Origin of the sequence: Bacillus sp. REN16, from assembly GCF_020731355.1 — a bacterium.
GTDB lineage: Bacteria > Bacillota > Bacilli > Bacillales > Bacillaceae_L > Ferdinandcohnia.
Map to the genome: position 1 here is coordinate 1 of NZ_JAJFZK010000016.1, position 56801 is coordinate 56801.

Annotated in this window: 54 protein-coding genes and 6 pseudogenes; 45 read left to right on the forward strand and 15 right to left on the reverse strand. The window is 35.2% G+C overall.

All coding sequences use genetic code 11. The annotated features are described in order from the left end of the window. Positions 1 to 669 precede the first annotated feature (669 nt). The 11 genes from LKW28_RS23180 to LKW28_RS18645 all read left to right on the forward strand — a co-directional run bounded on the left by LKW28_RS23180 (position 670) and on the right by LKW28_RS18645 (position 13396). Positions 670 to 1545 carry a PfkB family carbohydrate kinase gene (locus LKW28_RS23180; RefSeq protein WP_420708907.1) on the forward strand — a complete coding sequence of 292 codons (876 nt, stop codon included), beginning with the start codon at positions 670 to 672 and terminating at the stop codon, positions 1543 to 1545. Positions 1546 to 1589: 44 nt separating this feature from the next. After that, on the forward strand, positions 1590 to 3662 hold the full coding sequence (locus LKW28_RS18600; protein WP_229141942.1) for a hydantoinase/oxoprolinase family protein: 2073 nt from the start codon (positions 1590 to 1592) through the stop codon (positions 3660 to 3662). Next, positions 3652 to 5367, forward strand: a complete 1716-nt coding sequence (locus LKW28_RS18605; RefSeq protein ID WP_229141943.1) for a hydantoinase B/oxoprolinase family protein — start codon at positions 3652 to 3654, stop codon at positions 5365 to 5367. Before LKW28_RS18600 ends, LKW28_RS18605 begins: the two co-directional genes overlap by 11 nt. A 45-nt stretch (positions 5368 to 5412) precedes the next feature. Further along, positions 5413 to 6384, forward strand: coding sequence for an SIS domain-containing protein (locus tag LKW28_RS18610; RefSeq protein ID WP_229141944.1), 972 nt, complete (start codon positions 5413 to 5415; stop codon positions 6382 to 6384). Between the two features lie 328 nt (positions 6385 to 6712). Further along, the gene (locus LKW28_RS18615) at positions 6713 to 8110 is read left to right on the forward strand and encodes an MmgE/PrpD family protein (protein WP_229141945.1); all 1398 of its coding nucleotides are present in this window, start codon (positions 6713 to 6715) and stop codon (positions 8108 to 8110) included. Between the two features lie 85 nt (positions 8111 to 8195). Further along, a complete protein-coding gene (locus LKW28_RS18620; protein ID WP_229141946.1) occupies positions 8196 to 9452 on the forward strand; it encodes an ABC transporter substrate-binding protein in 1257 nt (418 codons plus the stop codon). A 53-nt stretch (positions 9453 to 9505) separates the two neighbouring features. After that, complete coding sequence (locus tag LKW28_RS18625; RefSeq protein WP_229141947.1) at positions 9506 to 10453, forward strand: carbohydrate ABC transporter permease; 948 nt, start codon at positions 9506 to 9508, stop codon at positions 10451 to 10453. Then, entirely contained in the window at positions 10446 to 11270 is an 825-nt protein-coding gene (locus tag LKW28_RS18630) for a carbohydrate ABC transporter permease (RefSeq protein WP_229141948.1), read from the forward strand. Before LKW28_RS18625 ends, LKW28_RS18630 begins: the two co-directional genes overlap by 8 nt. A gap of 223 nt (positions 11271 to 11493) precedes the next feature. Then, positions 11494 to 12204, forward strand: a complete 711-nt coding sequence (locus tag LKW28_RS18635; protein WP_229141949.1) for a GntR family transcriptional regulator — start codon at positions 11494 to 11496, stop codon at positions 12202 to 12204. Positions 12205 to 12516: 312 nt separating this feature from the next. After that, complete coding sequence (locus LKW28_RS18640) at positions 12517 to 12948, forward strand: hypothetical protein (protein ID WP_229141950.1); 432 nt, start codon at positions 12517 to 12519, stop codon at positions 12946 to 12948. After that, the gene (locus LKW28_RS18645) at positions 12938 to 13396 is read left to right on the forward strand and encodes a site-specific integrase (protein WP_229141992.1); all 459 of its coding nucleotides are present in this window, start codon (positions 12938 to 12940) and stop codon (positions 13394 to 13396) included. The genes LKW28_RS18640 and LKW28_RS18645 overlap by 11 nt, the downstream gene beginning before the upstream one ends. Positions 13397 to 13816: 420 nt before the next feature. Here the strand turns inward: LKW28_RS18645 and LKW28_RS23280 are convergent, their stop codons facing one another. Further along, entirely contained in the window at positions 13817 to 13969 is a 153-nt protein-coding gene (locus LKW28_RS23280) for a type I restriction endonuclease (RefSeq protein WP_420708909.1), read from the reverse strand. A gap of 605 nt (positions 13970 to 14574) precedes the next feature. Between LKW28_RS23280 and LKW28_RS18650 the strand changes: the two genes are divergently transcribed. After that, positions 14575 to 14925, forward strand: coding sequence for a hypothetical protein (locus LKW28_RS18650; RefSeq protein WP_229141951.1), 351 nt, complete (start codon positions 14575 to 14577; stop codon positions 14923 to 14925). Positions 14926 to 15074: 149 nt separating this feature from the next. Continuing rightward, entirely contained in the window at positions 15075 to 16127 is a 1053-nt protein-coding gene (locus tag LKW28_RS18655) for a type II TA system antitoxin MqsA family protein (RefSeq protein ID WP_229141952.1), read from the forward strand. 570 nt (positions 16128 to 16697) lie between these two features. Here the strand turns inward: LKW28_RS18655 and LKW28_RS18660 are convergent. Continuing rightward, on the reverse strand, positions 16698 to 17405 hold the full coding sequence (locus LKW28_RS18660; protein WP_229141953.1) for a hypothetical protein: 708 nt from the start codon (positions 17403 to 17405) through the stop codon (positions 16698 to 16700). Between the two features lie 123 nt (positions 17406 to 17528). Between LKW28_RS18660 and LKW28_RS18665 the strand changes: the two genes are divergently transcribed. From LKW28_RS18665 to LKW28_RS18685, 5 genes are all read left to right on the forward strand, one after another. Continuing rightward, positions 17529 to 17678 (forward strand): hypothetical protein, encoded by a 150-nt coding sequence (locus LKW28_RS18665; RefSeq protein ID WP_229141954.1) that lies wholly within the window; start codon positions 17529 to 17531, stop codon positions 17676 to 17678. A gap of 413 nt (positions 17679 to 18091) precedes the next feature. Then, on the forward strand, positions 18092 to 18346 hold the full coding sequence (locus LKW28_RS18670) for a hypothetical protein (RefSeq protein ID WP_229141955.1): 255 nt from the start codon (positions 18092 to 18094) through the stop codon (positions 18344 to 18346). Between the two features lie 123 nt (positions 18347 to 18469). After that, the gene (locus LKW28_RS18675; RefSeq protein ID WP_229141956.1) at positions 18470 to 19438 is read left to right on the forward strand and encodes a site-specific integrase; all 969 of its coding nucleotides are present in this window, start codon (positions 18470 to 18472) and stop codon (positions 19436 to 19438) included. 509 nt (positions 19439 to 19947) lie between these two features. Further along, on the forward strand, positions 19948 to 20088 hold the full coding sequence (locus LKW28_RS18680; protein ID WP_229141957.1) for a hypothetical protein: 141 nt from the start codon (positions 19948 to 19950) through the stop codon (positions 20086 to 20088). Positions 20089 to 20306: 218 nt separating this feature from the next. Next, positions 20307 to 20447 carry an FbpB family small basic protein gene (locus LKW28_RS18685; RefSeq protein ID WP_324255048.1) on the forward strand — a complete coding sequence of 47 codons (141 nt, stop codon included), beginning with the start codon at positions 20307 to 20309 and terminating at the stop codon, positions 20445 to 20447. Positions 20448 to 20731: 284 nt separating this feature from the next. Here the strand turns inward: LKW28_RS18685 and LKW28_RS18690 are convergent, their stop codons facing one another. Together LKW28_RS18690 and LKW28_RS18695 are read right to left on the reverse strand one after the other, a co-directional pair. Beyond that, a complete protein-coding gene (locus LKW28_RS18690; protein ID WP_229141959.1) occupies positions 20732 to 21211 on the reverse strand; it encodes a PfkB family carbohydrate kinase in 480 nt (159 codons plus the stop codon). Positions 21212 to 21739: 528 nt separating this feature from the next. Next, positions 21740 to 23241, reverse strand: a pseudogene (locus tag LKW28_RS18695) (IS3 family transposase). Between the two features lie 631 nt (positions 23242 to 23872). Between LKW28_RS18695 and LKW28_RS18700 the strand changes: the two are divergent. From LKW28_RS18700 to LKW28_RS18720, 5 genes are all read left to right on the forward strand, one after another. Beyond that, positions 23873 to 24151, forward strand: coding sequence for an AbrB/MazE/SpoVT family DNA-binding domain-containing protein (locus tag LKW28_RS18700; RefSeq protein ID WP_229141960.1), 279 nt, complete (start codon positions 23873 to 23875; stop codon positions 24149 to 24151). Beyond that, positions 24151 to 24477 carry a type II toxin-antitoxin system PemK/MazF family toxin gene (locus LKW28_RS18705; protein WP_229141961.1) on the forward strand — a complete coding sequence of 109 codons (327 nt, stop codon included), beginning with the start codon at positions 24151 to 24153 and terminating at the stop codon, positions 24475 to 24477. Before LKW28_RS18700 ends, LKW28_RS18705 begins: the two co-directional genes overlap by 1 nt. A gap of 445 nt (positions 24478 to 24922) precedes the next feature. Then, positions 24923 to 26182: a DNA polymerase thumb domain-containing protein gene (locus LKW28_RS18710; RefSeq protein ID WP_229141962.1), complete on the forward strand. Its 1260-nt coding sequence runs from the start codon at positions 24923 to 24925 to the stop codon at positions 26180 to 26182. 18 nt (positions 26183 to 26200) lie between these two features. Next, complete coding sequence (locus LKW28_RS18715; RefSeq protein WP_229141963.1) at positions 26201 to 26536, forward strand: YolD-like family protein; 336 nt, start codon at positions 26201 to 26203, stop codon at positions 26534 to 26536. Positions 26537 to 26547: 11 nt separating this feature from the next. Further along, positions 26548 to 26931, forward strand: a complete 384-nt coding sequence (locus LKW28_RS18720; protein WP_229141964.1) for a hypothetical protein — start codon at positions 26548 to 26550, stop codon at positions 26929 to 26931. Between the two features lie 54 nt (positions 26932 to 26985). Here LKW28_RS18720 and LKW28_RS18725 read toward each other — a convergent pair whose 3' ends face one another. The 4 genes from LKW28_RS18725 to LKW28_RS18740 form a co-directional block, all read right to left on the reverse strand. Further along, positions 26986 to 27735: a Panacea domain-containing protein gene (locus LKW28_RS18725; RefSeq protein WP_229141965.1), complete on the reverse strand. Its 750-nt coding sequence runs from the start codon at positions 27733 to 27735 to the stop codon at positions 26986 to 26988. 13 nt (positions 27736 to 27748) lie between these two features. Then, positions 27749 to 28435, reverse strand: coding sequence for a hypothetical protein (locus LKW28_RS18730; protein WP_229141966.1), 687 nt, complete (start codon positions 28433 to 28435; stop codon positions 27749 to 27751). 179 nt (positions 28436 to 28614) lie between these two features. Further along, the gene (locus LKW28_RS18735; RefSeq protein ID WP_229141967.1) at positions 28615 to 28839 is read right to left on the reverse strand and encodes a hypothetical protein; all 225 of its coding nucleotides are present in this window, start codon (positions 28837 to 28839) and stop codon (positions 28615 to 28617) included. Between the two features lie 117 nt (positions 28840 to 28956). Next, positions 28957 to 29343 carry a hypothetical protein gene (locus LKW28_RS18740; RefSeq protein ID WP_229141968.1) on the reverse strand — a complete coding sequence of 129 codons (387 nt, stop codon included), beginning with the start codon at positions 29341 to 29343 and terminating at the stop codon, positions 28957 to 28959. Positions 29344 to 29562: 219 nt separating this feature from the next. Here LKW28_RS18740 and LKW28_RS18745 point away from each other — a divergent pair, with 219 nt between their 5' ends. Then, positions 29563 to 29766, forward strand: coding sequence for a helix-turn-helix domain-containing protein (locus tag LKW28_RS18745; RefSeq protein WP_229141969.1), 204 nt, complete (start codon positions 29563 to 29565; stop codon positions 29764 to 29766). Positions 29767 to 30308: 542 nt separating this feature from the next. After that, positions 30309 to 30629 carry a DUF771 domain-containing protein gene (locus LKW28_RS18750; RefSeq protein WP_229141970.1) on the forward strand — a complete coding sequence of 107 codons (321 nt, stop codon included), beginning with the start codon at positions 30309 to 30311 and terminating at the stop codon, positions 30627 to 30629. Between the two features lie 815 nt (positions 30630 to 31444). Here LKW28_RS18750 and LKW28_RS18755 read toward each other — a convergent pair. Together LKW28_RS18755 and LKW28_RS18760 are read right to left on the reverse strand one after the other, a co-directional pair. After that, on the reverse strand, positions 31445 to 32233 hold the full coding sequence (locus tag LKW28_RS18755; protein ID WP_229141971.1) for a DUF5677 domain-containing protein: 789 nt from the start codon (positions 32231 to 32233) through the stop codon (positions 31445 to 31447). A gap of 636 nt (positions 32234 to 32869) precedes the next feature. Beyond that, on the reverse strand, positions 32870 to 33406 hold the full coding sequence (locus tag LKW28_RS18760) for a hypothetical protein (RefSeq protein WP_229141972.1): 537 nt from the start codon (positions 33404 to 33406) through the stop codon (positions 32870 to 32872). 294 nt (positions 33407 to 33700) lie between these two features. Here LKW28_RS18760 and LKW28_RS18765 point away from each other — a divergent pair, with 294 nt between their 5' ends. From LKW28_RS18765 to LKW28_RS18775, 3 genes are all read left to right on the forward strand, one after another. Then, positions 33701 to 34918, forward strand: coding sequence for a hypothetical protein (locus tag LKW28_RS18765; RefSeq protein ID WP_229141973.1), 1218 nt, complete (start codon positions 33701 to 33703; stop codon positions 34916 to 34918). 28 nt (positions 34919 to 34946) lie between these two features. After that, positions 34947 to 35585 (forward strand): hypothetical protein, encoded by a 639-nt coding sequence (locus LKW28_RS18770; RefSeq protein ID WP_229141974.1) that lies wholly within the window; start codon positions 34947 to 34949, stop codon positions 35583 to 35585. A gap of 154 nt (positions 35586 to 35739) precedes the next feature. Beyond that, positions 35740 to 36669: a transposase family protein gene (locus LKW28_RS18775; protein WP_229141993.1), complete on the forward strand. Its 930-nt coding sequence runs from the start codon at positions 35740 to 35742 to the stop codon at positions 36667 to 36669. A 79-nt stretch (positions 36670 to 36748) separates the two neighbouring features. Here the strand turns inward: LKW28_RS18775 and LKW28_RS18780 are convergent, their stop codons facing one another. The 3 genes from LKW28_RS18780 to LKW28_RS18790 form a co-directional block, all read right to left on the reverse strand. Further along, positions 36749 to 37654, reverse strand: coding sequence for a DDE-type integrase/transposase/recombinase (locus LKW28_RS18780; protein WP_229141975.1), 906 nt, complete (start codon positions 37652 to 37654; stop codon positions 36749 to 36751). A 51-nt stretch (positions 37655 to 37705) separates the two neighbouring features. Continuing rightward, complete coding sequence (locus tag LKW28_RS18785) at positions 37706 to 37981, reverse strand: helix-turn-helix domain-containing protein (RefSeq protein ID WP_229141976.1); 276 nt, start codon at positions 37979 to 37981, stop codon at positions 37706 to 37708. A gap of 175 nt (positions 37982 to 38156) precedes the next feature. Then, positions 38157 to 38786, reverse strand: a complete 630-nt coding sequence (locus LKW28_RS18790) for a hypothetical protein (RefSeq protein WP_229141977.1) — start codon at positions 38784 to 38786, stop codon at positions 38157 to 38159. Between the two features lie 180 nt (positions 38787 to 38966). On the opposite strand from LKW28_RS18790, the pseudogene LKW28_RS18795 reads away from it, so the two are divergent. Next, positions 38967 to 39572: pseudogene (locus tag LKW28_RS18795) on the forward strand (Tn3 family transposase); the annotation flags it as partial. 647 nt (positions 39573 to 40219) lie between these two features. Continuing rightward, positions 40220 to 41455: a replication initiation protein gene (locus LKW28_RS18800; RefSeq protein WP_229141978.1), complete on the forward strand. Its 1236-nt coding sequence runs from the start codon at positions 40220 to 40222 to the stop codon at positions 41453 to 41455. 422 nt (positions 41456 to 41877) lie between these two features. On the opposite strand, the gene LKW28_RS18805 is transcribed toward LKW28_RS18800, so the two are convergent. Continuing rightward, positions 41878 to 42054, reverse strand: a complete 177-nt coding sequence (locus LKW28_RS18805; RefSeq protein ID WP_229141979.1) for a hypothetical protein — start codon at positions 42052 to 42054, stop codon at positions 41878 to 41880. Positions 42055 to 42344: 290 nt separating this feature from the next. Next, the gene (locus LKW28_RS18810; RefSeq protein WP_229141980.1) at positions 42345 to 43709 is read right to left on the reverse strand and encodes a hypothetical protein; all 1365 of its coding nucleotides are present in this window, start codon (positions 43707 to 43709) and stop codon (positions 42345 to 42347) included. Positions 43710 to 44104: 395 nt separating this feature from the next. On the opposite strand from LKW28_RS18810, the gene LKW28_RS18815 reads away from it, so the two are divergent. From LKW28_RS18815 to LKW28_RS23310, 15 genes and pseudogenes are all read left to right on the forward strand, one after another. Beyond that, entirely contained in the window at positions 44105 to 44791 is a 687-nt protein-coding gene (locus LKW28_RS18815; RefSeq protein ID WP_229141981.1) for a FadR/GntR family transcriptional regulator, read from the forward strand. Positions 44792 to 44902: 111 nt separating this feature from the next. After that, a complete protein-coding gene (locus tag LKW28_RS18820; RefSeq protein WP_229141982.1) occupies positions 44903 to 45922 on the forward strand; it encodes a DctP family TRAP transporter solute-binding subunit in 1020 nt (339 codons plus the stop codon). A 91-nt stretch (positions 45923 to 46013) separates the two neighbouring features. Continuing rightward, positions 46014 to 46502 (forward strand): TRAP transporter small permease, encoded by a 489-nt coding sequence (locus LKW28_RS18825; protein WP_229141983.1) that lies wholly within the window; start codon positions 46014 to 46016, stop codon positions 46500 to 46502. Between the two features lie 15 nt (positions 46503 to 46517). Further along, positions 46518 to 47810 carry a TRAP transporter large permease gene (locus tag LKW28_RS18830; protein ID WP_229141984.1) on the forward strand — a complete coding sequence of 431 codons (1293 nt, stop codon included), beginning with the start codon at positions 46518 to 46520 and terminating at the stop codon, positions 47808 to 47810. A gap of 25 nt (positions 47811 to 47835) precedes the next feature. Further along, positions 47836 to 48849, forward strand: a complete 1014-nt coding sequence (locus LKW28_RS18835; protein WP_229141985.1) for a C-terminal binding protein — start codon at positions 47836 to 47838, stop codon at positions 48847 to 48849. Next, positions 48836 to 49480 carry a bifunctional 4-hydroxy-2-oxoglutarate aldolase/2-dehydro-3-deoxy-phosphogluconate aldolase gene (locus LKW28_RS18840; RefSeq protein WP_229141986.1) on the forward strand — a complete coding sequence of 215 codons (645 nt, stop codon included), beginning with the start codon at positions 48836 to 48838 and terminating at the stop codon, positions 49478 to 49480. The genes LKW28_RS18835 and LKW28_RS18840 overlap by 14 nt, the downstream gene beginning before the upstream one ends. 23 nt (positions 49481 to 49503) lie before the next feature. Continuing rightward, complete coding sequence (locus tag LKW28_RS18845; RefSeq protein ID WP_229141987.1) at positions 49504 to 50181, forward strand: RraA family protein; 678 nt, start codon at positions 49504 to 49506, stop codon at positions 50179 to 50181. 9 nt (positions 50182 to 50190) lie between these two features. Then, entirely contained in the window at positions 50191 to 51180 is a 990-nt protein-coding gene (locus LKW28_RS18850; RefSeq protein ID WP_229141988.1) for a 2-dehydro-3-deoxygalactonokinase, read from the forward strand. Positions 51181 to 51255: 75 nt separating this feature from the next. Further along, on the forward strand, positions 51256 to 52548 hold the full coding sequence (locus LKW28_RS18855; RefSeq protein ID WP_229141989.1) for a lactate racemase domain-containing protein: 1293 nt from the start codon (positions 51256 to 51258) through the stop codon (positions 52546 to 52548). A 96-nt stretch (positions 52549 to 52644) separates the two neighbouring features. After that, positions 52645 to 53255, forward strand: a pseudogene (locus LKW28_RS23285) (transposase); the annotation flags it as partial. A 72-nt stretch (positions 53256 to 53327) separates the two neighbouring features. After that, positions 53328 to 53495, forward strand: coding sequence for a Tn3 family transposase (locus LKW28_RS23290; RefSeq protein WP_420708910.1), 168 nt, complete (start codon positions 53328 to 53330; stop codon positions 53493 to 53495). Then, positions 53488 to 53889, forward strand: a pseudogene (locus LKW28_RS23295) (Tn3 family transposase). Before LKW28_RS23290 ends, LKW28_RS23295 begins: the two are co-directional and overlap by 8 nt. Next, positions 53805 to 54146, forward strand: coding sequence for a Tn3 family transposase (locus tag LKW28_RS23300; protein ID WP_420708911.1), 342 nt, complete (start codon positions 53805 to 53807; stop codon positions 54144 to 54146). Before LKW28_RS23295 ends, LKW28_RS23300 begins: the two are co-directional and overlap by 85 nt. 987 nt (positions 54147 to 55133) lie before the next feature. Continuing rightward, positions 55134 to 55436 (forward strand): annotated as a pseudogene (locus LKW28_RS23305) (IS1634 family transposase); the annotation flags it as partial. Positions 55437 to 55456: 20 nt separating this feature from the next. Continuing rightward, positions 55457 to 56801: pseudogene (locus tag LKW28_RS23310) on the forward strand (IS1634 family transposase); the annotation flags it as partial.

Sequence of the window (56801 nt, forward strand, 5' to 3'; positions counted from 1 at the left end):
GTGGACGCTACAGGGACTATTGGATGAACTTGACATGATTGAACGGTTTGAAGCGCCTGAACACGGTCGCATCCTTGGCGAGATGACAAAGAAACAGATTGAAATCTACCAAGCCCTTGGGGTTGAACCTCCATCGTTATAAATTCCGGGAATGCAGGTTAAATGGAAGCAACTCACAACCCTTTTTGATCTTCTATAAGCTTATCATGCACTTTCTATTATCTTTTTCGCTTTTTCTTCGTCCCACTTCAATTCTGCTTTCAATGATTTTTTCAGTGATTTTAATATACCGGTAGCTCATGCACCAGCAATTATTGCACCAACAACAGTTTCCCATTGCCTACCTATTTCTAAACGACGAAGAATTCCGTGACCCCCTACACTTAACGTTCACCCATTAAACTGGTTCGCTTGGATAGGTCATATCCATCTGAATCGAATCATGGCAACTACCCTTGTATAACATGTTTAGGGTCCTACTTAATAAAGAGAATTGTGACACCTAATATATTAATATATTAGAAGTTTCAAATAATTTAGTATTGACTATTTATTTCTGATATTTTAGAATATATTAAAGGATATAAGTATATATAATGGCTTATAAGTATATATAACCATTCATAACTTAATAGGATTGGAGAGATTCTTATTATTAGAGTGCTCGGAATGGGAGACAACGTATGTGACATTTATATGAGTTCTAACCAAATGTATCCGGGTGGCCAAGCATTAAATGTTGCAGTGTATGCAAAGCAGCTTGGTGTAGATTCTGGTTATGTCGGTGTATTTGGTAATGATGGCATAGCAGCACATATTTTACATACATTGAAAACTCTTTCGGTTGACCATACTTATTGCCAGCAGCATGAGGGCGAGAATGGGTATGCCTTAGTGAAAATCGTAAATGGCGATCGGGTTTTTGTAAGAAGTAACCGTGGGGGAGTAGCAAAGGAATTTCCAATCAATCTAACTAAAATCGATGATGATTATTTAAGAAGATTTGATTTGATTCACACAAGTAATAATAGTTATTTTAATGATAGACTACCTATTATCAAGGAGCTTGGTATCCCCCTTTCATATGATTTTTCAAATTTCTGGGATAACTGGCATATCACTGAACAACTGTGTCCTTTTATAGATTTTGGTTTTCTTTCATGTAGCTCAATGACGAATGAAGCTGTTATAGAGGTATGTAAGAAAGTACATAACTTAGGCTGTAAAATTGTCATTGCAACTATGGGAGATAAAGGAGCATGGCTTTTTGATGGGGAATCCCCTATATTCCAAGAAGCAAGAAAAGTGGAAGCTGTAGATACTCTTGGTGCGGGAGATTCCTTTATAGCTAGTTTCTTAGTTAATTATTTCGATTATAAGAAGACGAATGATGTTTTGATAGATGATAAAGTAAAGAGAGAAACCATTTATCAAAATTCTTTGGATAAAGCTGCAAAATTCGCTGCAAAAAATTGCTTGGTTGAAGGCGCCTTTGGATTTGGGGTAGATGTACCAAAACCATTAAGAAACCAATTAAAAATATAGTAGTTCAAAGGTAAAAAAATTTAATATATGAGACGGTGATATTAATGAGTTACATGATTGGTGTAGACGTTGGTGGAACGTTTACGGATTTTTCAATATTTGATAAACAGGTTGGAAAACTACAACACTTTAAGCACAGTTCAACGCCGGATGACCCATCCGAAGCAATTGTAAGCGGTATCTTATATTTGTTAGAAGTGAATAGAATTCAACCAGAGAAAGTTAGTTATTTAGCGCATGGTACGACCGTCGCTACGAATGCTCTAATTGAGAAAAAAGGAGCCAGAATTGGCCTAATCACAACAAAGGGTTTTAAGGATTTAATGGAGATAGGTTGGCAAAAGAGACCATCCCTGTATAATCTTCTTAAAGAAAAACCAGAAAGCTTAATACCTCCAGGTTTAAAGTGCGAAGTAGAAGAACGAATATTATACGATGGTTCAATCGATATCGCATTAAATGATGGAGAAGTACGACGTGCCGTAAGATACTTGCAGCAGCAGAATGTACACGCAATTGCTGTATGTACATTGTTTTCTTTCATTAATCCTTCACATGAACAACGCATCAAAGACATCATCTTAGAAGAATTTCCCGAAGTTTATATTACAACCTCCTCGGAACTTGTTCCGGAGATAAGAGAGTATTCACGAATGAGTACAACTGTCCTTAATACATATTTAGGTCCTGTTATGAAAAAATATATTAATAAATTTGAGAATTCCATCGCAGACTCTGGAATTGAAACTGCACCATATGTTACTCAATCCAATGGTTCCATTATATCAATACATGAAACAATTGAGTCTCCAATAAAAACTGCCGTCTCAGGGCCAAGTGCGGGTGTAATAGGGGCAAGCTATATTGCTAAGCAAAGCGATATAAGTAAGATTATTACTTTCGATATGGGTGGTACTAGTATCGATGTAAGTCTAATAGAAGATGGAAAGACTCAGATTTCAAATGAAAGATTGATAGAAGGATATCCTGCGAGAATTCCAATGATTGATATTGCTACCTTAGGTGCAGGTGGCGGGTCTATTGGAAGAATCGATGAAGGTGGAGTTCTGAAGGTTGGTCCCCAAAGTGCTGGTGCAACACCAGGACCTGCTTGTTATATGCGTGGGGGGACATTACCTACAGTTACGGATGCAAATGTTGTTTTAGGAAAACTAAATCAAGAAAAAATCTTAGGTGGACGAATGGAAATAGATATTAGTCTCGCCAAGAAGGCAATTGAAGTGAATATTTGTAACCAGTCAACTTTAGACCTTGCCAGTGCTGCCGCTGGAATCATTTCCGTTGTTAACTCGAATATGATTAGGGCGATTCGACTTGTTTCTGTGGAAAAGGGATATGACCCTAGAGAGTTTACACTTATGGCATTTGGCGGAGCAGGTCCTCTACACGCATGTGAAGTTGCTGAGAAGATGGGAATTAAAAATGTACTTGTCCCTCCTTCACCAGGGACACTTTGCTCCTTGGGGCTCCTTATGGCAGATACGAAATTTGATGTTAGCCTTTCAAGGGTTCTAATTGCAAATTCGGAGAACATTGAAACAGTTAGGGACATCATTGGAAAAATGATAGTAGAAGGAAATACAATGCTTGAGAAGGAGGGGGTAGACCGAACAGACCGACGCTTTACTTGCACAATTGAATGCAGATATGATAGACAAAATTACGAAATACCTATAGAGATTGGTACAAATTTTACAGAAGCTGAAATGAATCAATTAATTTATGATTTCCATGAACAACACAATAAATTGTATGGATACAGTAACTATAACATGAAGATTCAAATGGTGAATTATCGGGTAAGCGCTATTGGGATCATTGAAAAGCCTGATTTAAAAGAGGATGAAATTATCCCTGATGCACCAGCCCCGATGCCTATTCAAAAACGGGAAGTCATGTTTGAAGGCCATGAGATATTTAAATCAACTTACGTATTTAATCGAAATGAAATTAAATCCGGCTGCACAATTAAAGGTCCAGCCATCATAGAAGAAATGGATTCGACCACAATTATTCCCCCGAAATGGGTTGCTTATACAGACGGGTTTAAAAATATAAGGGCTAGTTATATAGGAGGGGAAATATTTGAGTCGTAATGTAGATGCCGTTACATTAGAAATCGTAGGTAACTTGTTGCTTTCAATTGCAGAAGAGATGGGAGTTGCACTTATAAGAAGCGCATATTCTACAAACATCAAAGAAAGAAGAGATATTTCTACAGCGGTGTTTGACCCGGATGGCAATATGGTAGCGCAAGCTGAACACGTGCCTATGCATTTAGGATCATTGTTAAGCATTATTAAAGAGGTATATCGAAAGTACCCTGTTGACACGATTAAACAAGGAGATATGTTTATAGGAAACGATCCGTATAATGGGGGGGGAACTCATTTGCCAGATATTACAATCGTTGCACCAGTCTTCTCCCATGGGAAATTGATTGGATGGGTTGCAAATCTGGCACACCATAGCGATGTAGGCGGAAAAGTGCCTGGGTCGACTTCCGGGGATGCAGTAAGTATTTTTCAAGAAGGTCTTAAAATTCCACTCACAAGACTTTGCCAAGGTGGGAAAGTAAATGAAGAAATTATCGATTTTGTTTTAGCAAATAGTCGTCTTCCAGGTGAGCGTTACGGAGATTTAAATGCACAAATCGCCTCAAATCGTGTGGGTATGAAGCGTTTACTAGAAGCGTATGCGATATATGGAGATTTGTTAGTAGATAGTATGTACGAGCTGCAAGATTATGCGGAAAGAAGATTAAGAGCGGGAATCGCCAAACTTCCAGACGGGGATTATGAATTTACAGATTACATGGATGATGCAGGTGTTGCGAGCCCTAACCCAATTCAGATTTCAGTAAAAATCAGTATTCGGGGAAAAAAGATGGATCTTGACTTCACAGGAACGCATCAACAAGTAGAGGGTCCAATTAATGTTACCTATAATGGTCTATTAGCAACCGTGTTCTATGCGATAAAGGCACTTGTTGATCCAGAGATTCCGTCTAACGCTGGAATATACCGTGTATTTAACATCATTGCTGAACCAGGACTGATTGTAAATTCGCAGAATCCTGCTCCTGTTGGAGCACGAATTGATACTTGCATGCGTGTAGCAGATGTTATATTTGGTGCAATGGCACCTGTCGTACCTGAGCGTGCGATTGCAGGGTGTAATAGCTCTTGTACAACTGCAGTTTTTAGTGGAAATAGTCCAACTGACAAGGAAGATTTTTATGTATACCTGGAAACAATTGCAGGTGGATCAGGTGCAAGTATGCATGGTGATGGGCTTAATGGAGTGCAAGTTCATTTGACAAATACATCGAATTTGCCAATTGAAGCACTAGAAATGGAATTTCCTCTTGTTCTTGTTCGTGAGTACTCACTTATTACTGATAGTGGTGGTGCGGGTGAACATAGGGGTGGACAAGGAATATGCAGAACATTTGAAGCTCGTTTTGATAATGTATCTTTTACAGGTTTAGGTGATAGACAAAAGTTCCAGCCATGGGGTCTCAATGAGGGGAAAGAGGGTGCGGGTGGACAGTACTATCTGTATCGAAAGGATGGTAGCACGCAAACCCTTTCGTCAAAATGTACCGAAGTTAATCTTCGAGCGGGAGATATTATAGAGATACATACACCTGGTGCGGGTGGTTATGGAGATCCTAGGAAAAGGAATCCAAATCAAGTATTGGTCGATGTAATTGAAAATAAGGTAAGTGAAGGTAAAGCATTAGAACTTTATGGTGTGAATGTTAAGAGAGTCAAAGAGAACTACCAAATCGTGAAATAGTAATTCAAAAATAAATCTTATTGAAAAAGAACGTGGAGGAGAAAAATGCAAGTTAAAGACATTATAAGAGACGCAAAAGGAAAAATTGATCATGTTGGAGGTTTGAAGCACGTTTATTTTGTGGCATGTGGAGGTTCCCAAGCTGCCATATTTTGTGGCCACTATCTCCTAAATAAGGAAGCAACAACATTTGGTTCTTCTATTTATAACAGTAGCGAGTTTTTAAATGCTACGCCGGCCATGTTAGATAAAAGATGTATTGTTGTACTTTGCTCTCTTAATGCAACTGCAGAGACAGTGGAAGCAGTTAAGCTATCTAGGGAAAAAGGAGCTATCACCATTGCAATGACAGGTTTTCCTGATACTGAAATGGCTAAGAATGGGGAATATGTAGTTGTTTATTCAAATGGTGATGAACAAATCTATAGCCAAAGTAACCAGTCTAATGCCTTAAGAATTGGATTTGAAATTTTACACCAATTTGAAAACTACCCAAAATATGAGGCTGCAATTGATTCATTCACAAAGATTGATCAAATTGTTGCAAATGGAAAGAAATATATTGAAAGAATTGCAAATGATTTTGCAAAGGAATACAAGGATGATGAGACTTTCTATGTAATGGCAAGTGGACCTATGTACAGCACTGCATATACTATGAGTTATTGCCACCTTATGGAAATGCAATGGAAGCATGCAATTCCAATGCATTCTGGTGAATACTTCCACGGACCATTCGAAACTACTGATAAAAACCTTCCAATAATTCTATTTGTAAGTGAGGGTAGTACACGCCAATTAGATGAAAGGGCATTAACATTCTTAAACAAATATGCTGACAGAGTTACTGTTATTGATGCCAAAGAACTTGGAGTAAACATTATTGATGACAGGGTAGTAGAGTTCTTTAATTCTGTAATAATGATTCCAATAGAACGTAATATTGTTTCTCGTATGGCAGAAATAAGGAATCATTCAATGGATATGCGGAGATATATGTGGAAAGTGGAGTATTAAATAAAATTAATCTTTTGGTGAGTTTATACAAATACACAATTTAAAAAATATCTGGAGTCAGCTTTAATAGATTTGAATTGATAAGTATTTATCCGTTTGATTGGTAGTGGTACTAAAGGTTACACAAAAAGAAAATGTATCAACCGAAAGGGCAAGAGGAATGTGGTGTAATTATTGTTAAAACGATTGTTGATCATCCGATGTAGAAGATGAGGAAGCAAAACAAAGAAGATCAGGGATATCTTTAAATAGGTAATTCGCAAGGACTTTTTTGTTCTAAGTAAGTTCAATTGTTATCTTTTAAAATCAAAATGAGGGGTGTAGATTTATGGAAACCGAAACGAAACTTAATAACACATCAACTTTTGAATTAGCAACATTTGCATCGACATTAAAATATGAAGATATTCCAGAAGAAGTTATAACAAAAGCAAAATATTTACTATTAGATTATCTTGGAGCTATGGTACCAGGTAATCAGGAAGAGATGGCTAAGATACTTTATAGATTTGTTAATAAAGTTACAGGTCCAGCCGAATCAAGCCTTATAGGGATGGATATAAAAGTTGGTGCACAGTGGGCAGCGTTATATAACGGGGCGGTCGGTCATTTAATTGATATGGACGATATCCATTGGGGAAGTGTTACTCATGCAGGTGTATGTATCTGGTCATCAGCTCTTGCTATGGCAGAAAAAACAAACGCAAGTGGTAAAGAATTGCTTACTGCTGCAATAGCCGGGTATGAAGTTGCTTTACGAATTGGATTAGCTGTTCAGCCAGACCATTATGTTCGTGGATTTAATCCAAGTGGAACAATTATGACATTTGGGGCAGCAGCCGTAGCTGCTCGTCTTCTAAAACTTGACCCTCTCAAGACAACACATGCACTTGGTATGGCGGCTGTTATGGTTGCTGGAAATAAAGCGCATCTAACGGAAAGAGTTATGACAAAGGATTATAACTCCGGATTTTCTTCAAAGTCTGGCATCCTAGGGGCTTTGTTAGCAGAAGAAGGTTTTACAGCGTCTACGGATGAATTAGAGAATCCTTGTGGCTTTTTACATCTCTATGGAGAGCGTGCGTATCCTGAAGAACTAACAAAGGGATTTAAGAATATATGGCATATTATGAAGACCGGACAAAAATTATATCCTGCATGTCGTGTTATGCATTCTAGCATTGATGCAGTTTTAGACTTCAGAGAAAAATTCGACGTTGATAAAATTGAGAAAATCACTTCACGGCTTTTTGCAACGGGGGCATATATCATTGATGACAATTGCCCTTGGTCTGGTGAGAAAGGTATTATGGGTGCACGATTTTCTGCTCAATATAATATTGCAGTTGCATTATTATATGGAAAAGAAGGGATGTGGGATCTGTACGACCCAGTTAAGGCAATGGAATATATGAAGATGGAAAGAGTACGAGAACTAATTAAAAAAATTCAAATTATTCATGTTAAAGAATGGGATGAAGACACTTCTAAGTATTCCGCATGCGAAGTGGATATAACATTAAACAACCAGACTCATTTTACAAAAAAACTTTCAAGTGCTTTTGGTGATCCAGATAATCCTATTCCTTATCCTGAGCAAATCAAAAGATTCAAGAGTTTACTCAGTGTTGTTGGGTGGAGTGAGTCGAGGATGGAAGGCGTTATTAATGGTGTTCTTAGTTTAGAAGATGTGGAGAACATTAACAAAATAATGGGGTACCTATGAACAATTAGTAAATAAAAAGTGCAGTTACGAGACTATTTATAGGATCCTATAAACTGTTATATATAAATTAAACAGGAGTGATATAATGAAACGTATTTGTTCATTAATATGCATTGCTTTAGTAATGCTACTGATTGGATGTAGTTCCACTGAATCTACTTCTAATCCTAAGAAAGATGATTCAGAACAGGATAAACAAAAGGTACAATTAAGTTGGTCAATGTGGGCTAATACTCCTGAAGAAAAACAGGCTTGGGAAAATCTAGCGAATAAGGTAACGGAGGAATATCCAAACATTGAAGTTAAAGTTCAAACTGTGGGGTGGGCAGATTATTGGACTAAATTACCTACAAACTTTGCCAGTAATAAGGAGGCTGATATAATTTCTGTTCATTATTCAAGAGCTCAAGGATTCGCATCCTCGTTTTTACCATTAGATGATTTTATTAAAAATGATCCAAATATAAAAATTGAAGATTTCAATGAGCACATTCTAAATAGTTTTAAGTATAAAGAACAACAAGTAGGTTTACCTTATGATTTTGGACCGTTTGTGGTTTATTATAATAAAGACCTTTTTGACAAGTATCAAATTCCCTATCCTGAAGCTGGATGGTCATGGGAAGAGTTTGTAGAAACAGCACGTAAATTGAGTCAGAATCAAGATAAGGGTTTTGTAGTATCTTCATATATTGACCATTTTATACCGTTTATTTTCTCTAATGGTGGTAGTCATTTGGATGAAAATGGTAATTATGATTTAACGAATCCGAAGTTTGTAGAAATTATTCAAAGACTATCTGATATTGTAGTTGATGGATATGCCCCCCCTTTAGTAGCTACAGATAATCCTTTATGGGATCAAGAACAGTGGTTAAGAGGAAATATAGGAATGTTTGTAAATGGACCATGGGCCATGGGGGGTCTGAGTAACAACGCTAATTTTGATTTTGATATAGTACCAATACCAGAAGGTAAGGATGGATCAGTTACAGCTATTGTTGGGTCAGGGTTCAGTATTTCCAAAGGAACTAAATTTCCTGAAGAGGCTTTTAAAGCTCTTACTGTTCTTACTAGTGAGGATAGCTTAATTGAATTAGCGGAATTAGGAAGGGCATTTCCAGCGAGAAAATCAGGACATGACATATATTATGAAACTGTTCCAGAAAGTTTTAAAGATGTTTTAACCTATGCAAGTTCCAACGCAAAGGGATACTTAACTACTCCAACATGGCAACAAGGATATGATTTAATTCTCAGAGGGCTAGTACCAATATTCAATGGTCAAATATCTGTTGAGGAAGGTCTTAAAGACTTACAACAACAACTAGAAAATTTATAAAACACTTAGAGGGAGGGTTTCCTCCCTCTTTAACTTAATAGGGGGTGAGTATCGTGCTCAAAGAAGAATACCATTCAACAGTTAACGAAACAAAAAGTAATACTATAATAGACAAAACTATCAGAGTTCTAAAAAAAAATAACATCCTAGCTGCAGTCCCTTTCTTATTACCTAGTATTATGGGTTTTATGGCTTTTACCTTTATCCCCATAATAGCAACACTACTTTTAAGTTTTTTTAATTGGTCATTATTGGATAAACCTAGTTTTGTAGGCTTGGATAATTTTATTCAACTTTTTACTAACGACCCGAGTTTCATAAAAGTAGTGATAAATACTTTTTATTATGTTTCAGTTTATCTAATTTTAAATATTATTTTTGCAATCGGATTAGCAGTTTGGTTGACTCAACAGGTTAAGGGATTAGTTGTCTTTCGAGCATTAATGTTTTTCCCGGTTTTGATTCCACCTGTAGCTATTGCCCTTATATGGCAGTGGATTTACGACAAAAATAATGGATTATTTAATATATTTTTGGAATGGATTGGTATCCAAGGACCGAACTGGCTAGGGGATATCAAATTTGCAATGCTAGCACTTATAATTGCAACGTTATGGCAATATGTAGGTTATAATATGTTGATATTTATGGCTGCTATTAAAGGGATTCCACCATCTTTATACGAAGCAGCTTCATTAGATGGAGCCGGTTTTATTGCAAAATTTAAACATGTCACACTTCCTCTATTAACTCCGGCAATATTTTTTGCAGGTGTAATGACACTAATAAATACATTCCAAACTTTTGATTTAGTTTTCGCCTTGACAAATGGCGGTCCTGGTCAATCAACGGAAATATTAGGACTTTATGTCTATAATAACGCATTTATGTGGTTCAAAATGGGTTATGGGTCATCTATTGCAGTAGTAATGTTTATATTTATTCTTATTATTACTATCTTGCAATTGAAATTCCAAAAAAGGTGGGTACATTATGAATAAATCAAAAATTGGGTTTAATCTTTTGAATTATACTTTATTATCTTTTTTTACATTCTTAATGATTATTCCCATTATATGGATGGTTCTTACATCTCTTAAACCCGATCAAGAAGTGATGGAATTATCAATTTTTGGGTCTTCTATTGAGTGGGGTAATTATGCACGAGCATGGAGCTTCTTTCCATTCGGGAGGTTTATGTTTAATAGTTTTTTTGTTTCGTTAACAGGGACTTTTATAGTCTTAATTACTTCCACTCTTGCTGCCTACGCCTTTGCTCGTCTACGTTTTCCGGGACGAGAAAAACTATTTGCTTTATATTTGTGCACTTTGATGATACCTCAACAAGTGGTAGTAATACCCATGTTTTTAATAATGAATAAATTGGGATGGACAAATTCATATTGGGCTTTAATACTACCATGGGCATTCACAGCATTTGGCGCATTTTTAATTAAGCAGTTTTATGGAACAATACCACGTGAACTAGATGAGGCAGCTATTATTGATGGGTGTAGTCATTTTAGTGTCTATTGGAGAATTCATTTGCCGTTACTTAAGCCAGCAATAGCAGCCCTTACAGTATTTACGTTTTTATCTTATTGGAATAATATACTATGGCCATTGATTATCATAGACGATCAAAACATGTGGACTCTTCCACTTGGTTTACAAATGTTTAAAGGACAATTTGGTACAGAATGGAATCTATTAATGGCGGCTGCGACAATAACAACCATCCCAGGTATATTAATTTTTATTTTGGCTCAACGTTATATTGTCCAAGGAATCTCACTTAGTGGATTGGGAGGTAAATAAAATAATAGGTGTTTTTTATATCTATTATTCATACAATTATCGTAATATAATAATGAAATACATTTATGTACCATAATTGAAAGGTAAAGTTTATAAAGAATGTAAAAATATATTTAACGGTAAAATGTACCTAGGTAGCTAACTTCATACGAGAACAAAAACATAAAAAACCAGGAAAACAAAGTATGAAAAAGGTTTGTTTAAAGGAAATGAGGCATTCATTATGTTAGATGGAAAAGCAATAAAACCTTTATATGAACAACTGAAGGAAAAATTAGAAAATGATATAGCAGAAGGGAAATATAAACCAGGAGAGAAGCTTTTACCCGAAGTGGAAATGGCAAAAAAATACAATGTGAGTGTAATTACTGTTCGTAAAGCTACTGATGAATTAAGCATAAAAGGATTATTAGAGAAAAGACAAGGTAAAGGGACTTTTGTTGCATCTAGAAAATATTATAAAGATTTGAATCAAGTAATAAGTTTTTCTGAATCCTGTAAAATGATTGGAGCAGTTCCCGGAGCTAAGGTTTTAATGTCAGAATTAGTAGTTCCTAGTAAAGATATATTAGATCAAATGGAACTCTCACTAGATTCTAAAACTGTATACATTTCTCGACTTCGTTTAGTAGATAAAGTCCCAATGGTTATTGAAAATAACCATTTCCCATTAAAATATTCTTTTTTATTGGAAGAAGATTTAGACAATAATTCAGTATTTAATATACTTAAAGAAAAATGTGGAACGCAAATAGTAAGGTCAAGACGGACTATCGAAATTTGTAGAGCATCTGCGCTTGAAGCATCACACCTAAATGTGAAAAGAAATAGCCCATTGCTTTTAGTTCAAGGTGTTGTTTACGGTCTAGATAATGAAATAGTATATGTGGGTAGTCAAATTATAAATGGTGAAAGATATAAGTTGTATGTATAGAAAGATAATAACTAATTAATTGTGAATCACATAAATCCACAACAACAGGATATTTTATTTTTTGAATTTATCTATTATAAAGCCAAAAAGGACAAGGATGTTCCTGTGAAGCCATTCTTTATCCATATTTTCACAAAACGTTTAATAGGGAAAATCCACAATTTGATTTTTTACCCGAGAACCAATTCTTCCCGGGTAAAAAAAGAAGTGTAGAAGGGAGTGTTTATTTATTGTCTGTAACCCTCAAAACACAAGATGAATCTAAATTACCAATTTTTCTTCAAACAATTGATGAGAAAGCAAAACAGGTTTATGGAAAACTCACTTTCCGAAAAAAAGATCAAAGTTTACCAGCGGGTGTGGCATGAATTTGAAACGTGGTGTCAAGATCATCAGATTTCTGAACCTCCGGCATCACCAGAGACCATGGTTCGATACATAACCGTTTTATCCGAATACAACCAGTCAGCAACAATCAAAAAGAAATTGACGGCCATTTCACAAGCATATAAAACAGTTGGACTCCCTAGCCCTCTTGAACACGAGATCGTTCGAAAATCGTTTCGAGGAATCCAAAAGGAATTAGGTACGGAACAGACTCGAAAGAATCCTTTACTATTAGAAGATCTGTATAAGATCTCAGATGTAGTTCCAATCACCAAAACAGGCCTGAGGGATTGGACTATTCTTTTGATGTTTTGTCGGAGCACTCAGACGCTCGGAACTTGCTACCATTCGAGTTGAAGATTTAGAGCGAACGCGCGAAGGTATCATTATTCATATTAATAGAAGTAAAACGGATACCCTTGCGGAAGGGCAAGAAGTTAGTTTACCTTATGGAAGTAACCCAAACACCTGTCCAATCCGAACATTGGAATCATGGCTAAATGTTGCGCAGATTACGGAAGGGTACATCTTCCCTTCCTTTGACCCTCGTAGTCAATTGGCGCACCCCAATGAAAAAACAATAGCTTCTTTTGTGAAGAAATATTGCAGGGAGATTGGGTTGGATCCTAACTTATATTCTGGACATAGCCCAAGGGCTGGTTTTGTGACAACCAGTGCACTAAAAGGGATTCCAGAAAGACAGATTCAACGACAAACAAGGCATAAAAATGTGGCAACTTTACAAAAATACGTAAGACCAACCAAACAATTTAGTGATAATGCAGTTATACAGATCGGCCTTTAAATTCGAAAATAAATTCCAGAAGTAGAATAAATATTTTTGGAGATAAATACCATTAAGGAACATAACTGTAAAGTAAATATATAGAAAAAACACGTCAAAATTCTCCCGAAATGTTACCTTATTATTTTGGAAATTTTATTTCCCGTTATTTTGTCTTTGCAAATAATAGAAATGTTGAAAATAAATATAAACCAATAAAAAATGACGCTATTGCATGTCATTTTTTGTTGATTTATATTTATTTGTTCATAGGCTGTATCTTTCGATTCTAATTCGTACTAACCATCATTCTTGATTTTTCATCTACCCCTAAACCCACTTAATGTCGTAATCCGATTACTTTCCTTATCTGACCAATAAAATGTATATCAAAATAAAATATTGCCATCAGAATTTGCAAAGTATTTCGTGTCTACCCCGTTACTGACTGACAATAAAGAACTGTAAGAAACGATATAAACCGTGAAAAGAATGCTTCTGATAACGATAAATCTGATTGAAAGCTTCCTTAAAATCCAACCCGCGATGCTTTAATTCTACCTCAACAGGCAATCCGTTAATTAAAATCCTCACATCATAACGGTTTTTGTGTTTTTCTTCGACTGTTATTTGATTCGTACATGGAAGATATTTTTACACCATTCGCGTGTTGTTAAAAAGTTCTAAAAAAAATTTGCTTTCCATCATCATGCTGGAAAACCTCTTGTCACGGAATATTTTTGCTTTTTCAAAAATACTCTTCCCAGTAATCTGCGTTTAAAAACGACTAAACTCTCCATTGGTTAGTGCCGACATTCTAATTTCTTTTCGTTAAACCGAATTAAATGGTTTCTAAAATTATGTATAAGTGTATCCTCATCTTTAATGGTCACTTGACCATAACCTTGACGAACAAGTTGTTCAAATCATATGTTTTTCAGGCTAAGCTTCTGACTGATAGGATATTTACTCTCCCCTTATTTATGAATTGTATCCTACTTATATATTATTATTTTAGATAGGAAAATGGCATTGGTGTTATCTACAACATAAAAAAAGGAACCAAATTATGCAACATTTTTTAAACAATGTATAAAATAAATAAAATCGGAAAAAATGATATCAATTGATAGCAAAAAATAAGGAGTTGATATATAATATATTGTAAGTACAGATAGAGATAAAGAGGGGTGAATCCATTGCACGATGCAACACCAAAAGAAATAAATGCTTTCCTAAAAGAATATCGAAAACTAATGTTTCAACCAAATAAATTCCATTTTGAACCAAGAACGTTTAATGGAATAACTAACCTTGGATTAAACATTCCGCATGCAAAGCAGGAAATCAAAAATTTAAAGTATATTCATTATGATCGAGGGCCAACACCTGATTATAATGGAGATGACACAGACATATGGGAATTTGGAAAACCTTTTGAGGGGGAATTAATCTACATTAAACTGAAGATTGACCCCCTACATGGATGTAAGTGCCTGTCATTTAAAAAGTCTACCGGACCGTTTACATTACCTTATAGAAACTGGTGATACATAAATATCATACTTTTACCTAGTTAATATTCCTATTATGTTCAGCCCTCTAGTTAATAAGAAGAGTAATTAAAAAAGAGTAAATTAATTTAATAAATGAAAAGTAAAATTAAATAAAAAATACTGATTAAGAGGTGAGGCAATTGATGAGTAATTTTGAAAAGGGGATTTTTAATAAGCCCGCCAATAGTGAGAAAAGAAAATACTGCTCAAATTGTAAAGAAGAAAAAAACTCAAAAATTAGAGAAATTAAAGAGGTCTATCCAGTTAAAGGAGAAGAAATAGAAATTGAAGCCTTTGTTAGATATTGTGTGGAATGCGATCAAATACTTTTCGATGAAGATCTAGACACTAAAAATATTGATAAAGCGTTTGAAAAATACAGAATGCTAAACAATTACTTATCTTCAACTGAAATAGAATCAATTAGAAATAAATATGGGTTGTCTCAAAGAGGATTGGCATTACTACTTGATTGGAGCCCTTCAACCGTGGCTAGATACGAAACTGGTGCAATCCCCTCTCCTTCGCATCATTCAATTTTAATAATGGTAAGGAATAATATTGAATATATTAAAGAATTGTTTAAAAAAAAACATGATCAACTTGGTCGGCTAGATAAAAAAAGAATGGAGGAAAGATTACAACAAATAGAAGATGAAATTTCTGAAAAAGATACTATAATTGTACTTACTAATAAATACAAAAAATTTAAAGACCATATAAATAGTGGTTTTGGTAATTTCGATTTCAATAAACTCTCACAAGTAGTCCTATACTTTAGCCAAAACATACCAAGAGTATCAAAAACTAAATTAATGAAATTACTTTTTTATTCTGACTTTAAAAGTTATAAAGAATACGGATTATCCATTAGTGGCACTGTATATCAACATTTACCTTATGGACCTGTACCTTATCACCACTGGTTAATGTTAGATGCTCTTACAGAAAACAAAATTGTTGCATTAAAACCTTTTGAAAACTATGAGGGGGAATATTTAGAGCCAACTTCAGACTTAGATCTGTCAATATTCTCTACTGAAGAACTCGAGGTATTAGAGGATGTCACTCAATTTTTTAAAGACTTTAGTGCTGTAGAAATATCCAATTATTCTCATGAAGAAGAGGGCTATATAAAAACTGAAGATAGAGAGTTTATTTCTTATGATTTTGCGGATGTTTTAAAAGAAATGTAAAAGGGGACATAGTTTGGCCTCCTTTTTACAACCTTTAAACAACATTATATGATGTAATTTTTTATATTTCATTGATCCTATATAAACAGGTACCAGCAAACTAACTAATAGAACCCCGAAGAAGTTATTTAATATGTTCAAAAGAAGAAGAATTCCCTTGTTAATAGCACATGAAAAGTGAGCCAAATGACAACATAAAATTGAGCCACCCAAAAGATTGTGAATTTTTATTTTAACACACCCCGATTGGCTTTATATGGAGTGGCGGGCATGATACCATTGTCAGGGTGCGAAATCCTTGTCTATCGCACGCTTTCGCAGGGAAGTCATGCCCGTAGAGGCTCCATGTCAAGCCACGCACTGTTAAAAATGCTTAAACTAAAGTTTGTGAAAATATCCATACTTTAACTGGCTCAATAAATTATTGCGAAATACATTCCCTGACGGGATAGCTAAAATAAGCTTATCCAAAAATGCATTCTCTATTTATTCAAATGCTTCGTAGGTGAGTTTTAGTTTCTTAACAATATAATAGGAGAGCAGGCTATAAAGACGCCGCTCTCCTATTAACTATTTAATGGGTTTTAAGTTAAGTTTACGATAAACCACTAGACAATGTAACATATATTCAAATTCCTCATCACTTACTTTACCTTCTAAATAATTTGCTTCTAATAAAATTTCAGATACAATTTGACCTTTTTCTTCAAATTTAATTTCTACGTTCCTGGATGTGTGCTGTACTTTTTCCGCTGCTTCCTCCAATGACTTTGTACCTTCTTTTATTATCTCACTAAGAGTAATACCCTCCATAATCTGGTATAGGACTTCTTTTGCAGCATTATATGTTAAAAACGTTTCTAACACGTCTTCTTCAGTTAACTCTATGCCATTCTTAATAAATGAATCACTAAATAGGCGACTTAATTTATATTTATTAATATCCGTTAATGTCGCAATTGTTGTTACAATAATTTCTTTAATCGTATCCACAGTAGAAACTTTATTCGTTTCTTTATTTATTAAAAAGAAATCCTGTTCAGAAATTTCCATTAGAACCCCTGTCAGGGATAACCGTAAAGGATCTCCACCTGTAATATCGCATAAAGCATGGGTTACATTTAAAGGTGGTGGTGGCATTTTCCCATTTTGAAGACTGCTTAAATATGCTTTATTCTTGCTTAACCCTCTCTTCCTCATTTCATATTCTATTTCGGTTAAACTTAATCCAGATTGAGAAATATACTCCTTTAGCAACAAAGAATATGGATTATTCATTTTACTTCTCCTTATGTTTTAAGAAAATTAAAACTTGTTGTTGTTTTTTTATAACAATGTGTTATTATATAATTATTAAAACAAATTGTAACTTTATTATAACTTATGAGGGGGATTTAGAAAATGTTAAAAAATCCGCGTTTTTGGGGGAAAGCATTTCAAATTGTATTAGCTCCTGCTGTATTGGCTTTAGGAGGTCTAATCCTAGAGCTTGCATCAAATCAAGGACCCGAAAAAGATTCAAATCAACAGGGTGATGAAAATAATGAATGAATGTAAAAAAGGCTTGGTTTTATCTGACCAAGTCTTTGTCTTGTTCTTCATATTTATTTCCAAATCCCTGATCAATCGTAGTTATCCTTAAAAATACTTAACTTAAACTGAGCTTGTTATTTTTTCCATAATAAACGAGAACCTCAAAATAAATTTTACTAGTCCTTTTGTATAATATAGATTTGGTCGTTTCATTTCATCAACAAACCAAAACTATTTTTTGGATATAAATGAAAATTCTCAAAAGAGACTACCGGAATTTTAATTTAACAGGTACAATGAAACTAGCAATCTAACTATCGATAAACCACGTTATCAATAGTTAGTAAGTAGGAAAAATGGAAGAGTCTAGAAATAAAAAATCTATTAGATAAAGTCAAAAACAACAAAAAACGAGCTGGAGGAAAAGTGGAATGAGTAAAGATATTCCTGTTTCTATTGTTAGAGCTATCATAGAGGATATTTATGGTCGTTATGGTTTGGAGCAATATTTCCGTAGTTTAGATCCTAAGAGCCAAGTTGATTTATATGAGAGTTGGATAAAAATTGTATCCAAAGAGCTTCATAAAAATGGTTTAGTTGAAAAGGAATATGAGGGATTAAACGTCGATGAAATGAGTTTTATTGAAATAGTAAATCGGACTTCATATTATTTAAAAAATGAGTGAGCTAAAAAGGTGATGTACTACATGAGCAATAAAGAAGATGGTGTATCTGAAGAATTAAAAAAACGGGTCGAGAAGCTTTGTATGACTTCATTGCCAAAATTTGTGAGGAAAGGATGAAAATTCATGAATTTAGAACTTAAAAAACAGGAAGGGCATACCCTTTCCACAGAAATTTTAGAGCTGCAGAAAGAAGCAAAAAATCACTTAGCCAATTCAAAAGCTGAAAATACAAAACGAGCCTATCGAAACGATTGGACCCAATTTTCCGAGTGGTGTGAAAAGAACGGATTGCAAAAGTTGCCAGCTGACCCGGAAACGCTCGTCTATTACATCACGTTTTTAGGAAAAACATTGAAAGCTTCCTCCATCAAACGAAAAATGACGGCCATCTCGCAACGCCATGAAACAGCAGGCTATCCAAGTCCTTCAAAAACAGCCCTAGTAAAAGGAGTGTGGGACGGAATCCAGCGAAAGATCGGGATTAAAGAGGAAGGAAAAGACGCACTTTGGCTTGAAGAACTTCGGCAAGTCGTCCAAGCTATTCCTCAGAATAAAGTAATCGGTGTACGGAATCGCGCCATGTTAGTGATTGGCTGGGCCGGGGCTTTACGAAGAAGCGAATTGGTCCAGTTAAATGTCGAAGATATCTCCATCACTCGCGACGGATTAATTCTACATTTAAACCGAAGTAAAACGGACCAAAAGGGAGAAGGACAGGATGTTGCCCTCCCATACGGAAGCAATCCATTAACATGTCCCGTTCGTAGTTTAGAAGATTGGTTGGCGGTATCTGGCATTTCGGAAGGTCCATTGTTTCGTCGAATGGATCGGCACGGGAACATCCTTGGAAGGTTGACTCCTCAATCAGTGAGGTTGATTGTTAGGGATTGTTGTGAAAAGGTGGGATTGGATCCAGATCGATATGGAGCTCATAGCTTGAGGAGTGGTTTTTGTAGTACAGCTGCGAAAGCTGGGAAAGCAGAGCATCAGATTATGAAGCAAACCAGGCATAAGCGAAGTGATTCATTGCAGCGATATATTAAGAAGGCCAATTTATTCGATGATAATGCAGCAAGTGGGATTGGACTCTAGATTATTGGTTAGAACAATTTTATTAAAAATTGTTTAATTGTAGGAATGAGCAAGAAAATATTAACCTTCATATCTAACGCCGATATATTCTTACAACTATTATCATTCTCTGAGGGTATTGTTGTTAAAGCACTCCTCAGTTTAGCAATAAAATCATATAAAACAATAAATATTATAAAAATGAATTTGATTTGTGATAAATGTGCAGATGAAGCAGTAAATGATGTTGCTAAACAAGTTTAAGTTATGTCACATTTCGAACATAGAGGTACGGATAGATGGAAAAATGCGAGGTTTGCAAAGTTAAGGAGGTTGGTCATAAATACAGGCGTTGGTTCTTATGTCCTTCCTGTTATAAAAGGTTTTTGAACCTTTTTGGAATAAAACTGTAATATCGTACTTCGATGAAATTATTCTCTTTTCCAGGCTCCCCAGCTCTGGTGTTTTCGGTACAGTTATTAGTTTCAAAGGCAATTGTCACAAACCCTAAGTAGGAGATGATATGACACATGGGAAATATAATTAGATTGAGTTCAAAAACAAAGCCTATTAAATTTGAAGATAGGAAAAAGAAGATTCAAAAAGAATCAGAACAGATAAAGGATAGATTTGAGAAGTTAAAGAAAAAAAGAAAGGATCTTTTTGAATAAAAAAAGGACAGTGCGGAAAAAGTTGTGTAAATTAGTTTGAAATCAATCCTCCTGGCAAGAATTAGGATAAATAATTTTTGCTAAGGAGGTTTTTTCGACATGAAATTACCAAAGGAAAATTGTTGAATGTTAAGGTGGCTTAATATAATTTTCCGAAATTTGTAATAATTAAAACACCTCTTTTTCCTTTTTTACTATTACAATAGTATTAAAGGAAGGTGAATGGTTTGAGAAAAATTATAAAGATTTCATTTGCCGATTTGGTTAAAGAAAACAAAAAAGAATTATTAAAAGATCAAAAGGCTATGGATCGTATCGAGGAGAGACTAGACCAAAAAAGATTAGAAAAGACAAAATAAAAATTCCCCTAATCCTTTTCTTGTTTCTACTTAATAAAACACTGTTTTTTCAAATAAGAAGAAGACTCTGTTAATCTGATATATATAATAGAAGAAACACGGAAAAATCGACTTAGAATATATTAAAAACAGTTTAGAAAATGGGCAAATCTGAAAGAGCAGGGCTATACATGTAAGTAGATCTAATATGTATAACCCTGCTCTTATAATTCTTTGATATTCTATCTATCTCTCAATCGTTATACAATTTTAAAGAGAGTGATTCGCCTTGCTCCATATTATCCTCAACTAAGAATGTTAATAAGTTCAAGTTCTTTATCTATTAAACATGTAACGTTATTTTTATTTAAAGAAATGAAGACACCAGATATATGTAACACCTTTGAATTTTTAATAAAATTTTCATTTATATTTTCTAAACTAATTTCATTAGTTGGTGAATTACCTCGATAATAAAAAGTCCTTCCACTACCGTCTCCCAATATTTCTCTGAAGTTTATTGAAGTATTATATCCTTTAACTAAATGTACTTCAGCAACATCAATACCCTCTCCGCGGGCAAAATTATATATATATCTACCGAATTCATCTTTTCCTAACCTGCTAATCCACCCCGCCTTTAATCCCAATCGTGAACAACCGATTAAAACATTTAATTCCGAACTACCTGCACTTCTTTCAAATGAGGATACATATCTCATAGGTCCATTAATTGTTGGATTAAAAGTGATCATTGCGTCTCCTATTGAAATAATATCATTCATAAATAACATCCTTTTTATTTATATTTTCATACATCCATGAGAAAGTGACAGCTCTGTAATCATGAGAGCTACCATAAGATACGTTTGGAATAGACTTGCACTTTACATGGGGAAGTTGTCATGATAGTTATTTCGCTAAGAATCCAAGCCTGCAAAGGTACCTTATAAATTGACACTCTGAAACCTCTAACCATTTGCAGAATCTTTTATTACCCTACTGGAATAGCGACTCTCAACTTTCGCATAAGTGGTACAAGTCACGGAAACATTTACTTAACAAGGCATCTTCATATTAAGTATCATGTAAAGAATTAGTTAGATAATAATTTTGATTAATAACAGATAAAATATCTTACTATTACCTTATCGGTGTTTGTCAAGATAGTTGTCGCATTTTCTTTATTTTCTAGTGTAATAGTTTTAGAGTAACTACCGCGCTTCGCTTGGTAGCCTTCTCATCAAAGAACAGAATGAATTCTGTTCTTTGATGAGAAGGGAAAGGGTAGTTCAAGCTCGGTCGCAGTTGGGCTATTTTGTGCCATCCTTTTCTATCTTGTCCTTCATTGGATTTAAAGCCACTGAATCATGTGCACTCCAGTCTCTTGTTGAGTGTGTCCAACGTTCTGGATGCCTTTGTTTCGCTAGTTCATAAACCTCTTTGCGCCCCTTCAGTATCTTAATGTGGGCACCTGTGTGGCATTGTTCCGGTGTTACAAAGTTTATGCCACTGTGTAGATGGACGCAGTTGTACCAACTCACAAATCTCAACGCCCATTCTCGTGTAGCCTCTAGTGTTTCAAATCCTCTGTGAGGGAATTCAGGTCGATATTTGAGAGTCCGGAACATTGCTTCAGAATAGGGATTATCGTTACTTACTCTTGGTCTTGAATAAGAGCTTTGGATCCCTAATTTTTCAAGTAATACTTGAAATGTTGCGGCCTTCATTGGGCTACCATTATCGGAATGTAAAACGAGTGGTTTACCTTGGATTTTTTCACTAATGATCGTCTTCTTCATTAAATCTTCAGCGTATTTTGCTTCCTCAGTTTCCCAAATCTCCCAACCTACTATTTTTCTACTGAAAATATCGATAATTAGATAGAGTCGGTAATACTTGCCTTTCACCGGCCCTTTCAACCACGTAATATCCCAGGTCCACACTTGGTTTGGAGCTATTGCTAAATGACTATCTGGTAACCTTCGTTCCGGCTTTTTGCTTCTTCCCCGATGGTTCTGCATTTTGTGCTCACGAAGAACTCTATAAAAGCTAGATTCGGAGGCAATGTAAATACGTCGATCCGCTAATTTTGGTACAATTTGAGTGGGCGGTAAGTCTACAAATTCCTCTTTTTTAACGACCTCCAGTATTTCTTGCTTTTCCTCCTTCGTTAATTTATTTTTTGGCTCTGGGCGTGATGCAATAGGGCGTTGATCTTCCTTGATCCTACCTTCTGAAATCCAGCGTTCATACGTGCGTACGCTAATATTCAATTCTTTGCACGCCAGGGCTAATCGCGCACCATTTTGTTTTGCTTCTTGGATAAGTTCGACTGCTAGTGCGCGATCTGACGGGCTGATCATTCGTCCTCTTGGTCCCCCCAGATCGCTTGGGCCTTTTTTCTTAATAGTAATAAGGCCGCGGCTTCTGCCAATGCTTTCTCTTTTTTACGCAAATCTTTTTCTAATGTTTTTGCTCGCTTTTTCTCCTCTTTCAATTCTTGATTTAACTGCTTTGATTGACTAGATTCGCGGCCATTTGCATTTAGGCATGAATCCCGCCATGCTTCGATTTGTTCTTTATAAAGTCCTTTTTTACGACAATACTCCGCCAGCTCCGCACCATTCATTGAATATGTTTCCATAACAATTAGAAACTTATCTTCGCTGCTCCATTGTTCGGAACTTTTTCCATCACCAGGTGTGGGGTTTCCAGCTAGTCTAGCTTCCTTTCTCCACTTGTACAGCGTAGGTTCAGTAATGCCAAACTCATCACTTAATTGGCCTACCGATTCATTATTGGGGGGCATCATTCTCTTAACAATTGATGCTTTCTCTTCCTTTGTATATCGTTTACCGTTATTACTTTTTAAGTCGATCAACCTCCGTGTATGATTTAAACTATACACTAAAGTTCCCTACGACATCTATCCTAACAGAGGGGGTTATAAAAACTCATTAACCTAAAAATTTAGATTGGTAATATAACTATACTCCTTTTTAGACTAAAAATAATTCCGCTAAGATACTTTGCATCTCAATTGCAATTTTAAATTCCAAAGATTTATGTAGTATTAAGATTCTTTATATATAAACCGGTTTACTAAATCAATTTAGTAACATTATAAAATATTCATAATAATTTTACAATATAAGTTTTAGTTTTATTTTCCATACATTCTAATAATATAGGCAAAGGCAAAGACAATGAAACAGAAAAATGGTTATCTTCAAGTATTAATATTAACGTTAATGTTTATATTAGTCTTGTTACTTTAATAAAAGACAATCTCCGCTCTAATAAACTGGATGTTTGTCCATTTATTCAAATTATTATTAATTCAGATAAAAAGTTTCAAATAATAATTTACTTTTTCATTTAAGTATCATTTCCAGCTTTAACGTATATACTGTGTATATACAAATATGGATGGAGGTGATATAATGGATACAAATAAACAAAACCAAGAGGGACTGATATATATGATGACGAAAGTTCAAAAATGGGGTAACAGCCTTGCAGTCCGTATCCCTAGCAATGTTGCTGAGAAAATTTCGATTGAACAAGGGTCTGAAATTGAGTTAAGCGTTGGGAATCAAATCCTTACTTTAAAACCAAAAAAAAGGAAACCAACTCTAGATGAGCTTTTGGCAAAGGTAACTTCGGAGAACCGTCATTCTGAAGTTACCTTTGGGACTATAGAAGGGAATGAATTATTGTAATGTCAATACCTGAACGTGGTGATCTTGTTTATGTGAATTTCAACCCACAAGCAGGACATGAACAAGCTGGAACAAGACCAGCTATTGTTTTATCGCCCCAAACATTTAATAAAGTAACAGGTTTTGCAGTCGTGTGTCCTATCACTCGACAGCAGAAAGGTTATCCCTTTGAAATAGCCTTACCTAGTGGTTTGGCTATTGAAGGGGTAATTTTAACGGATCAAGTAAAAAGCTTGGATTGGCGTGCAAGGTGCTTCAATATTAAGGGACAGGCCCCACAAGATGTAGTGACTGATTGTCTAGATATTATACATACATTTTTATAAATGACCGTTTTTCATAACTTCGTTAACGTCATATCCAATATTCTTTATTGTTTATAGATATTGGAATATTAACTGTAAGGGTTTCACTGATACTAAGGTAAATTAATCAACTAAAAGGGGTCATTATTCATGACACCTTTTTTAGTTAATTAATTTAAAGGATTTTCCTTTGTAAACAGATATCGCCTTGTTCGGGTTGATGATTTTTTCGATATGTAGGAGGGAGGACTTATGATTAGAGATATTTATAATCAGATAAGCCCATTGTTAGGAGTTAGAATCGGATTTATTGGAAATAATCTATTTCAATCGCCCAAGAAATTATAGGGCATTTTTTTATGTTTGCACACAAACAGATGTTTATATTTCCAGTACCATTCGAACGTATATTCCCGTATAATATGAATAAAATAAGAACATACATTCTTTTGTGGAGATGAATCTAATGGTTGATTACAGTCAGCTACCTGTCCAAAAAATATTATGCGTGGATATGAAAAGCTTTTATGCAAGTTGTGCCGCGGTTATGATGGGTCTTGATCCGCTCGAGTGCTATTTGGCGGTTGTTGGAGACACAGACCGCCAAGGTAGTGTGGTGCTTGCAGCTTCCCCAAAATTAAAAAAGGAATTTGGTATCAAAACGGGATCACGTTTGTATGAGATTCCAAAGGACCCTAAAATCCATGTTGTAAATCCAAAAATGAAGACTTTTTTACACATCTCAACAGAAATCACAAAACTATTTAACCAGTATGTCCCTAAAGAAGACGTTCACGTCTACAGCGTTGACGAAAGTTTTATAAGAGTCGATGGCGTACAAAGATTGTGGGGAGATGCGCTCACAATCGCTCATAAAATCAAAAGTGATATCAAAGAACAGTTCGGCCTTACGTGTACTGTTGGTATTGGTCCTAATATGTTGATGGCTAAGTTATGCTTAGACCTTGAAGCAAAGAAAAAAGGTATTGCAGAGTGGACATACGATGATGTGCAGAGTAAATTGTGGAAAGTATCCCCTCTTAGTGAAATGTGGGGAATCGGTAGACGAACTGAAAAAACACTTAATCGTATGGGAATCACAAACGTCGGCCGCCTTGCTCGCTATCCCCTTAACCTACTTGAAAAAAAATTCGGGGTGATGGGAAATCAACTTTATTATCATGCATGGGGCGTGGACTTATCAGATATTAGCGCACCTATTAAGCGTGAACAAATCAGCTTTGGTAAAAGTCAAATACTCATGCGAGATTATCCGGATCCGGAAGAGGTAGAGCACGTCATTTTAGAAATGTGCGAGGAAGTAGCTAGGCGTGCAAGGCATGCTCGTAAGGTTGTAAGAACTATTAGTTTAGGGGTTGGCTATAGCAAAGACGAATTAGGTGGTGGTTTTTATCGTTCAAGGACGATTGATACCCCAACGAATATAACAATGGAAATTTATAAAGTGTGCCTTGAATTGTTTAATCAGTTTTATACTCGAAAAACAGTAAGACAGATTTCAATTTCCCTTTCAAAAATTGAGGATGACGACAATATGCAGCTCGATTTGTTTTATTTGGACAGAGAAAAGAAAAGCAAGCTTGGCTATGTTATGGACCAAATACGTACTAAATACGGATCTGATGCCATCTTGCGAGCAGTATCTTACACCAGCGCTGGAACGTCAAAGCATAGAGGTAGACTTGTAGGCGGCCATAAGGCTTAAAATATGGGGGGTAGTACAATGATAAAAGATAGAGGGAAAATCAAATGGGGTGCTGCGTTTATGTTGCCTGAAATGATTTCCGTACAAAGTCGTATCGACTGGGATGCTAAAAAGGTTGAAAGGCCCACACTTGATGAGAATCAACTTGAAGAGATTAACCAAGCTATATGTACGGCGATGGAGTTTAACCAGGACTTAGTATTTACTCTTTTTGACCGTGGTGAATTTGTGCTATTACTTGGTAGAGTGCATTATGTTGACCAACTTAAGAATGAGCTACGAATAGTGGATAAATTCGAGGAGCTACACTACGTTAAATTTAAAGATATTGTAAAAGTAAACATCAACGATTGAGGTTATTTCCCATGAAGCCTAATATATCTGATAACGAACAACAACTAATATACGACTACGTTTACAATACAAAATTAATTGAGCTTCTCGAATCTGATTTATTAAAAATCGATAAATCCAGATTAAAAATCACAGGGAGCTATGTTCATTTACTTGAAGATATTTTGAGGAAAGTCCGATTATATGTTAAAGATATGAAGATGGAAATGAAGAGATTGGATATCAAAGTGTTTCCTGGAAAGTATGTAGAGGATATTATCATTCAGTATCTTTATACCGCTCATGGTTACAAGGGGGAAATGAGGTTTTGGGATGCAGCACTTAATAATCATGTTGCAGAGTGGTTATTTAAATACTTAAAGACGTTCGGTGATACGGGTACCGCCATAGGATAATTTGCCGTTTTGATACCATCAAAAAAAGACTTACTCGATGTAAGTCTTTTTAATTTATTCAGTAAGATAATGATATTGTGTAATTAGATCGTCTGTAATTACACAATTCCAACCTTCCTTAAACACTCTATCCCACGGACCACCTGGTGCATGAGTTTTTTCAACTAAATCAAAAGGTAATGTATCTTCATATTTTTCAATAACATCAATTACACACTCGGCAACAACATAACCATATTCAGAAGACAGTATCTTCATTAAAGATGGTGAATATGCATTTTTATCTGCATTAATACTAAAAGTTTCATCTTCTTCAAAATCAATAATAGAAGAACCGTAACTTCTATATTTTTTGAAGACATCCTCAACAACAGGCCCATGTTTGTAGGCAACAATCGGATCTTTAAAAAGTTTCTCGCCTGTTCTTAATAAAAATTCTGCGTAAACATAATAAATCAATTTTTGAAGTTTCAAGTGGGACACAGAGCTTACCGTTAAAATAAACTTCGCTAAGTCATAAGCTGTTAATTCTTGGTCGTTCAATATAACCTCAATAAATCGATCTATATCTTGAGTTACGAAAATATCCTTAAAAAAGGAATCTTTTTCGACTACAGAATCCCAATCTGTGGAATCAGTTGAGAGTTTATGGATGCCATATTGCACAGGTCCACAATATTTTTTCACTTTTTTCAAAGAAGTTTCAATATAATCCTTATCCAATCGAGCATCGCTAGAATAATGCCATCCTACCCTTCTACCACCAGCATAATCACTAACGATTATTATATAATGAAACGCCATGCTAGCACCTCCCTTAACTAATTTCGCTTGAGTTTTTATAAATCTCAGCCCATTTCGTATACTCTTGTTTATGAAGCGTATGCGACTTATCATTTGTGGTTAGATTGTCTGGATCCCAAATCTGTAGTTCCCACGGAAAATATTTATTACTTTCTCCATAAAAGTATACATGAGTAGCTTTGTAATTTAATTTTGACGAATCTCTAATCATTACCCGATTAGAATATATTTGAGATATTTTCTCGCCAATCTTCTTAAAATATTCATCATTATGGTCAAATTGCTTAAAAATTATTCTAAAACCTAATAAATCATTTAAGCATTTATTTAAGTCAATTTTACCTTGTTCTGGTTTTCCAACTCTATAGTATTTTAACTTATTCACTATAGAATCTGGTTGCTTTACACGTAACCTTAAATCAAATTCTATAAAATCATATTCTAACTCGATATCGTATGTTAACTTTTTTAAACGTTCTGTATAACCCATAATCAGTTGGTAAAAACTTTTATTAATCGTAAATAACTCTGTTTCATCAGATACAGAAGTTACATGTCTAATTTGCTTTTTTTTCAAATTGATTAGCTCTACATTTTCTAATATGCTAAATTCTGTTGAAAAATCACTATGCAACTTATAAATTTTACCGATTAAATCGAGTAGCTTTTCGTAAAGTAAACCTTGAATCGTTTTATCCATTTTAAATTCCTTACAAAAATACTTTGTGTTTCAATCATATAGTCTGTCCAAAAAATATACAACAAAAACGTGTTGCATTTTAAATGGAAAAGTATGTACAAGAAATAGATTCAATAATCAAAACAAAAATCCTTCAAAAAAATTAAAAAATCCTACCTCCTTAAGAGATAGGACGTTCTTCATTCTAATTTTAAGTTATTTTTATTTTCAAATTCCTTCAATGCTTCAGCTACAATTTCGTCTTTATTACCTGTCTTCGTGACTCTTACTCCTCCATGTCCCCACTGCGTCGGCAGCACAAATACGTCGAATTCACCATTTGCCATCTCTGCAATTGTCAAATTCACCATCGATTTAAATTCCTGAATTGCTGTTAATTCCTTAATTTCGGTATTCATGATCATTTTTTACATCCCCCATTTAATAAAAAACCACCTATTTGTCTCCATCAAACAGGTGGCCAAAAGCGTTTCGGATCCTCTTAATCCTCTGCTTGATTGTAGGTCTAAAATGGAAAAAATTCAGTGAAGTTTGTCACATTTTTGTTTTGTAATTGCCCCCATAGCTTCCAGCACAATTTTAGCGTCTTTATTAAAGTAAGTAATTATATCCTCACGAAGCAATAACTGAGAGTTTTCTTTTACAAGCAATTTTAATCCCCTTAAATCAAACCTTGTTGCATAGCTATTAATTGTATTTATTATTGCTAACTCATTTCTTTGTAACGGCTTATAATCGGAATTATGCATGTCGGTTATGACTTTCAATAGTTCCCGCGCGTTTCTATTTAGATAATTCCTTTTAGAATTTAGCAGATCAATATTTTCTTCAATGTATTTCCTTGCCGTGACTAAATCAAGAGCATCTACGCTGTTGTTTATTTCATTAATCACTTGTTTTAAATCCATGTAAAAAGCTCCTTTTAAAAATATTGTCGAATATTGTCTAATTTTAATATCGGTTGTAACTACAAATGAATAAAGCCCTACCTTTATAGAGATAGGGCGTAAATATTAATACATATATTTACTTTGGCATCTGACTTTGGTACTTATACAATAGGATGGCATATTCCTCTAAAGAAAAATAGGAATTAATAAATATTTATGAGACTTGAGGTAATTCATTTGCAACGAAACACTTTAACAGTTGAGGATGTCGCTCAATACCTTGGCGTTCATAGAGACATAATCTACACTATGGTACGACAAAAGGAAATTCCACATTTCCGAGTTCGTCGTCGCATTTTCTCTAGTCTGGAAACAATTGAACAATGGATACGAGAACAGGAGGGATCCATCCATAAAAATTCTATTGGAGGTAATAGTTAATGCATTTAACAATGACATTGAACAAATAGAAGCTGATTTTTTCAAAGAACGGTTAGAAAATTAATCCAGTCAGCTTACGAAAAAGGTGTGGAGGACGTGATCAAGCGTTTTTCATATCCTCCAGTGCTAAGAAATAGCTACTTGTCTGAAATTCTACAAATAGCAAAGCCAACAGTTATTAAAGTAACAAGCAACCCATCTTTCCCAAGATTACAAGGCATCAAAGGCCGATATCCAAGGGACTTAGTTTTCGAATGGATTGAAGCAAATTCTATTTATTTGAAATAGGTGTTCTAAGTAAAGATGCCACCTACCGCCAAATAGGTGGCATTTATAAGTTTCCCATCACCTACATTTTGATTTTAATTCAAAAAATGGAAAAAGCCAGTTAAGTTTGGCACACAGAGCCTTGTTATTTTTCGGGTAACGTTATTCCTCTTTGAGGAACGTTCTAAGACCCATAAAACAGTTTACTGTATAATATGGGCACTCTGTGAAAATAAATTAAAATAAATTATAAGTAAAATAAAGGAGATAGCAAAATGCAGCAACTCAAAGTAGAGCTAACTATTCCTGTTTCATCTGATAAAATCCTTATTTCAAAATTCGAACTTGAAGAATTAAAGAAAAACGAATTAACCGGAGTCTTTTGGAACATGAAAACTCTCGAACAGAGGACAGGAAAAAAGCATGAATGGATTAAAGAAAACATACTTTTCCCTTCTCGTTTCCGAACAATATTAGATGTAGATCATGGAGGGTTTGTATATTACCCTAAATCAAAAGGGCAGACTTGGACCTTTCAAGCTACAAAAATGGCAGAATTTCTAGAAAAGAATTTCAATAAAATTTTCGCAAGCTAAATATGTTTCATTTCTCACAAAAAAATTGATTTAAATAAATTATAATAATTTGGTTTTGTTTCTAAGCTTCAGAAGTGCTATAATATTGCCATACATTGTATATACACTATATAGACGTTGTCTAGACAGTGCAATGCAACTAATTTGAATAACTTTCAAACTTTGACTTAAAACAAAAAAACCAAGTGTCCTACCACTCGGTTTAAAAAGAGAATATGTGCTTTTTGGCGTTTACCTTACCTCGTTATTGGTAAAACTGAGACTAAATTTCTTTCTTTTAACCTTGTTCTAACTCCTACATTAGACTTGGTTATTTTTTTTTGGAACGAATCCAACGATTATGAGACCTAACGAAAAATCCGAATCAGAAGTAAAGTTTTTAACGAAATCTACCAGACTAGTAATTGCAGACACCACTTCTAAAATCTCCGTAACCTTCGTCCCCCCTTCTTCAAGGAAGGGACACCAAAAAGGAATCTAGTTGTATGTTGCTATAAATATTATACCCCATGAATAACCTTGAGCAAGACAAATATTGACAATCATTTCTAAAGAAATACAATCCAATTGCAACGGTTCTCTCTATTATTTATTTCAAATCCTTATCTAAATTTAGCAAACCACTTTCAAAAATAATTTTTTAATTGTATTATGTAAACTAAAAGAAGTTCCATCGTATAGCAGAACCTCTTTGCTTAGTATCTATCAGCTAATTTTTAAACTCGAAACATAATATAAACTATGCTTATTTTTCGCAGGTACTCGTTTAACCAGCTATATGGGCTCGTTCAGTGTCCTCCATATAGCTGGTAAAACTATTTATATCTATAATTAGCAGCTATAATGTTATTGAAAACTTTTATTTCTTCTTTTAAACCGTAAAAAGAATAAATAGATCTAATGGTTTCAATCATAAAATTTGAAGCAATACTAATATGAGTCTTAGAGTCAACTTCTTTCCTTAAGACAGTTACATAATTCTCTTCAAAGTGAAAATATTTCAGTGATTCCTGTGCGTGCACTTCCCCTGAAAATATTTGATAAAGTAAAATATACTGATCTTCTATACCTAGATAAGCACTCAACTTGCGCAAATTGTTGATTCTTCCATTAAAATTGTACCACTTTTGTGTCTTAATTTTTTTATCGTATGGGTTAAAGATTTCAATCTCTTCTCTGTGGTTTAGGTCTGAAAATTTCGGGAAATCGGTTATGAACTTATCTCGTTTTATATTCAAAAAACTCCTTACTTTACTCCCCACTAAAGTCTGTTCTGCTATAGAATCAAAAATTCTAAGTTCTCTTCTCTTTAATGAGTAAATGTAAGCTGCACCTCTATTACTTGTATCTTTTTCTAGTATGAATTTCAGATATATAAAATTCTCGAACATCATTCTTGCAATTGCATCTAATGTATTATAGTTTTTGTTTTCAACAAGAGTAATTAAGGATGTGGTTTTTCCAATCATATCTTCAAGTAGACCTAGAATTGCTGCATCATGAAGTTCAATTTCTTTGTTTGGATAGTGCATTGTAAAACATTTATCTAATATGTTTTTAGTAACTTTATCTGATTCTTTTACTATTCTTTTAATAATCTTCAAAACTCTTCCCCCTCGTATCAAACTTGACCCATTAACCGAAGTATATAAAATCAGCAGGATAAAAGCTCTTTTGAAGTCCACAAGATTTACCTTCATCAGCAATTATACTTGGGGATTTACCATCCTTCCAAATAAAGTTACCAATAATGTAGAACTTTCCTGCAGTTAAATATCCAGAGGAAAAATAAAAAGCCATAGCGTTAAGCTATGACTTTTAACAAACAAGGATTTAGGTGGGGTGGCACTCCCGCATCTCCAAACAATGGGCGATGGCTGCCTGTTCCATCTTCAGAAACCCTTGTATTATTAACTTATGTTGTCCTTAATGTAATTATACAGAAAAACTTTCCAATTTCAAGATAGAGAAAAAAGTCCAGGTTAATACCTGGCTTATTTTAGTTTTAATAAGTAATCTTCAAGGGTCTCTTCAATCAAAATATATATATTTCTCTCTTGTAATAAGGATTGCAACTTTAATTCTTTATGTAGTTCCGTCCGCAAATCAAATGAAACACGCTTTCTTTCAATCTTCTTTGCTAGGAAGGGTTTATTTCTTCTTTGTATAGCTTTTCCGTTCTGAGTAACTAAGTGCTCTTTTCGTACAATCTCAAAACATTAAAGGAACGAAAGATATATTTAACTATTTGACCGTTTCTCAACTTCATCTAAAAGATTATGAATTTGACTTTCATAGAATTTTACCTCATTTTCTGATAAGGCCTCAATCATATTTTGTTTTAATTCATTAAATTTCGTTCTCTCATTTTCAGTAAGACTTTCTTTTAACGAATAATATCCTGCTTTTATAGAGACAAATCCCCTTCTTATTAACATTAGTTGTAATTCCTCTTGAGAATAGGGAGTGTGCTTAGCCATTTCATGTAGCGGTATACCACTTTCTAAACAGTTTATGATAATTTGCAGCATCCCTTCATCTTCTGCATCTTTTAGTCTACTTTTTTCATCTGAATGTGCTAATGTTTTAGCCAATTCCTCCCTGTTAGAAAGTTTGTAATTCTGTTTAATCTCTAATTTATCAAGTTCTTGAATAATACCTTTTAAATCATCTACAATTTGATTCTTTCCATACGTATGATCATTCTCCTTTTGTATTGAAATAACTATATTTAATATTTTTTGTTTTAGCTCAACTATATGAAATTTGTTAAACATATTGAATATCCACATCCCTTTCTAAAATATTTATACAACTCTATTATATACCAAATGGAAAATATTGACAATTGCTATTCAATGCGCTAGAATTAATATACTGAGTATTCAAAATATATAACGAGGAAGGAGGAGAATTAGTATGCTACTTCAATTTCTTACTGAGAAACATAAAAAAATATTGGATAAAATATGTGTCATCATAGCTGTTATCACTATAGCAGCAGGGCTTACTTCATATTTTTTAAACTAACGCACAACCGATAATAAAGGTTAATAAGGGGGTTGACTTATATGAATACACTTTTACATTTTGCAGATGTAGCTTTGCAGTACTCTAGAGGAAGACAAACGGGTTTATGGGGATTGATTGGAATAGTACTAGCACTAGTTATAGTAGCAGCATGGGACTATATTCTACCTGTTTTTGAAACATTGGGAATCGTTGCCTTACTAGATAAAATGGGCTTGATCTATGAGGGATCTCCTGGCATGACAGCATTTCGTATTTTTGTAGCATTTATCATATTATATATGTGCCTTATCATTGTGGGGTTGGCCTTATTAGCAGTATTTTCAGCTGTTATGGCTGTATCTCAAAGTAAAATTGGCCAAGGGTTACTACTCGTAGCACTCTTCCTTATTTTTTTCCCGTTTGTGGCTCTTTATGGGATTGTGAGACTTCTAGTGTTCATGGGTGATAAAAAAGAGAAGAGACAGGACCCAGTGGCTTATGCGGAACGAAAAAGATTAGAGAAAAATAAAATGGTTATAGATTATTTAATTACGGCTGGTGTGGAAGAAGAGAAAACCAAAATCCTTCGACAGCGTGAAAAAGAATGTGAAGAATTGTGGGAAAGATTCCAATACGATAAAGCAGATGAAATCATGAATGCCCCTTTAGAAGTAAAGGAAGACAATATTATCTCTTTTGAGGATGCAAAAAATCGCTTAAACCGATTACCTACAATGGGAGATTATTTCTTTTTGCTAGGTGTAACTTATGAAAGAGATATTTATTTGTTGGTACCAAGACCACAACTTCCATATCAAAATGATAAATTTATAGGAGAGAAATGGTTGCTTAAGGGTGAAATTAACTATCAATCGAAGGAAAGAGAGTTTTATATTGATTTAGACAACTCACCTTTTGACAGGGATAGAGAGTATCCAAAAATGGATAAAATCAATTATTTCGACCACTGCAGACATACTTTTAACGAAATCCCCTTTGAAGAATTTGAATTATTTATTGATCCAGCTCGGTGTGGTTTTGATAGGGATTTTAGAGCATATTTGCAATATGCACACTTTCAATATTACGTGGAATGGGAATTGGATTTGTACTTTATACAAAAAAGAAATTTAAAGAATAAAATAAATAATGCTCAAACAAAAGAAGAATTCGATAGACTGGTAAACGAAATCAAGCCATTTAATATCAGAAATGAAGACGTTGTGTCAAAAATCTGGGAACAAAGCTCAAAATATGCTGAGAATGCAAGTATTTAATTGTTGAAGAAAGGATTAGTGAGATTACATGGCTTTAAGACTAGCAGTTGATAATACAAAAAATAAAAATAGCAGTCCAACCTGCAGGAACAATTGTGAACTATTCGATCCATTGTCCGAACAGTGTGGTATACATAATAATATCAATGCTAATGATCCCGCGCTTATCTTTAGATGCGGAGATGTGATTTACAAAGAGCAAAATAATTTTATTGCAAATTACCCCTTACCTACAAATAACGATCTGAACAACCTTAGTCTACATGAAGATGAATTCGAATCGCAGTATTATGATGAATCAACATTCTTCGAAATAATGGGAGTAAAGTTTGATGAAACTAAATCGACCTATCCATCTATCCCGGATTATCCAGCCACTCGGAATGATGCAATATGGTATATAGATCCTAAAAAAGAATGGGGTTGCTGGATTATCAATAAATCAAAACAAAGATTTATGGCTGTTAATGAAGGAACACTGATACAAGGTTGGGCAAAAAATGTTTATAAGTCACCTTATCCAAGGCATAATCATAATGCTTCACTTCCATTAGCCTCAAAAATGGCTTGGTATGTTGATGAAGATGGATATGGTCAATATGTAATACTCTCTAACGGAAACATTTCCATGATATCTATTCCTAAGCCAGACTATTGGAAAGAGTAGTACAATCATATAAATGTATAGAAATACAGCTCTGAGGAGTAAAAATTCTTCGAGTTAATTTTAGTAATTAAATCCCCAAAAACTCCTGAATTATGGGATAATTTTACTGTGACAAACACAGTAAAATAGCGTTTTTTGGAGGGATTTAAATTTGATGACAAGAAAAGAGAAACGAGAACAAGCAAAAGGAAAAAATTATTTTTTCGAGTTCATGAAAATTCAAAAGCACTTCTTCAAAGACCTAACAAAAATGTTTAAAAAAGTAAATGATCCTCGATCACAAAGCTACATTACCTATGACCCAGAGGTCCTATTATTTATGATAATCCTAAAAAATGCGACTGGTTTAAAATCCATGAGAAATATGACGGATCGTTTCAATAAAGAGGAATGTATTGAAAACATAAAAAAAGTGCTCAATATTGAGAATCTGGAAGAACTTCCTCACTATGATACAATCAATAACTTTTTGTCCAAATTAGACATTACGGAATTGGAAAAGATCAGAATCTATATGATCAAAGAACTTCTGAAAAAGAGATGTTTTGAAGACTATCGGATAGAGGGAAAGTATTGGGCTATCGTATTTGATGGTACAGGGTTATTTAAATTTAATGAACGTCACTGTGAACACTGTTTAAAACGGGAAAGAAAGAATGAAGAAACAGGAGAAGCCACCGCTTATTATATGCATCATGTACTTGAAGCAAAGCTGATCGTGGGAGAAATGGTCTTTAGTATTGGGTCAGAATTTATTGAAAATGAATCAGAAGATGTATCGAAACAAGACTGTGAAATCAAAGCATTCTACAGGCTGGCAGAGAAAATAAAAGGGATCTTTAAACGGCTGCCGATTTGTATGCAAGGAGATTCCCTTTATGCATGTGAACCTGTATTTAAACTTTGCCAAAAGTATAAATGGAAATACTTATTAAGGTTTAAAGAAGGGCGAATAAAAACCGTAGCCTCAGAATTTTATAACATCAAGAAATTAGAACAGGACTTTCCAGCCCCAATCTCGCCGGTCACTAACCCAAATGAACGTGTTTTGACCATGTATTGGAGCCGGGCAACGCATTGTTGAAAAGAGCTTGATTGATACAAGTTTTCCGTCGAAATTTCTTTTGTAAAAGGGGTACAATCCCATCCGAAAAAATGACTAATCATACCGATTCACCTTTCTCCATCAGGTTCACAAAGCCATTCTGATGATTTTGCTTTTGTTGTTCTTGATATTCCTCATAGACTAGTTCAATATAATTAAGCCCTGTTTTCTGAATCCTTTCCTCAGATTCCGATTTTGGGCTTTCTTCAGGCTTATCCCATTTCATGGAACGCTGTACCATTACAACGGCGTCTTTCAGTCGCCTTTCCTCTTTCCAAACCTGTATAATCGTTCGGATTGGATGATCACATTTCTGATAACGATCTATCGGTCGTTGTTTAAAGCTGTTATGAACTTTTTGGTGATAGGCTACTTCCAGCCATGCCATAAAAAATCGATTTAAATCAGCTAATGTTTGGATTTTTTCTTGTTCAATTAAGTCGTATGCTTCCGGAACGAAGCTTTGATCCACAAAACGAAAGAACTTTTCTTGTTTTCCGCGGCCTTGGGGGCGATAGGGTTTAGTATGTTTAAGCTGTGTCCCCAATCTTCCGCATATTCTGGCAAAATGATGGGAAGAATAGATAGCTCCATTATCGACATAGATCATGGATGGAATCCCGTGCTTCATTATAGCTTTTTTTAGACAGTCTTCTAATCGCGGTACACGCTCTTCAAAATAAAACTGCGCGTGAACGACGTACCGGCTATAATCATCAAGGAATACAACCAGATAAGCCATTTTTCTCTTTCCCTTTTTCTCGGGATGAGGCAAATAAAGGGTATGCTGGACATCTCCCTGCCAACAGGCGTTACGATGTTCTGCCTCAAACCTCCGAAAGGAATCCTTATTATCTTTTTCTAATGCCTTTTTGGTCATTCCCCGGCGCCGGAGTTGTTTAGAAAGGGTGCTTTCTTTCAATTCTCCTGGCTGCACAAATTTAGCCAACTCTAAAATAGCCATAATCTGCCGGACACTTCTTGTTGGATTTTCTTTCTTTAAAGCGATAGCTTTTTATAGAACCGCCGGTTCGATGGTCTTTGAACTAAGCTGATCTGCCCGAGGGGAAGGCTTTAACGCATCCCATCCACCTTCTCTATAGACTTTCATGTATCTTTCCAGTGTACGAACACTTACCGTTTTGGCAGTGCTGAATGGAATGTCATATGAATGCCTCGCAATTTCCTTTAACTGCTGAGCTTGTTCTCCCGGTTCCAGTTTACGGGTGACCAACGGGGCAATGAGTCCATAACGAAAGTTGGCAATCTCTTGTCTTTGTTTTTCATCCATCCTAATCTCTCCTCTATAGATATTCCATAAAATTATGGCATACAAGACCCATTAAAACAGGACGGCATATTTTGTTGGACAATGAGTTAATAAATGGAATAATTTAGGTGAAATTGAGTGTCAGATTGAAAAATTGCATTCGTCATAGAAGGTGACGGTAGGTTGATCATCTAGATCAGAGACGCAACTCGGCAGGAAGATGGGTATTTAGGAAAGACAAATAACCCATCAGTGATGGGTTAAATTGGAAGCGGTAAACGTATTTTTGAAGAAGAAAATAAAACCATTTAATGGTATCTAAAGGAGATGGATTTACACCTTTTGAATGAAGGCGAAGTAAATCCTCCACCTCCCCAAAATGAATAAGTCTGCCCGCAACCCAAATGGAAGTACGATCAATTTGTGCCAGGTACCGATTCCACCAACGTTTGATAGTTGTAGCTGAAATTCCACCAATAGACGGGGAGACAATGCTTTTTGAAATCTTTTCAAAGCTGATTCCTTTCCTTCTCCGCTTGAAGACCGCCTCGCGAGAGGTCGTAACCACACGAGCCCAAGGAATAAGGAAATTTGGAAAAAGGGAAACTGTCTTTCCGCAAGTCGGACAATACCACCGGTAGATAGGAATAAGAATGCACTGGTACTTAGTGGTCACCCACCGAAAATAGCGGCCATGTTTATATAATATTCTTTTTTTACAGTCTTTATCGGGGCAACACAAAGAAATATTGGGGCGTTTTTCCCCATAATCTTTTAAATAGGACTTGAGTGTTTTCCCAAAAGGTAGTATTCTATTTTTATACATGGTTTATTTTTTAGCCCCCAATCGACTGCAATCGATGGGGGCTTTTCCTTTATATTTTTATATAAAAATAGCCTAATCCACCGACATTGTAAAGATGGGATTAGGCTATTCTCGTTATGTAATTACTTCCAAGACTGACAAATACATTGACGAAATTATTAAGATCTAGCGTCATAGACAGTGATTGAAAACAATCATCGTCGTTCATTAGTCTCCTATTGGGGGAATAGAAGCATATCCTCCTCTGATGGTATGCACGTGCGAGTAGAGGTTTCTTCCCTTAGTACCGATCCTAATCCACATTATGGATCAGGCAAAGGAGCCACTATTTATCGATTCGTTAGTGGTCAATATTCATCTTTCTATTCAAAAGTAATTAATACGAACGCTCGCAATGCAGTTCATGTTATCGAAGGCCTTTTGCATCATGAGTCAGATTTATCAATCGAGGAGCATTCTACAGATACAGCTGGCTATACAGATCAAATTTTTGGATTGACCCATCTATTAGGATTTAAGTTTGCTCCACGACTACGGGATTTGTCAGACTCAAAACTTTAAGTAATTGGAAAATCAAGCAATTTTCCAAAATTCAAAGATTTCCTACGCGGACAAATTGATATGAAGGTCATACGTGAAAATTACGATGATGTTTTACGATTAGCACGTTCTATTCAAGAGGGGAAAGTATCGGGTGCATTTATTATGGGTAAGCTAGGCTCTTATGCTCGACAAAACAAGGTTGCTAGGGCACTTAGGGAGATGGGAAGGATTGAACAAAAATTAGCGCCGTATTCCCCTTCAAAATCTATTGATTTAGTGGGGGTTAGGCGCTAAGGTGAGTGGTGTTTTTTTATTTTAAAGCTAACTATAACAAAAGTCGACTAACTAGTAATTCTATTTTTTATGTAATAAAAAACAAGAGCCTAACTATAACAATTTCTGACTACAATTATTTTTAAAATTTGGATTGATTTCTTATTTTTAGTTTAGATTTTTACAAAAAAGAACATTAAAGGATAATTTTATTTAAAATTCACCAGCATCTTTTTTTGTTTTGATTGTTTTCTATAATTATTGTTTTCTTTGTTTTAAATGTTTTCTTTGTTTTAGGAGGCTTCAAACCTTTGATATTATTAGATTTATAGACTATTAATATAACAATTTCTAACTTAACTATAACAAAAACTAACTATAATCTAACGATTTCTAACCGAACCATAACAAAAATTGACTATGAGTTATAACAATTTCTGACTTAAAGATAACAATTTCCAACCTTGGATTTAAACTATAACAATTTCTAACCGCTAAATATAACAAAAATTCACCTATGTTATGTTATTTGAAGTTTCAGAAACATAACTCTTTGATAGACAAATTCTTTTTATTTTTGTTATATTTAAAACATAAGTTTGAAAAGGGGTATATTTATGGGGGCGTTATTAAATACAGAAAAAAGCATAAATGAAAATAATTTGGTTACCAAATCAAATAGATTAATAGAAGCTGCTTATAAATTAACGGAAATTGAACAAAAAATCATTCTTACCCTGATTAGCTTGGTTGAACCTGGTGATACTAAATTCCGATCTTTCACTTTTCCTATTAAAGATTTTACTAAATTAATCGGTACTAAAAGCGAAAAAAGATATAAGGAACTAGAAGAAATTACAGCGAATTTAATGTCAAAAGTCCATCAAATTCGTTTTGAAGATGGATTAACACAAGTCCAATGGCTAACAATGGCTAAATACAATTATAAACAAGGAACTATCACACTTACATTAAATGAATTTCTTGAACCATACTTATTGGATTTAAAAAAAGAATTTACTTCTTACCAATTAAAAAATGTTAGTAAGCTAAAAGGTCATTACTCCATACGTATTTATGAGTTGTTGCGACAATATCTAAATATGAGAAAAAAGGAAAGAACTTTCTTTCTCGACGATTTAAGAGAAAAGCTTGGCTGTGTTAACATCTATCCAGCTTACGCGAATTTTAAACAAAGGGTAATCGTTCCAGCGCAAAAACAAATTAACAAAAAATCCGATATTACGTTTGAGTTTGAAGAAATTAAAAAAGGTCGTTCGGTTAATAAGATTAAATTTATCATTAATCCAAAGGATTCTATTATCCACCCCCTTCCTTTCCCTGATTCTGATGAAATAATACAGGGTAAAGATAAAGAAGATGTTGTAGATGTGGAAGAAATAGCTGCTGATCTATTTGCGGTGTTAGAGGAAGAAGATATTAAAGAAATACATAAGCAAGCACTTGAATTAGGATTTAAAGTTTCAAAGAAAATTATCAAGAACTGGTTGGAATTTGGTAAAGATAACGTGATAAAAGTAATGGACTCAATCAGAGGGAATAAAAGGGTTGAAAATCCAATTGGTTTTATTTCATATAAATTAAAAAATGGTCCAGATGAAAAAGAATTTGTTCACCTTAATCCAGCAGAAGAAGCCTTTCAAGAGTTTATTAACGAAAAAAAACCTAAAAGTAGAAGATCCGAAATACTGCCTCATTGGTTTTTAAAAGATGATGCTATTCAAACTTTTTCAAAATTCATGTCTAAAGAAGAGGCAGAACGATTATGGTTAGAAAAGTATCCTGAAATTATGGAAAAATTGAATGAAATAAGAGAAAGATTACCAGACTAATAACTACTAACTACCTTCTCCCTTTTTGATAGGGAGTTTTTTATTTTCTATTGATAATCAGATAACTCTGTGGTAATGGGTTTAGGCAATAAACGGCAGCTGAAAGCTTGCCTGGTAAGGAAGCCTACCATTACCATTACCACCTCTCATTGTAAAGACCGTTTTCAAACCGTTATAGTAGGACAATTGTACCTGACCTCTCCTTGACAGAGGTGGCTCAAAACCTTGTCCTAAGTGGATCAATTTCATGGCATAGGTGGTTCATTTCAATGGCAATATTTATGTTGTGATAGGTCAAATAATAAAATTGTAACCTAGTTGATTTAACTCCTCTTTAGTCAGTAATGGAGTTTTGCCGGTTTCCACCATGTTAGCCATTAAAGTAACACCTTTTAATTCTCTAGCGACTAGCTCAAGTTCTTCTACTGATTGTGGAGCTTCAAAAAAACAATATCCGCACCTTCTTTTGCAAATGCAGTACAACGTCTAAGAGCCTCATCTACGCCTGTAACTTCTCTGGCATCTGTTCTACTGATAATTAATGTGTTAGAATCACTACGGATTCTTACCGCTGCTCTTACTTTTGTTAACAGCTTCATGATTAAGGATTCCTGAAATTCTGTAACCTCTCATATAAACAGCCGGAAAACCAACCTTTTCAATTAATCTAGCAGTTATTGCATCAAATGCACCTGGTGCAACAGCAATGAAGGATACCATTAAAATACATAGGTTTAGACGTTGTGCTGTTGCCATTTTTGAGGAAGAGAAGAACAGCATCTAGATACTTTGGAATGATCCCCCCACACTTCAATAAACAGTTTAACCAAGTTAACCTACGGATTAACGAGTAAGGATCTAGTTTCGTTCATGATAACTTGTCCAAAACTCATAGCAAAAATATACCAATCAAAATACCTATTAAACTCATTAATACGGAGAAAAAAAAGTTTTGTTTTGTAACTTGATATGGGCTAACTCCGAGTTGCTGAGCCGTTAGGGTCGCACTTATGCCGTATGGGGCAGAAGCAGATATCGATAATGATGATACTATTAGGACGATGCCGATACTTAATGGATTTATTACATCAAATAATGGTCGTAAAATTTCAAGTAGTACTGCAATCGTTGCTATCGGGTGAACACCAATCATGGCGAAGATGAAATACACAGCTGTTATAAAGATGAAAATTAAAATAGCAAAGTCTGAAATTTGGTTGAGTATAGATTGTAATAAATTTGGAAAGTTGGTGTTGTTAAACCCATTTGAGAAAAAAGCGAGAGAAAGAAATAATGCGACCAAATTCTGCATCTCGTTATTATAAGTTGTCCAACTTTGCCATCCTCCCTTTAAGAAAATCGCTGTATTTCGCATAAATATTGACCAAATGAATGCAAAGGGGAAAATTACAAGTGATACCGATAAAATAAAATTCATATTAAAGAAATGATTCACTGTAACAATGGTTGCTAGGAACAAACATAATATTATAATTAATTTAATAAAAGCTATCCATAATAATTTTTTATCAATCTGAATCGACTCAAATTGAGTTTGCTTATCTTTAAATTTCCATTTACTGATAACAATATCAATAATGGCTGTAAGAATGGAACAAAGGAGCAGCCATGGAAGATAGGTTAAATAACTAATATTTGTTCCATCTACTGTCATACCAACGAGTATTTCCATTGGGCTCCAAATAACTGCAAGTGCAAGAGCGCGTAACGAAGTTTGAATTAGAAAGCTATGCCGTGTTTTTGGCTCTATATTTTTCATTTTATTTATTAAAATTTGTAGGTACATGTAAATAGCGGATACATTAATAAAGATGACCAAGCTATAGATTGTAAAAAATCCTCTAGTATATAACTCTGATAGATTATCTGACTTTGGTTGGATGATACCTTCAAGACTTTGATCATATTCCCCTACGCTCGACATCCATGGTAATATGCTCAAAAAGACGAGCATAGGAAGGGTTGATGAAGTTTGATTCGGAATTTCATACCAAGGTATATTTCCTGAAAGGCTCATGGAGATCCCTGAAATTACAAAAAATGCACTTATGATTTTAAATAATTTACTAGCCAATAACCATGAAATGATAAAAATCAAAATAGAGCTCCAACTTACAACTAGATGAATGACATTTGAATCAATAAAAAAATTACAAGTAAATAGTAAAAATAATAGACCATAAACAATATATAAATAGCTACGAAATTCATGAAGTTCTAAAAATCGTTTCACCCTTGAAACCCCCTCTTATACCTGTGCTCACTCAAATATGACATATATATAGCATTTTTCAATTGGATAATCCTAACTATTATCTATTTTTAAAGACTTATATATTTGAGAAATCCAACTACCATCCTATCCTTTAAAAAAGCTTATATTTTTTAAAATATGTCATACAACTTAACTAAAATAATTATTGTTCTTTACAAGTTGTTATACAATTTTTTTGCAAAAAATGAGTTTTTTTGCAAAATTGTCTTTTCAAACGCTTTCATACATGATATTATACAATCAAGTTGTAAATAAACACAATAAAATTAATAGTCTTGTATGACAAGTTGGATTTCGATTTATAATATTTAGTTGCAGAGTGTAACCTGTCATACAAATTAGGTGGTGAATAAATGACTGTTGAGTTGAGCCCAAGTGAGAAGGTTTATAATTACATCATGGAGAAAATCGTTTCAAAAGAATGGCAACCTAAGACAAAGATTATGTCAGAGAATCAACTATCGACGGAATTAAATGTTAGCAGAATTTCTGTAAGGGAAGCACTTGAAAAACTAGTAGCCTTTGGGATTTTGGATAAAAAAAGAGGATCTGGAACAATCGTAAACGAAATAAAGCCATCCATCTTCTTAAAAAATCTTTTTCCATTAATGGCATTAAGTGAGAATGATTTAGAAGAAATTATGGAGTTTCGGATTTTCTTTGAATACGGAAATGTCCATATGTTCATGGAGAATTACGATGAAAAGGCTGTCGTAAAGTTAAAAGAATACTATGAAAAAATGGTTGAAAACTATGACGATCAAGAGCAATACCATTTGTATGATTTTTATTTTCATAAGCTAATAGCAGAGGGAACGAAGAATCCAATTGCGAGAAGTATCAATGAAACACTTCATAGTATATTAAAATTCAATATCAAGCAAATGTATCATGAAGTGGGTCCTGATAATGCGATTCACTATCATAAAGCGATACTTGAAGCAATTGAGAAACGGGACACAGCTCTGGCATCATTGTTAATGAGGAGACACCTAGAGGAAGCTTTGGAAAATATCCGTAAGCTGAAAGTAACTGAATAACAAGGTTTGTGAAATACAGTAATAAGCCGGCTGCTACATAGAATGATTTTTCCAATCATTCGCAGCCTGACTTTTTATAAAATTATTGAACCATTGAGGGGGACTCAAATTATGAAAAAAATGGCTCTATTATTTATATCCCTATTGACAGCGCTTACTCTTGCGGCTTGTGCCAATAACGGAGCAAGTGCTGGTGAAGGTGATGTAAAAACAATTAAGATTGGTCATGGGGCTGCTGAATCATTCCACATGCACCAGGCGTGGTTAAAGTTTAAAGAAGAGCTTGAAAAAGACGGTAGTTTCAAAGTAGAGATTTATCCATCTTCACAATTTGGTAATGATGCAGAAATGATTGAAAGCGTAAAAACGGGTGACTTAACAATGGCTACACCACCTTCTTCTTTCTTAACAGAAGAAGCACCAAATATAGCTTTAATCGAGTTGCCATATGTATTTGAAAGTCGACAAAATGCGATCAACACCCTTGCAGGTGAGTGGGGACAAAAACAATTAGCAGATTTAGAGGATAATGGATTAGTAGGTTTAGGTTATTTAGAAAATGGATTACGTCATTTTACAAACAATAAAAAACCAGTTCGTACTCCTGAAGACATAGAAGGTTTAAAATTACGTACAATGCAGGTTCCGGCACACGTATATCTATGGAATGATTTAGGTGCAACTGCAGAGGGGGCACCATTTGCGGAAGTATACAACAATTTAAGTTCAGGACGTTTTGATGGTCAAGAGAACCCAATTGGAATTATTTACTCTCAAAAGTTCTATGAAGTCCAAAAATATATGACGTTAACAGGTCACGTGTACACTGCATATCTTCCAGTTATGAACCATGATTTTTGGAACGGTCTATCTGAAGAGGAACAAACTGCAATTAAAGATGCTTTCAAGGTTGGATATGATTACCAACTTGAGCTAATCAAAAAAGAAGAAGCTGAACAGCTTGAAGAGATTGCGAATAATGACCAATATAAAACAGAAGTTATTGAATTAACAGATGATGAAAAGCAAGCATTTATGGAAGCTGCACAACCAACTTTAGAACATTACCGCGATGAACTTGGTGCTGAAGCCTATGATGAATTCATCGAGGCAGCTAAAGCTGCAAAATAAGTAGCATTTCATTCCGGGTCTACACTTTTGGTGTAGCCCCGTTTAATAGTAGAAACATTTGTAGTAGTAATACCTTATGTGAGGTGAGAAAATGGTAATTTTCAAGTGGTTAAACGAAAACTTTGAGAAAGTATTTACAACCATTCTATTTATGGCGTTTAGTGGTTTAATGATTATTAATGTGTTGATGATCCTTATTTCAAATGAAGCAATCTCATGGGCATCTGAGGGTGTAATGCTTTTGTTCGTCTTCTTTGTTTGGGTGGCCATTAGCTATGCTTTTAAAGAACGAAAACATATTAGTGTTACTGCTTTAACGGATATGTTTCCGGAGAAGGGGCGCAAGATGATGTCGATTATCGTTAATTTTATCGTCATAGCATTTTTCGCAGTCTTGGCATATGCAGGTATTGAATTGTTGCTTCACCCGTCTGTCCTAAATAAAAGTTCTTTATTAATACAATACCCAATGTGGCTGTTTTACTTTTCTGCACCACTTGGTGCTTCGCTTTCAATCATTCGATTACTACAGAATACAATTGAAGATTTAAAAAACTTTAACAAAGAAACTACAGTCTAGAAAGGAGGAAGATACATGGAAGCACTTGTATTATTTGGATTACTCTTTCTTCTAATTGCGATTGGGGTTCCGATTGCCATTTCATTAGGACTTTCTTCAATGCTAATGATCTTTTTGTATGGAACCTCTACTTTAAATTTACAGGCACGTTCAGTTGTAACAGCTCTTGATTCCTATCCATTGTTGGCTGTTCCGTTATTTATTTTAGCTGGCGATTTGATGTTTTCGGGTGGGCTTTCAAGAAGATTGATTGCATTTGTTGATTCGATTGTAGGACATTTTAAAGCTGGCTTAGGATATGTTAATGTATTGGCTTCAACATTCTTTGCGGCTATTTCAGGTTCCTCACCAGCGACTGTGGCTGCAATTGGAACAAACATGATTCCTGAAATGGAAAAGCGTGAATATACAAAGGAATATAGTACATCATTAACAGCCGCATCAGGCATGATTGGGGTATTAATTCCACCAAGTATTCCATTTATCATGTATGGTATATCAGCTGAACAATCAGTTGGAGTATTATTCATTGCTGGTATTATACCAGGTTTACTTTTTTCACTCGGATTTATGATTACAGCGTATATTTTGTATAGAAAATTAGGGTTCCAACAATTAGGACAAGGTCAATTTGTACTACTAAATGTGTGGAAAACATTTGTGAAGGCGATTTGGGCAATATTAGCTCCTGTCATTATTTTAGGTGGAATTTACGGTGGATTGTTCTCACCTACAGAGGCTGCAGCAGTTGGAGTATTTTACTCATTAATAGTGGGTGTGTTTATCTACCGGGATTTAAAAATAAAAGATATTCCTAAGGTTTTTATGCAGTCTAGCTTAACGTCTGGAACTGTTTTAGCGTTGGTTGCATTCGCATCTATCTTTGGAAGACTTTTAACATTAGAGCAAGTCCCTGTTAAACTAGCAAACTTTTTAACTGGTATTTCCGACAGCCCGATTGTAATCCTTTTAATTATCAATCTGATGTTGTTAGTTGTTGGAATGTTCATGGAAACGATTGCTTCAATCATTATTTTAACACCTATCCTATTACCGGTTGTTACTGCAGTAGGGGTGGATCCGATTTTATTCGGTGTAATTATGACTGTAAACCTTGCTATCGGTTTCTGTACACCACCACTGGGAGTTAACTTGTTCGTGGCGAGTGGAATTAGTGGTCTTTCAATTGAAAAAATTTCAAAAGCAATTTTACCATATTTTATCGTAATGATTATTCTATTGTTATTGGTAACGTATGTTCCAGCAATTTCATTATATTTACCTAACCAGATAATAGGTACAAATTAAGAAAAGTCATCGGAGGAGAAATGAAATGGCAAAGTTCAAAGTGTATATAAGTGACTATGATTATCCAGATACAGATATTGAAAAACGTGTCTTGGAACCAATTGGAGCGGAAGTGATTGGTCTTCAATGTAACACTGGAGAAAATTTAGCAGAATTAGCAAAGGACGCTGATGCCATCATTCAACAATATGCTAAAATTCCACGTTCTACAATTGAAAAGCTTCCGACATGTAAAGTAATAGCTCGCTATGGAATAGGTGTTGATATTCTAGATGTCGATGCTGCCTATGAACATGGAATGGTTGTAACTAACGTGTCGGATTACTGTATCGATGAAGTGGCAGACCATTCTATTTCAATGGCATTTACATTGATTCGATCAATCCCTTCCTATAATAAAGCAACTCATGAAGGAAGATGGCATTGGAGCGACTGGAATGCACCCATCCATCGAATGAGGGAAATGACATTTGGATTAGTAGGATTTGGACGAATTGCACAAAACATGGCTCGTAAGCTGTCAGCTTTCGGTTTTAACATTGTGGCGTATGATCCATATGTTTCAAAGAGCTTTATGTCTACATTTGGTGTCACAAAGGTAGATTTGAATACTCTTTTACAAAAATCTCATCTTGTTGATATAATGTGTCCTTACACACCTGAGACGCACCATTTAATCAATGAAAATACTTTAAAAATGATGCGTGAAGATGCGATTTTAATTAACTGTGCACGTGGAAAAGTAGTAGATAACGCAGCTCTATACCGCGCATTAACCGAAGGATGGATTGTAGCAGCAGGCTTAGATGATACAGAAGAAGAACCAGCAAAGGCGGAAAATTGGACTGCAGACATGAATCCTTTATTTAAATTAGATAATGTCATCGTCACTCCACATGCTGCCTATGTTTCTCAAGCAGCATTGGATGAAGCAAGAAGAACAGCAGCAGAAAATGTAAAGGCTGTCCTACTTGGCGAAACACCTCCTAACCTAGTGAAGCCTAGTGCGAATATGAGGACTTTAAATGAACAGAAATAACATCATTGAAAAAGTAAATGAAGAAAAAATCATTGCGATAATACGTGGTGTGTCTGAAGACCAAATTGTACATGTTGTTGGAGCGTTAAAGGATGGCGGTATTTCATTAGTGGAAATTACATTTGATCATGATCAGCCTGATTTTATTGAAGCAACTACAAGGAAAATCCGAAAAGTTAGAGAAGATTTCGGCGACCAAGTTTATGTAGGTGCTGGAACGGTACTAACAGATGAAGAGGTTGTTGCAGCAGCAAACGCCGGTGCTGATTATATAATTTCTCCTAATGTCAACGAAGCGGTAATAAGAAAAACGGTCGAATTAGAGAAGGTTTCGATTCCGGGTGCTTTAACGCCAACAGAAGCAGAATTTGCACATCGTGTTGGTGCGGACTTTGTTAAATTGTTCCCTGCGGGTGATCTTGGAATCAATTATATTAAATCACTTCTTGCACCACTGAAGCATATTCCAATTTTAGCTGTTGGTGGCGTAACCCCAGCTACTATCAAAGATTATTTAGACTTAGGAATTAATGGGGTTGGAATCGGAGGAGGTCTTGTAAACAAAGAGACTGCAAAGAATCCAGAGAAGCTAGTTGAAGTAGCAAAAGAATTTGTAAAAAACGCAAGATAAATAATTGGAGGTTGTTTTTTAAAATGAGAAAAATTATTAATCCTAGAGCAGAAATTAATGAAGATTTAATTAAACCTTTCCGGGAAATGGAAGATGTGTATTCATTATCATGTGTTGTTAGTGATTGTATGGAACGTAATGGTGTAATGCGGACTGATATAAAGCCCAAAGCAGCTGATAAAAAAATCATCGGACCTGCAGTTACTGTAAAATTAACAGCTGGTGATATCGTAGACTGCTTAGATGTGTTTAAGGTTGCTAAGCCTGGTGATGTGGTTGTCATTGATGCATTCGGTGAAACAGAAACATCGATATGGGGCGGACTAATGTCTGGATTAGCTCGTAACACAGGTGTTGTAGGTGCGGTTATCGATGGAGCATGCCGTGATACAGATGAAGCGAAAATGCTAGGATTCCCAATTTCAGCAAAAGCGGCTGGTCCTCGTCAAGCCCATACTGCATTATCAGGTCGCAAAGAGCCAATTGAAATTAATGTTCCGATCACTTGTGGCGGCATTATAGTAAAGCCTGGTGACTTAGTTGTGGCTGACGAAATCGGGGTTGCGGTTGTTCCTTATGAGGATCTAGAAGAAGTATACACGAAATCAGCTGAACTTGCAGAAAATGAAAGTAAAGCACGTGCAGAAATTCTAAATGGTGCTACAGTTGAAGATCTTTTAGCGAAATTCGGAAAAATTTAAGGTGTTCTTATGTATAGAATAACGATTGATACAGGTACAACCAATTCACGGGTAACCCTTTGGGAGGACGAAATGGCCATTGCCAAAGCCTTTTGTGAGGTTGGGGTGCGGAATACAGCTATTGATGGCCATAATCAACAGCTACAGAACTCAGTTAAAGAATTGATTGAAGATGTATTAAACCAAAAGAAACTAACAGTAAAGGATATTGCAACCATTATTGGTTCTGGAATGATTACATCCAATGTGGGGTTAGTTGAAGTACCTCATTTACTAGCTCCTGCAGGAGTGGAGGAGCTGGCTTCGGGGATGGTGCCAAAAATGCTTCCAAATATCGTAGACAAAGAAATATGGTTTATCCCAGGAATTAAAAATAATGTTCCTGTAGTTTCAGTAGATAATTGTGAGCAAATGGATATTATGAGAGGCGAAGAGGTAGAGACAATCGGACTCATCGAAAGACTTCGAGTAGAAGGTCCGGCGGTATTTGTCTTACCTGGTTCACACTCAAAATTTGTTTCACTTAATGAAGAAAACAAGATGACAGGTTGTTTAACCTCAATTGCAGGAGAATTATTATCCGTTATCACTCATAATACAATCATTGCAGATGCCGTTAACAAATCATTTGCAACTGATTTTCAAAAGGAATTGGTTTTAAAAGGGTTTGAAAATGGGACACGTGTGGGGGTTACACGTACCGCCTTTTCGGTACGAATCCTAAGCCAGTTTACCTATTTAACTGATAATGAAAAAGCGAACTTTTTATTAGGTGTCGTTTTATCAGGTGATATCAAGGCCATAAAAAATAGTGAATCTCTTAATGTTAGTCAGGATACAAAAGTCATCATTGCAGGAAAAGATAGCATGAAGGATTCTTTCGAAGCAATCGTAAAGGAAGATGGCTACTTTTCAGAAATAAAGGCTGTATCTAGTGAGGACCAAAGAGACCTTGCTGGTTTTGGTTCGATATGTATTGCGAAAAGACGCGGTTTATAGAACAATGGTTTGGAGGGCTTCCTTCCAAACCATTCTTCGTACATGAAAGTAATTCCTCAAAGAAGGTGAACGAAAGTGAACTTTGGAAAAGTAAATGTAACAATTGAAGGTGGTTTTGACAACATTGAACTACCGAAAATGATAAAGGTTCATCAAAAATTTAATGATGAAAAAATTGCCGATGTTGAAACACATATTTCGAATGAGCTAGCCGAGAAAATGGTTCTAGCAAATTTACAAGGAAAAAGAATTGCCATAACAGCTGGAAGTAGAGGAATCAAAGATATCGATAAAATTACGAAGAAGGTGTTAGATGAGTTAAAGGATGCTGGGGCTGAACCCTTCATTGTACCAGCAATGGGGAGCCACGGAGGAGCCACGGCGGAAGGTCAAAAGCACTTTTTGGAAAACTACAACATTACGGAAGAAAGTATGAATGTACCAATTATCTCATCCATGGATACGGTAAAGGTAGGAATGCTTGATGAAGGGATTCCCGTATATTGTGATAAAAATGCCTACAACTCTGATGGAATAGTCTTGATAAACAAAGTTAAGCCACATGCAGATTTCAAGGGTGACTATGAAAGTGGATTAGTCAAAATGATGGTTATTGGTCTTGGAAAACATGCTGGCGCGACAAGTCTTCATAAACAAGGCTTTGATACATTCCATTATCTCCTTCCTCGTGCAGCAGAGCAATTTTTAAAAGGAGCACCGGTTATATTTGGATTGGCTATTGTGGAAAATGCGTATGATGATATTATGCGAATTGAAGCAATCCATCCGGAGCATATTTTAGACAGAGAAAAAGACTTATTGAAGCTTGCGAAGGAAAATATTGCTCGTATTAATGTCAACGACATCGATGTCCTAATTGTTGATGAAATTGGAAAAAACATAAGCGGTGAGGGAATGGATCCGAACGTCACGGGTCGTCCTGGTTCTATGTTAAAAGAGGGTTTCGATGCCCCAGATATTAAAAAAATTGTTGTACTTGATGTAACAAAGCAGTCCCATGGAAACGGTGCAGGAATTGGAATGAGTGACATTTCCACGACTAAATGTGTAAGTAAGATTGACCTTGGAACGATGTATACTAACTCAATTACAGCGACTATTTTAGATCCCGCAAAATTACCGGTTCTCATGAATAATGATAAGGAAGCAATTGTGATTGCTTTAAAAACGTGTAATAGAGTGGATCCTAAGAACGCAAAAATCATTCGCATTAAAAACACACTTGAACTAGACGAAGTCGAAGTGTCAGTGGCCTATTTGGAACATGTGAAAAATACAGAAGGATTCACACTTGCTTCAGAACCATATCCATTTGAGTTTAATGAAAATGGCAATCTTTTTGAGTAGGGGGTAAAGTGATGTTAGTCTAAATATTGGACACAGTAAATTGGGAGAAACTATCGTATAATATTATCTAACAAATCATTGATCGAAGTGTCCAATATGACGACAAGAAGAAAATATGACAAAGAATTTAAACTAGATGCTGTTAGAATAGTGGAGGACGGAAAAAGAATAGCAGAAGTAGGGCGCGAGCTAAACCTTGCCGAACAAACTTTACACAATTGGGTCAAAAAATTTAAGGAAGACAAAGATGATGCATTCGTAGGAAGTAGTAATTTAAAGCCGGAAGACAAAACTGTACGGGATTTACAAATAAAGATTACGTGATTTAGAAGAGGAAAATGTCATCTTAAAAAAGGCTATGGGCATCTTCGCAAAAAACCAGAAGTATTTATAGCTTCATAGATGAACACCGACATGAGTTTCGTGTGGCGAAGATGTGCGATGTACTAAGTGTTTCAAAAAGTGGATTCTACGCATGGAAGAAGCGTACAAAGAGTACGCAAAAAATTCAAAAAGAAAAGCTTACTGCCGAAATAAAAAAGACACATTTGGAATCTAGAAGTATTTATGGCAGCAAAAAAAGCACAAAGGTATTAAACAGAAAATGTATCCCTGTATCACAGAAAACGGTATCACGGATTATGCAAGAAGAAGGTATTCGCCCTAAGACAGTCAAAAAATGCAAAGCAACAACGAATTCAAAACATTAACTTCCAGATAACACCAATGTGTCTCAATGGCGCATGTATGAAGATGCAATGAATAAAGCCTAAGCCGCATTGGTAGATTTTATTACAAATTACAATTGTCTTCCTAATTTAGGAGACGGTACAACTTCTTCGTCAGACGGAATGAGAATGCAGTTAGGTGCTTCATCACTACATGCAGATGCAAACCCACATTACGGAACTGGAAAAGGGGGCCACCATCTGTCGATTTATGAGTGATCAGTTCTCTTCTTACTACACAAAGATTATTCATATTAATTCAAGGGATGCGATTCATGTTTTGGATGGTTTATATACCACGAGACTGATCTAAACAAAGAGGAATATTATACAGACACGGCCGGTTACATAGACCAAATCTTCGAATTGACCTATTTATTGGGTTTAAATTCGCTCAAGGATAAGAGATCTATCGGGCTCAAAATTATTTGTAATAGATAAAGCAAGGAAGTATCCAAAATTAGAAACTATTTTTCTTAGACAAATAATTACAAAGGTCATTGAAGAAAATTATGAGGATGTTTTGCGATTAGCTCATTCAATAAGAGAGGAACAGTCTCAGCATCCCTTATTATGGGGAAACTGGGTTCTTATTCAAGACATAACAGCTTAGCTAAAGCGCTACGCGAAATGGTACGAATAGAAAAAACGATCTTTATTCTTAATTACATTTCGGATGAATCTCTAAGAAGAAAAATACAAAGAGGATTGAATAAAGGAGAAGCTATGAATGGACTGGCAAGAGCTATTTTCTTCGGAAAACAAGGAGAGTCTAGGGAACGAACCATACAGCATCAGCTCCAAAGAGCGAGTACTTTAAACATAATCATTTCTGGGGTCAGCCGACAAAACGCAGATATTATGCGCTAAAGAGAATTTATTGGAAACGAAAGTTGTTGCCCCAATAATGAAAGATCGTATCTGCTTCTTCCTGATACGCCACCCGTTCGTAATATAAGTCAACCGGAAATTAAACTATACCCTTTGTATAATATCCACGTTTTGTCGAAAGGACCCTTTGACTATTTTAGAAACCAATGTTATAATATTTCGAATTCCCTATTTCTTCTAGGAAATACTTCTTTTTTCAATGGTACATATTCAGTCTTTAGAGTCTTGTCTTAATTTTAAGAAAAAGGCTTATACGTGAGAGTGCCAAGATCTAAGATTAAGTGATTCGTTTTAAACCTTTAAATGAAAGTGTTTTACATCTAAATTAGCTTATTAAAATTGCGCGCTTCCCTATGTTTAATAAAGCTGACTCTAAATTACGTCAAATGACGAAATTTTGAGTCAGCTTCTTTTCTTATTTCATTATACTTCTGTTACTGCTTTCCCTTCTTCTATTCGCTCAACAAATTGCCCAATTTCTAGAATATTTAAATCCTGGATTCCCGACATGTGTAACGAGGGAAAACTCCCATAAACATTGTAGTGACAATGATTTTGGGAGNTAATAGTATAGAAACATCCTTTTTGAAGTTCCCAGCCACGCCCTGGCTGGGGATTATTTTTTTATAATAGAGAAATAGGTACATTTTATTATTCAAAGTATCCTCTTGATAGTGGATACCTCTAAAGTCGACTCATTTCCTATCTATTCTACCATTTATTATAAGTTTTCGTTCATTCGATTCGCTCCCAATATCATGTTCTTTATTAAACATCGTATTAATGGGATCCCAGTAATTGGGTAAACTTTCTATATAATCCAATCCTTCAGTTTTATAACCTGGATTCCCGACATGTGTAACGAGGGAAAACTCCCATAAACATTGTAGTGACAATGATTTTGGGAGTTTTTTTTTGTCTTTTTCATCGTTACAAATTATAATGTATAACGAGGGGTGGAGTTACATGGGGATCATTTTTTATACAAACAAAAAAACGGGAATTACATACGCTTATGAAAATAAAGCCTATTGGGATAAGGCGAAAAAACAATCTCGATCAAAACGAAAACTGATTGGAAAAGTGGATCCTGTTACCGGTGAAATCGTACCTACACGTGCTTACAAAAAACGGGAACAGTCCATTGGAGAAGGCCCATTAAAACCTGGACCCCTTCCTATTACCGCAATGCGACGCAGTTTTTACGGTGCTACTTATCTGTTTGATCAAATTGGTAAGGTCACGGGTGTTACGGATGATCTTAAAACTAGTTTTCCNATGGAGATGGCCCATTAAAACCTGGACCCCTTCCTATTACCGCAATGCGACGCAGTTTTTACGCTACTTATCTGTTTGATCAAATTGGTAAGGTCACGGGTGTTACGGATGATCTTAAAACTAGTTTTCCCGACACCTATAAACAAATACTCTCTATCGCTTATTATCTTATTCTTGAGGAAAATAATTCACTGAACCGATTTTCTCATTGGCAAAAGCTGCATATTCATCCCTTTGGAGATGACATACCTTCCCAAAGAAGCAGCGAACTGTTTCAGTCCATCGATGAAAAAGGCCGAATGTCTTTTTTTACGATGCAAGGGAAACGTCGAATTGAACAGGAATACTGGGCTTTTGATACAACCTCTATTTCTAGTTACTCTGAGGCCCTAAAACAGGTCAAAAAAGGAAATAACAAGGAACATGACAGGCTTCCGCAAATCAATCTGGCCCTTTTATTCGGGGAACAATCCGGTCTGCCGTTTTACTACCGTAAACTTCCCGGCAATGTTTCCGATGTGAAAACGGTAAAGCAGCTTGTGAAAGAATTCAATGTAATGGGTTATAAGAAAATAAAAATCGTCTTTGACCGCGGATTTTACAGCAAAGACAACATAAATGCGTTATACAAGAGCCATCAGAAATTTGTAATCGGGGTGAAACTCGGTCTTAAATACGTGAAGGATGTTTTGGATGGTGAAAAGGAAAACTTGAAGATGTGGTCAAATCTGCATCCGCAGTTTGGAACATACGGAGTTTGCAGGTCCATAGAATGGGATTATGAGCAGGAACGCCCCTACAAAGGAGACATTCAAAAAGAAAAGAGACGGGCCTATCTTTTATTATTTTACAACCCTGAAAAGGCCGCTAAGGATCAAGCAGACANNNATGAATGATTATCTTACCAGTCTATACAATGATCTGCGGGATGGAAAAAGGCGGGATTATTGCACAAAAGACTACGAAAGGTATTTTGAGGTCACAGAAACACCAAAGAGGGGTCGGAAAATAAGGCCAAAGGAAGAGGCTATGCTTAAGGCGGCAAAGAACTACGGCTATTTTGCATTGCTTTCAAATGAAGTGAAGGATCCCTTTGAGGCGCTGTCCCTTTATAGAAGTAAGGATGTTGTGGAGAAGGCTTTTGGAAACTTAAAGGAGCGATTAAATTTTAGAAGATTGCAAGTTTCCTCCGAATTATCCCTTAACGGGAAGTTATTTGTAGAATTTATTGCACTTATTTATCTGTCCTATGTGAAAAAAAGAATGCAGGAGGCGGGTCTTTTCGAAAAGTGGACGCTACAGGGACTATTGGATGAACTTGACATGATTGAACGGTTTGAAGCGCCTGAACACGGT

Coding starts and splice junctions, on each gene's coding strand:
- LKW28_RS23180 (WP_420708907.1), top strand. CDS start 670: ATGGGAGACAACGTATGTGACATTTATATGAGTTCTAACCAAATGTAT.
- LKW28_RS18600 (WP_229141942.1), top strand. CDS start 1,590: ATGAGTTACATGATTGGTGTAGACGTTGGTGGAACGTTTACGGATTTT.
- LKW28_RS18610 (WP_229141944.1), top strand. CDS start 5,413: ATGCAAGTTAAAGACATTATAAGAGACGCAAAAGGAAAAATTGATCAT.
- LKW28_RS18615 (WP_229141945.1), top strand. CDS start 6,713: ATGGAAACCGAAACGAAACTTAATAACACATCAACTTTTGAATTAGCA.
- LKW28_RS18620 (WP_229141946.1), top strand. CDS start 8,196: ATGAAACGTATTTGTTCATTAATATGCATTGCTTTAGTAATGCTACTG.
- LKW28_RS18630 (WP_229141948.1), top strand. CDS start 10,446: ATGAATAAATCAAAAATTGGGTTTAATCTTTTGAATTATACTTTATTA.
- LKW28_RS18635 (WP_229141949.1), top strand. CDS start 11,494: ATGTTAGATGGAAAAGCAATAAAACCTTTATATGAACAACTGAAGGAA.
- LKW28_RS18640 (WP_229141950.1), top strand. CDS start 12,517: ATGGAAAACTCACTTTCCGAAAAAAAGATCAAAGTTTACCAGCGGGTG.
- LKW28_RS18655 (WP_229141952.1), top strand. CDS start 15,075: ATGAGTAATTTTGAAAAGGGGATTTTTAATAAGCCCGCCAATAGTGAG.
- LKW28_RS18660 (WP_229141953.1), bottom strand. CDS start 17,405: ATGAATAATCCATATTCTTTGTTGCTAAAGGAGTATATTTCTCAATCT.
- LKW28_RS18665 (WP_229141954.1), top strand. CDS start 17,529: ATGTTAAAAAATCCGCGTTTTTGGGGGAAAGCATTTCAAATTGTATTA.
- LKW28_RS18670 (WP_229141955.1), top strand. CDS start 18,092: ATGAGTAAAGATATTCCTGTTTCTATTGTTAGAGCTATCATAGAGGAT.
- LKW28_RS18675 (WP_229141956.1), top strand. CDS start 18,470: ATGAATTTAGAACTTAAAAAACAGGAAGGGCATACCCTTTCCACAGAA.
- LKW28_RS18680 (WP_229141957.1), top strand. CDS start 19,948: ATGGGAAATATAATTAGATTGAGTTCAAAAACAAAGCCTATTAAATTT.
- LKW28_RS18690 (WP_229141959.1), bottom strand. CDS start 21,211: ATGAATGATATTATTTCAATAGGAGACGCAATGATCACTTTTAATCCA.
- LKW28_RS18700 (WP_229141960.1), top strand. CDS start 23,873: ATGGATACAAATAAACAAAACCAAGAGGGACTGATATATATGATGACG.
- LKW28_RS18705 (WP_229141961.1), top strand. CDS start 24,151: ATGTCAATACCTGAACGTGGTGATCTTGTTTATGTGAATTTCAACCCA.
- LKW28_RS18710 (WP_229141962.1), top strand. CDS start 24,923: ATGGTTGATTACAGTCAGCTACCTGTCCAAAAAATATTATGCGTGGAT.
- LKW28_RS18715 (WP_229141963.1), top strand. CDS start 26,201: ATGATAAAAGATAGAGGGAAAATCAAATGGGGTGCTGCGTTTATGTTG.
- LKW28_RS18720 (WP_229141964.1), top strand. CDS start 26,548: ATGAAGCCTAATATATCTGATAACGAACAACAACTAATATACGACTAC.
- LKW28_RS18725 (WP_229141965.1), bottom strand. CDS start 27,735: ATGGCGTTTCATTATATAATAATCGTTAGTGATTATGCTGGTGGTAGA.
- LKW28_RS18730 (WP_229141966.1), bottom strand. CDS start 28,435: ATGGATAAAACGATTCAAGGTTTACTTTACGAAAAGCTACTCGATTTA.
- LKW28_RS18735 (WP_229141967.1), bottom strand. CDS start 28,839: ATGATCATGAATACCGAAATTAAGGAATTAACAGCAATTCAGGAATTT.
- LKW28_RS18740 (WP_229141968.1), bottom strand. CDS start 29,343: ATGGATTTAAAACAAGTGATTAATGAAATAAACAACAGCGTAGATGCT.
- LKW28_RS18750 (WP_229141970.1), top strand. CDS start 30,309: ATGCAGCAACTCAAAGTAGAGCTAACTATTCCTGTTTCATCTGATAAA.
- LKW28_RS18760 (WP_229141972.1), bottom strand. CDS start 33,406: ATGTTTAACAAATTTCATATAGTTGAGCTAAAACAAAAAATATTAAAT.
- LKW28_RS18765 (WP_229141973.1), top strand. CDS start 33,701: ATGAATACACTTTTACATTTTGCAGATGTAGCTTTGCAGTACTCTAGA.
- LKW28_RS18770 (WP_229141974.1), top strand. CDS start 34,947: ATGGCTTTAAGACTAGCAGTTGATAATACAAAAAATAAAAATAGCAGT.
- LKW28_RS18775 (WP_229141993.1), top strand. CDS start 35,740: ATGACAAGAAAAGAGAAACGAGAACAAGCAAAAGGAAAAAATTATTTT.
- LKW28_RS18780 (WP_229141975.1), bottom strand. CDS start 37,654: ATGGCTATTTTAGAGTTGGCTAAATTTGTGCAGCCAGGAGAATTGAAA.
- LKW28_RS18785 (WP_229141976.1), bottom strand. CDS start 37,981: ATGGATGAAAAACAAAGACAAGAGATTGCCAACTTTCGTTATGGACTC.
- LKW28_RS18790 (WP_229141977.1), bottom strand. CDS start 38,786: ATGTATAAAAATAGAATACTACCTTTTGGGAAAACACTCAAGTCCTAT.
- LKW28_RS18800 (WP_229141978.1), top strand. CDS start 40,220: ATGGGGGCGTTATTAAATACAGAAAAAAGCATAAATGAAAATAATTTG.
- LKW28_RS18805 (WP_229141979.1), bottom strand. CDS start 42,054: ATGAAGCTGTTAACAAAAGTAAGAGCAGCGGTAAGAATCCGTAGTGAT.
- LKW28_RS18815 (WP_229141981.1), top strand. CDS start 44,105: ATGACTGTTGAGTTGAGCCCAAGTGAGAAGGTTTATAATTACATCATG.
- LKW28_RS18820 (WP_229141982.1), top strand. CDS start 44,903: ATGAAAAAAATGGCTCTATTATTTATATCCCTATTGACAGCGCTTACT.
- LKW28_RS18825 (WP_229141983.1), top strand. CDS start 46,014: ATGGTAATTTTCAAGTGGTTAAACGAAAACTTTGAGAAAGTATTTACA.
- LKW28_RS18830 (WP_229141984.1), top strand. CDS start 46,518: ATGGAAGCACTTGTATTATTTGGATTACTCTTTCTTCTAATTGCGATT.
- LKW28_RS18835 (WP_229141985.1), top strand. CDS start 47,836: ATGGCAAAGTTCAAAGTGTATATAAGTGACTATGATTATCCAGATACA.
- LKW28_RS18840 (WP_229141986.1), top strand. CDS start 48,836: ATGAACAGAAATAACATCATTGAAAAAGTAAATGAAGAAAAAATCATT.
- LKW28_RS18845 (WP_229141987.1), top strand. CDS start 49,504: ATGAGAAAAATTATTAATCCTAGAGCAGAAATTAATGAAGATTTAATT.
- LKW28_RS18850 (WP_229141988.1), top strand. CDS start 50,191: ATGTATAGAATAACGATTGATACAGGTACAACCAATTCACGGGTAACC.